The 57,671-nt window shown below is 50.0% G+C and carries 49 protein-coding genes and 2 tRNA genes (1 of these 51 running past the window's edge); 9 read left to right on the top strand and 42 right to left on the bottom strand.

The genetic code is table 11. The features are described 5' to 3' along the window. Positions 1-462 precede the first annotated feature (462 nt). From truB to rlmE, 12 genes are all read right to left on the bottom strand, one after another. Entirely contained in the window at positions 463-1,413 is a 951-nt protein-coding gene (gene truB / locus C9J01_RS22260; RefSeq protein ID WP_107300342.1) for a tRNA pseudouridine(55) synthase TruB, read from the bottom strand. Positions 1,414-1,416: 3 nt separating this feature from the next. Continuing rightward, on the bottom strand, positions 1,417-1,815 hold the full coding sequence (gene rbfA, locus C9J01_RS22265) for a 30S ribosome-binding factor RbfA (protein WP_039469658.1): 399 nt from the start codon (positions 1,813-1,815) through the stop codon (positions 1,417-1,419). A 97-nt stretch (positions 1,816-1,912) separates the two neighbouring features. Further along, a complete protein-coding gene (gene infB / locus C9J01_RS22270; RefSeq protein WP_107300343.1) occupies positions 1,913-4,666 on the bottom strand; it encodes a translation initiation factor IF-2 in 2,754 nt (917 codons plus the stop codon). A 25-nt stretch (positions 4,667-4,691) separates the two neighbouring features. Beyond that, positions 4,692-6,179 carry a transcription termination factor NusA gene (nusA, locus tag C9J01_RS22275; protein ID WP_107300344.1) on the bottom strand — a complete coding sequence of 496 codons (1,488 nt, stop codon included), beginning with the start codon at positions 6,177-6,179 and terminating at the stop codon, positions 4,692-4,694. A 23-nt stretch (positions 6,180-6,202) separates the two neighbouring features. Beyond that, positions 6,203-6,658 (bottom strand): ribosome maturation factor RimP, encoded by a 456-nt coding sequence (gene rimP / locus C9J01_RS22280; RefSeq protein WP_107300345.1) that lies wholly within the window; start codon positions 6,656-6,658, stop codon positions 6,203-6,205. 177 nt (positions 6,659-6,835) lie between these two features. After that, a tRNA-Met gene (locus tag C9J01_RS22285) sits at positions 6,836-6,912 on the bottom strand. A 57-nt stretch (positions 6,913-6,969) separates the two neighbouring features. After that, positions 6,970-7,054, bottom strand: a tRNA-Leu gene (locus tag C9J01_RS22290). Between the two features lie 12 nt (positions 7,055-7,066). Further along, positions 7,067-7,402, bottom strand: a complete 336-nt coding sequence (gene secG, locus C9J01_RS22295; RefSeq protein WP_107300346.1) for a preprotein translocase subunit SecG — start codon at positions 7,400-7,402, stop codon at positions 7,067-7,069. Between the two features lie 197 nt (positions 7,403-7,599). After that, positions 7,600-8,937, bottom strand: a complete 1,338-nt coding sequence (glmM, locus tag C9J01_RS22300; RefSeq protein WP_107300347.1) for a phosphoglucosamine mutase — start codon at positions 8,935-8,937, stop codon at positions 7,600-7,602. Between the two features lie 46 nt (positions 8,938-8,983). Continuing rightward, entirely contained in the window at positions 8,984-9,823 is an 840-nt protein-coding gene (gene folP / locus C9J01_RS22305) for a dihydropteroate synthase (protein WP_107300348.1), read from the bottom strand. Positions 9,824-9,938: 115 nt separating this feature from the next. Further along, positions 9,939-11,918, bottom strand: a complete 1,980-nt coding sequence (gene ftsH, locus C9J01_RS22310) for an ATP-dependent zinc metalloprotease FtsH (protein WP_107300349.1) — start codon at positions 11,916-11,918, stop codon at positions 9,939-9,941. 49 nt (positions 11,919-11,967) lie between these two features. Beyond that, positions 11,968-12,597, bottom strand: a complete 630-nt coding sequence (rlmE, locus tag C9J01_RS22315; RefSeq protein WP_039469641.1) for a 23S rRNA (uridine(2552)-2'-O)-methyltransferase RlmE — start codon at positions 12,595-12,597, stop codon at positions 11,968-11,970. A gap of 138 nt (positions 12,598-12,735) precedes the next feature. Between rlmE and yhbY the strand changes: the two genes are divergently transcribed. Then, a complete protein-coding gene (gene yhbY / locus C9J01_RS22320) occupies positions 12,736-13,032 on the top strand; it encodes a ribosome assembly RNA-binding protein YhbY (protein WP_107300350.1) in 297 nt (98 codons plus the stop codon). A 96-nt stretch (positions 13,033-13,128) separates the two neighbouring features. On the opposite strand, the gene greA is transcribed toward yhbY, so the two are convergent. Further along, positions 13,129-13,602, bottom strand: a complete 474-nt coding sequence (greA, locus tag C9J01_RS22325) for a transcription elongation factor GreA (protein ID WP_107300351.1) — start codon at positions 13,600-13,602, stop codon at positions 13,129-13,131. Between the two features lie 524 nt (positions 13,603-14,126). Between greA and C9J01_RS22330 the strand changes: the two genes are divergently transcribed. Further along, positions 14,127-15,125: a porin gene (locus C9J01_RS22330; RefSeq protein WP_107300352.1), complete on the top strand. Its 999-nt coding sequence runs from the start codon at positions 14,127-14,129 to the stop codon at positions 15,123-15,125. Between the two features lie 199 nt (positions 15,126-15,324). Continuing rightward, entirely contained in the window at positions 15,325-16,785 is a 1,461-nt protein-coding gene (dacB, locus tag C9J01_RS22335) for a serine-type D-Ala-D-Ala carboxypeptidase (RefSeq protein ID WP_107300353.1), read from the top strand. A gap of 79 nt (positions 16,786-16,864) precedes the next feature. On the opposite strand, the gene C9J01_RS22340 is transcribed toward dacB, so the two are convergent. The 10 genes from C9J01_RS22340 to murJ form a co-directional block, all read right to left on the bottom strand. Further along, complete coding sequence (locus C9J01_RS22340) at positions 16,865-17,719, bottom strand: magnesium transporter (RefSeq protein ID WP_039469631.1); 855 nt, start codon at positions 17,717-17,719, stop codon at positions 16,865-16,867. A 575-nt stretch (positions 17,720-18,294) separates the two neighbouring features. After that, entirely contained in the window at positions 18,295-21,519 is a 3,225-nt protein-coding gene (gene carB, locus C9J01_RS22345; protein ID WP_039469628.1) for a carbamoyl-phosphate synthase large subunit, read from the bottom strand. A 17-nt stretch (positions 21,520-21,536) separates the two neighbouring features. After that, complete coding sequence (carA, locus tag C9J01_RS22350; RefSeq protein ID WP_107300354.1) at positions 21,537-22,676, bottom strand: glutamine-hydrolyzing carbamoyl-phosphate synthase small subunit; 1,140 nt, start codon at positions 22,674-22,676, stop codon at positions 21,537-21,539. Between the two features lie 620 nt (positions 22,677-23,296). Further along, positions 23,297-24,106 carry a 4-hydroxy-tetrahydrodipicolinate reductase gene (gene dapB / locus C9J01_RS22360; RefSeq protein ID WP_107300356.1) on the bottom strand — a complete coding sequence of 270 codons (810 nt, stop codon included), beginning with the start codon at positions 24,104-24,106 and terminating at the stop codon, positions 23,297-23,299. A 126-nt stretch (positions 24,107-24,232) separates the two neighbouring features. Then, on the bottom strand, positions 24,233-25,174 hold the full coding sequence (gene ispH / locus C9J01_RS22365; protein ID WP_107300357.1) for a 4-hydroxy-3-methylbut-2-enyl diphosphate reductase: 942 nt from the start codon (positions 25,172-25,174) through the stop codon (positions 24,233-24,235). A 12-nt stretch (positions 25,175-25,186) separates the two neighbouring features. Continuing rightward, positions 25,187-25,621 (bottom strand): FKBP-type peptidyl-prolyl cis-trans isomerase, encoded by a 435-nt coding sequence (gene fkpB / locus C9J01_RS22370; protein ID WP_107300358.1) that lies wholly within the window; start codon positions 25,619-25,621, stop codon positions 25,187-25,189. 97 nt (positions 25,622-25,718) lie between these two features. Next, on the bottom strand, positions 25,719-26,255 hold the full coding sequence (lspA, locus tag C9J01_RS22375) for a signal peptidase II (RefSeq protein WP_107300359.1): 537 nt from the start codon (positions 26,253-26,255) through the stop codon (positions 25,719-25,721). Continuing rightward, a complete protein-coding gene (gene ileS, locus C9J01_RS22380; protein WP_107300360.1) occupies positions 26,255-29,086 on the bottom strand; it encodes an isoleucine--tRNA ligase in 2,832 nt (943 codons plus the stop codon). The genes lspA and ileS overlap by 1 nt, the downstream gene beginning before the upstream one ends. After that, entirely contained in the window at positions 29,083-30,054 is a 972-nt protein-coding gene (ribF, locus tag C9J01_RS22385) for a bifunctional riboflavin kinase/FAD synthetase (protein WP_107300361.1), read from the bottom strand. The genes ileS and ribF overlap by 4 nt, the downstream gene beginning before the upstream one ends. 123 nt (positions 30,055-30,177) lie before the next feature. Next, on the bottom strand, positions 30,178-31,737 hold the full coding sequence (gene murJ / locus C9J01_RS22390) for a murein biosynthesis integral membrane protein MurJ (protein WP_107300362.1): 1,560 nt from the start codon (positions 31,735-31,737) through the stop codon (positions 30,178-30,180). A 207-nt stretch (positions 31,738-31,944) separates the two neighbouring features. Between murJ and rpsT the strand changes: the two genes are divergently transcribed. Then, positions 31,945-32,205, top strand: coding sequence for a 30S ribosomal protein S20 (gene rpsT / locus C9J01_RS22395; RefSeq protein ID WP_036799376.1), 261 nt, complete (start codon positions 31,945-31,947; stop codon positions 32,203-32,205). 77 nt (positions 32,206-32,282) lie between these two features. Here rpsT and C9J01_RS22400 read toward each other — a convergent pair whose 3' ends face one another. The 4 genes from C9J01_RS22400 to nhaA all read right to left on the bottom strand — a co-directional run bounded on the left by C9J01_RS22400 (position 32,283) and on the right by nhaA (position 35,323). Further along, on the bottom strand, positions 32,283-32,579 hold the full coding sequence (locus tag C9J01_RS22400; protein ID WP_107300363.1) for an ArsR/SmtB family transcription factor: 297 nt from the start codon (positions 32,577-32,579) through the stop codon (positions 32,283-32,285). 106 nt (positions 32,580-32,685) lie between these two features. Beyond that, complete coding sequence (gene nhaR / locus C9J01_RS22405) at positions 32,686-33,576, bottom strand: transcriptional activator NhaR (protein WP_107300364.1); 891 nt, start codon at positions 33,574-33,576, stop codon at positions 32,686-32,688. Between the two features lie 305 nt (positions 33,577-33,881). Continuing rightward, positions 33,882-34,148, bottom strand: coding sequence for a hypothetical protein (locus C9J01_RS22410; RefSeq protein ID WP_107300365.1), 267 nt, complete (start codon positions 34,146-34,148; stop codon positions 33,882-33,884). After that, entirely contained in the window at positions 34,145-35,323 is a 1,179-nt protein-coding gene (gene nhaA, locus C9J01_RS22415; RefSeq protein WP_107300366.1) for a Na+/H+ antiporter NhaA, read from the bottom strand. Before nhaA ends, C9J01_RS22410 begins: the two co-directional genes overlap by 4 nt. Before the next feature lie 481 nt (positions 35,324-35,804). On the opposite strand from nhaA, the gene C9J01_RS22420 reads away from it, so the two are divergent. Together C9J01_RS22420 and C9J01_RS30080 are read left to right on the top strand one after the other, a co-directional pair. Beyond that, positions 35,805-36,950: a Na/Pi symporter gene (locus C9J01_RS22420; RefSeq protein ID WP_107300367.1), complete on the top strand. Its 1,146-nt coding sequence runs from the start codon at positions 35,805-35,807 to the stop codon at positions 36,948-36,950. A gap of 51 nt (positions 36,951-37,001) precedes the next feature. Further along, complete coding sequence (locus C9J01_RS30080; RefSeq protein WP_272898735.1) at positions 37,002-37,130, top strand: hypothetical protein; 129 nt, start codon at positions 37,002-37,004, stop codon at positions 37,128-37,130. A gap of 208 nt (positions 37,131-37,338) precedes the next feature. Here C9J01_RS30080 and C9J01_RS22425 read toward each other — a convergent pair whose 3' ends face one another. The 5 genes from C9J01_RS22425 to rppH all read right to left on the bottom strand — a co-directional run bounded on the left by C9J01_RS22425 (position 37,339) and on the right by rppH (position 42,825). Continuing rightward, positions 37,339-38,190, bottom strand: a complete 852-nt coding sequence (locus tag C9J01_RS22425) for a thymidylate synthase (RefSeq protein WP_107300368.1) — start codon at positions 38,188-38,190, stop codon at positions 37,339-37,341. Positions 38,191-38,322: 132 nt separating this feature from the next. Beyond that, on the bottom strand, positions 38,323-39,129 hold the full coding sequence (lgt, locus tag C9J01_RS22430) for a prolipoprotein diacylglyceryl transferase (RefSeq protein WP_107300369.1): 807 nt from the start codon (positions 39,127-39,129) through the stop codon (positions 38,323-38,325). Between the two features lie 42 nt (positions 39,130-39,171). Next, the gene (locus C9J01_RS22435; protein ID WP_107300408.1) at positions 39,172-39,975 is read right to left on the bottom strand and encodes a sulfite exporter TauE/SafE family protein; all 804 of its coding nucleotides are present in this window, start codon (positions 39,973-39,975) and stop codon (positions 39,172-39,174) included. Positions 39,976-40,023: 48 nt separating this feature from the next. Beyond that, positions 40,024-42,279 (bottom strand): phosphoenolpyruvate--protein phosphotransferase, encoded by a 2,256-nt coding sequence (gene ptsP / locus C9J01_RS22440; protein ID WP_107300370.1) that lies wholly within the window; start codon positions 42,277-42,279, stop codon positions 40,024-40,026. 27 nt (positions 42,280-42,306) lie between these two features. Next, positions 42,307-42,825 carry an RNA pyrophosphohydrolase gene (gene rppH / locus C9J01_RS22445; RefSeq protein WP_039465987.1) on the bottom strand — a complete coding sequence of 173 codons (519 nt, stop codon included), beginning with the start codon at positions 42,823-42,825 and terminating at the stop codon, positions 42,307-42,309. A 581-nt stretch (positions 42,826-43,406) separates the two neighbouring features. On the opposite strand from rppH, the gene mutH reads away from it, so the two are divergent. Further along, positions 43,407-44,075 (top strand): DNA mismatch repair endonuclease MutH, encoded by a 669-nt coding sequence (mutH, locus tag C9J01_RS22450; protein WP_107300371.1) that lies wholly within the window; start codon positions 43,407-43,409, stop codon positions 44,073-44,075. A 26-nt stretch (positions 44,076-44,101) separates the two neighbouring features. On the opposite strand, the gene C9J01_RS22455 is transcribed toward mutH, so the two are convergent. Then, complete coding sequence (locus C9J01_RS22455; RefSeq protein WP_107300372.1) at positions 44,102-44,404, bottom strand: DUF6482 family protein; 303 nt, start codon at positions 44,402-44,404, stop codon at positions 44,102-44,104. A gap of 176 nt (positions 44,405-44,580) precedes the next feature. On the opposite strand from C9J01_RS22455, the gene C9J01_RS22460 reads away from it, so the two are divergent. Continuing rightward, positions 44,581-45,615: an NADP(H)-dependent aldo-keto reductase gene (locus tag C9J01_RS22460; RefSeq protein ID WP_107300373.1), complete on the top strand. Its 1,035-nt coding sequence runs from the start codon at positions 44,581-44,583 to the stop codon at positions 45,613-45,615. A 255-nt stretch (positions 45,616-45,870) separates the two neighbouring features. Here C9J01_RS22460 and C9J01_RS22465 read toward each other — a convergent pair whose 3' ends face one another. From C9J01_RS22465 to xerD, 8 genes are all read right to left on the bottom strand, one after another. Then, positions 45,871-46,119: a hypothetical protein gene (locus tag C9J01_RS22465; RefSeq protein WP_107300374.1), complete on the bottom strand. Its 249-nt coding sequence runs from the start codon at positions 46,117-46,119 to the stop codon at positions 45,871-45,873. Between the two features lie 387 nt (positions 46,120-46,506). Beyond that, the gene (locus C9J01_RS22470; protein ID WP_107300375.1) at positions 46,507-47,841 is read right to left on the bottom strand and encodes a sigma-54-dependent transcriptional regulator; all 1,335 of its coding nucleotides are present in this window, start codon (positions 47,839-47,841) and stop codon (positions 46,507-46,509) included. A 231-nt stretch (positions 47,842-48,072) separates the two neighbouring features. Further along, the gene (locus C9J01_RS22475; protein WP_107300376.1) at positions 48,073-49,347 is read right to left on the bottom strand and encodes a dicarboxylate/amino acid:cation symporter; all 1,275 of its coding nucleotides are present in this window, start codon (positions 49,345-49,347) and stop codon (positions 48,073-48,075) included. Between the two features lie 398 nt (positions 49,348-49,745). Beyond that, entirely contained in the window at positions 49,746-51,257 is a 1,512-nt protein-coding gene (lysS, locus tag C9J01_RS22480) for a lysine--tRNA ligase (protein WP_107300377.1), read from the bottom strand. A gap of 33 nt (positions 51,258-51,290) precedes the next feature. Further along, positions 51,291-52,389 (bottom strand): peptide chain release factor 2 gene (gene prfB / locus C9J01_RS22485; protein WP_107300378.1). Its coding sequence is split into 2 segments (ribosomal slippage): positions 51,291-52,313 and positions 52,315-52,389, totalling 1,098 coding nucleotides; the frame shifts between segments, so codons are not numbered across the junction. Positions 52,390-52,626: 237 nt separating this feature from the next. Then, a complete protein-coding gene (recJ, locus tag C9J01_RS22490; RefSeq protein ID WP_107300379.1) occupies positions 52,627-54,351 on the bottom strand; it encodes a single-stranded-DNA-specific exonuclease RecJ in 1,725 nt (574 codons plus the stop codon). Positions 54,352-54,511: 160 nt separating this feature from the next. Beyond that, the gene (gene dsbC, locus C9J01_RS22495; RefSeq protein WP_107300380.1) at positions 54,512-55,234 is read right to left on the bottom strand and encodes a bifunctional protein-disulfide isomerase/oxidoreductase DsbC; all 723 of its coding nucleotides are present in this window, start codon (positions 55,232-55,234) and stop codon (positions 54,512-54,514) included. 199 nt (positions 55,235-55,433) lie between these two features. Beyond that, positions 55,434-56,330 carry a site-specific tyrosine recombinase XerD gene (gene xerD / locus C9J01_RS22500; protein ID WP_107300381.1) on the bottom strand — a complete coding sequence of 299 codons (897 nt, stop codon included), beginning with the start codon at positions 56,328-56,330 and terminating at the stop codon, positions 55,434-55,436. Positions 56,331-56,564: 234 nt separating this feature from the next. On the opposite strand from xerD, the gene fldB reads away from it, so the two are divergent. Beyond that, a complete protein-coding gene (gene fldB, locus C9J01_RS22505) occupies positions 56,565-57,083 on the top strand; it encodes a flavodoxin FldB (RefSeq protein ID WP_107300382.1) in 519 nt (172 codons plus the stop codon). 105 nt (positions 57,084-57,188) lie between these two features. Here the strand turns inward: fldB and brnQ are convergent, their stop codons facing one another. Then, positions 57,189-57,671, bottom strand: the 3' portion of a protein-coding gene (gene brnQ, locus C9J01_RS22510) for a branched-chain amino acid transport system II carrier protein (RefSeq protein ID WP_107300383.1). It continues 837 nt past the right edge of the window; the window shows 483 of its 1,320 coding nt (coding positions 838-1,320); its start codon lies beyond the right edge, outside the window — the gene reads right to left on this strand; its stop codon occupies positions 57,189-57,191.

Below are 57,671 nucleotides of genomic sequence, written 5' to 3' on the forward strand. Positions count from 1 at the left end.
GAGTGTCGCAACTATATCGATGGCTATTACAATATAGTCAGAAGGCATGGGACTAATGGTGGACTGAGTCCCATGATGTACGAACTTGGAAACTAACCCCCGTGTCTACTTTACGGGGGTCATATCATCCTTGGTCCTTGGTCCTTGGTCCTTGGTCCTTGGTCCTTGGTCCTTGGTCCTTGGTCCTTGGTCCTTGGTCCTTGGTCCTTGGTCCTTGGTCCTTGGTCCTTGGTCCTTGGTCCTTGGTCCTTGGTCCTGCAGGAGCGTTCACTTATAGTGATACAACGTCAAGTTCTTCGCTCTTGTTCTTTCGCTGTTCCCGCTTTTCCTAGGGCCAGTTATTCCTAGGACCCATTATTGCTTTTCCTAGGAACTAGGACCTTCTTTTCCTAGGGCCCGCTATTTCTTAGACCTAAAACAAAAATCCCCAGCGCTTGGCCGGGGATTTTAAAGAAGCATCCGTTACTGAGCGGTCTGCTCATTAACCACTACACGCTTTGGCGCTAGCATGCCTTCGCGGTCGATGACACCGACACCGATGAACTCGCGTTCTTCACCGACGGTAATGCGTACCTGTGTACCTTCAGCCGGTACACGGCCTGCATTGACCGGGTTGCCGTTGCGGACAAAGATTGCGATCTGCGGGATGATGTTGACCTCCGGCAGATCCTGTACCGCGGTATCCATTGGCAATAGCAATGGGTCGAGCAGTTCAGATGGTGCGATATCCTGGCCTTTCGCTTGCTCAAGCAAGGCTTCAAGCTGCTCGATAGTTACCATGCGCTCAACCGGGTAGTTGGAGACACCGGTACGGCGCAGGTAAGTCACGTGGGCACCGCAACCTAGCATCTCGCCCAGATCATCAACGATGGTGCGGATGTAGGTGCCTTTCGACACATGCAGTTCCATTTCCACTTCATTGTTGCTAAAACGCAGCAACTCAACAGAATACACAGTGATCTTGCGTGACTCACGCGGTACTTCAATCCCTTCGCGGGCGTACTCATAAAGCTTACGGCCCTGGTACTTCAGTGCCGAGTACATCGATGGGATCTGGTCAGTAGTACCACGGAACTTGGCAATACAGCGCTCAAGTTGGCCGCGGTCAACTTTGACTTCGCGGGTCTGCACCACTTCACCGTCGGAGTCCGAAGTATCGGTACGCTCACCCAGCTTAGCAATCACCCGGTAGCGCTTATCCGAATCAAGCAGGAACTGGGAGAACTTGGTCGCTTCACCAAAGCAAATCGGCAGCATGCCTGTCGCTAGAGGATCCAAGGCACCGGTATGGCCGGCTTTCTGGGCAAAGAAGATACGCTTTACTTTCTGTAACGTATCATTCGAGCTGATCCCAGTCGGCTTATCTACCAGGATCACACCATCAATAGGACGGCCCTTACGACGACGTGCCATCGATTACTCCTCGTCTTCTGCCTGTGGCTCATCGCCACGGCGTTCTTCATCTTCGCGTACTGCTTTAGACACTAGAGTCGAGATACGCATACCTTCGGTTAGTGACTTATCAAAGATGAAGTTTAGCTCAGGAGTAACACGCAGGCGGATCTGCTTGCCCAGTAGTGAGCGGATGTACGGTGCCATCTCGCGCAGTGCTTCCAGGCTGCCTTCAGGGGTTTGCTCGCCCACAGTCAGGAAGGTCACGTACACTTTGGCGTAACCCATATCGCGGGAAACGTCGACACTTGAAATAGTGGTCATGCCAATACGCGAGTCTTTGATCTCACGCTGCAGGATCACGGCCAGCTCCTTCTGAAGCTGCTGCGCAACACGCTGGGTGCGGCTAAATTCTTTAGACATTCATTGCCTCTCTTAGAGAAAGCTCTCTTGAAACAATGGGGAGCCGAAGCTCCCCATGGATTATTTGTATATCTTAGAGCAGGTTAGACCTTGAATATTAGTCAAGGGTACGCTGAACTTCGATGATTTCGTAAACTTCGATCTGGTCGCCGACACGAACATCGTTGTAGTTCTTAACGCCGATACCACACTCGTAGCCGTTCTTAACTTCTTGAACGTCGTCTTTGAAGCGGCGTAGTGACTCAAGCTCACCTTCGTAGATAACAACGTTATCACGCAGTACGCGGATTGGGTTGTTACGCTTGATGGTACCTTCAGTAACCATACAGCCTGCGATAGCACCGATCTTAGGCGACTTAAATACGTCACGTACTTCAGCCAGACCAATGATTTCCTGCTTGAATTCAGGAGAAAGCATACCGCCCATCGCTGCTTTAACTTCGTCAATCAGCTGGTAGATGATTGAGTAGTAGCGAAGGTCAAGGTTCTCAGTCTCAACCGTACGGCGAGCTGATGCATCAGCACGAACGTTGAAGCCAAGGATGATAGCGTTAGAAGCTGCAGCAAGAACCGCGTCAGTTTCAGTAATACCACCAACACCTGAACCAACGATGTTAACTTTAACTTCTTCAGTTGATAGCTTACGTAGTGAGTCAGCAATCGCTTCAACAGAACCCTGTACGTCAGCTTTCAGTACCACGTTCAGCTCAGCAACTTCACCGGCAGCCATGTTAGAGAACATGTTTTCCAGTTTCGCTTTCTGCTGGCGAGCCAGTTTAACGTCACGGAACTTACCTTGGCGGTAAAGTGCTACTTCACGTGCTTTACGCTCGTCACGAACAACAGTCGCTTCGTCACCTGAAGACGGAACACCAGAAAGACCTAGGATCTCAACTGGGATAGAAGGACCGGCAGACTCGATTTCTTTACCTACCTCGTCGCGCATTGCACGAACACGGCCATGCTCAAGACCACAAAGAACGATATCGCCCTTACGTAGCGTACCTTCCTGAACAAGAACAGTTGCAACAGGACCACGGCCCTTGTCTAGGCGAGATTCTACAACCACACCTTTCGCCATACCTTCAGCAACAGCAGTTAGCTCAAGAACTTCTGCTTGTAGAAGGATAGACTCAAGAAGACCGTCGATGTTTGTACCTTGCTTAGCAGAGATATGAACGAAGATGTTCTCACCGCCCCACTCTTCAGGGATAACGTCGTACTGAGCAAGCTCGTTCTTAACGTTGTCAGGGTTAGCATCTTCTTTATCGATCTTGTTAACAGCAACGATTAGAGGTACACCTGCCGCTTTCGCGTGCTGGATTGCCTCAACAGTCTGTGGCATTACGCCATCGTCTGCAGCAACAACAAGAACAACGATATCTGTTGCTTGAGCACCACGAGCACGCATTGCAGTAAACGCGGCGTGTCCCGGAGTATCAAGGAAGGTGATCATACCGTTGTCAGTTTCAACGTGGTATGCACCGATGTGCTGGGTAATACCACCCGCTTCACCCGACGCAACGTGTGCTTTACGGATGTAGTCAAGAGTAGAAGTTTTACCGTGGTCAACGTGACCCATGATAGTTACTACCGGCGCACGAGGAACAACCGCTAGGTTTTCGTCACGGTCAGATAGTACCGCTTCTTCCAGCTCGTTCTCTTTACGCAGGATAACTTTGTGGCCCATTTCTTCTGCTACTAGCGCAGCAGTTTCCTGGTCGATAACCTGGTTGATGGTTGCCATTGCACCCATCTTCATCATCACCTTGATAACTTCAACGCCTTTAACAGACATCTTGTTAGCAAGTTCAGAAACAACGATAGTCTCACCAATCACAACATCTTGCTTGGCAACTGTCGCTGTTTTGTCGAAACCGTGCTGCATTGATGTTGGTTTAGCCATCTGCTGCTTGCCGCGGCCACGCTGGTTACGACCACCGCGTGCATTGCGGTCGTCTTGCTTAGCACCCGCTTTTTTCTTCTTGCGACGGCGACCGCCTTCTTCTTTGCGGTCCTGTTCGTCTTCAGCTGCGCGAGCGTAGCTAGACGTTGTAGTATGGTAGTCTGCTTTATCCATATTACCTTTTTCCTGGTCAGGTTTTGACCAGTTCTTTTCATTCATTTCTGCCATTTTGCGTGCCTCTTCTAGCTGACGCTGACTCTCTTCTTCGGCTTTACGCTTGGCTTCCTCTTCCCGGCGACGTTGTAGCGCCTCAGCTTCTTTTTTAGCCTGTTCGTCAGCGGCGGCGCGTTTAGCTTTTTCTTCAGCCAAACGCTTATCTTCTGCGTCACGTTTCTGCTTGTCCTCAGCATTACGTTCGGCATTCTGTTCTGCATGTTGCTTAGCTTGTTCTTCAGCTAAACGCTTTTCTTCAGCAGCACGCTTAGCAGCTTCTTCCGCCTCGCGTTTTGCCAGCTCTTCTGCTTCACGCTTGGCAGCTTCTTCGGCTGCTCGCTGAGCGGCTTCTTCCGCTTCGCGCTGGGCTGCATCTTCAGCCTGGCGCTTCGCTTCTTCCGCGGCACGCTGTTCTTCTTCAAGCGCAGAACGCTTTACGTAGGTGCGCTTTTTGCGCACTTCTACCTGAACACTTTTATTTTTGCCACCTGAGCCCGAAACACTCAGCGTGCTTCGGGTCTTACGTTGCAAAGTAAGGCGTGTAGGAGCCTCGCCAGATGTGCTATCGCCACCATGTTCTTTCTTAAGGTGGGCTAATAGACTCTGTTTTTCTTGTTGGCTTACGCTATCTTCAGCTTTCTTGCTGATACCAGCATCGGCAAACTGTTGAAGCAAACGGTCAATCTGCGTGCCGATTTCCTCGGCAAGTGCTTTAACTGTAACCTCTGACATGCTGCTCCTCCCTTGCGATTAAATTTTATGCTTCGTCACTGAACCAGCAAATGTTACGAGCAGCCATGATTAGCTCGCCCGCTCTTGCTTCGTCGATACCTTCGATGTCAGTTAGATCGTCAGTACCTTGGTCAGCAAGATCTTCTAGCGTTGCAACGCCTTTAGCGGCCAGTTTGAACGCAAGTTCACGCTCCAAGCCTTCCAGGCCCAGTAGGTCTTCTGCAGGCTCAACACCTTCAAAAGATTCTTCCTGAGCAAGGGCTAGCGTGGTAAGCGCTTCTTTCGCACGGTTACGCAGCTCTTCAACAGTGTCTTCATCCAGACCTTCAACGCCCATCAGCTCGGCTACAGGAACGTAGGCGATTTCTTCTAGCGTCGTGAAGCCTTCTTCAACCAATACAGTGGCGAAGTCTTCGTCGATATCTAGGTGCTTAGTGAACACTTCGATAGACTCTTGGGCTTCTTCCTGGTGTTTCTTCTGAAGATCTTCAACAGTCATAACGTTCAGTTCCCAGCCAGTTAGCTGAGAGGCTAGACGTACGTTTTGACCACTACGGCCAATTGCCTGAGCAAGGTTGTCCTTCTCAACAGCAATGTCCATAGTGTGGTTGTCTTCATCAACGATGATAGAGCTAACTTCTGCCGGTGCCATCGCGTTGATCACGAACTGAGCAGGGTTTTCATCCCACAGTACGATATCGATACGCTCACCGCCTAGCTCGCCTGATACGGCCTGTACACGTGCACCACGCATACCAACACATGCACCCACAGGGTCGATGCGCTTGTCGTTAGTCTTTACAGCAATCTTGGCACGAGAACCTGGATCACGAGCAGCACCCATTAGTTCAATCATCTCTTCGCCGATTTCCGGCACTTCGATGCGGAATAGCTCTGATAGCATTTCAGGCTTAGAGCGAGTCATGAACAACTGGAAACCACGTGCTTCTGGCGCCACTTTGTAAAGTAGGCCACGAACACGGTCACCTGGGCGGAAGTTTTCACGTGGCAACTGGTCGTCACGCTGGATAACAGCTTCTGCATTGTTACCAAGGTCAATGATAACAGCATCGCGGTTAACTTTCTTTACTACACCGGTGATTAGCTCACCTTCGTTGTCAATAAACTGCTCAACGATCTGTGCACGCTCGGCTTCACGAACTTTCTGAACGATAACCTGCTTTGCAGTCTGGGTAGTAATACGGTCAAACGTTACTGATTCGATTTGGTCTTCAACAAAACCTTCTAGCTCGATGGTTTCATCATCAAACTTGGCCGCTTCCAAAGTGATTTCAAGCGTAGGCTGAGTCACTTCTTCAACTGCCTTCCAACGACGGAACGTTTCGAATTCGCCAGTTTTACGGTCGATAGCAACGCGTACATCGATTTCCGCTTCGTATTTTTTCTTTGTCGCTGTTGCCAGTGCGATCTCTAGTGCTTCAAAGATGCGCTCACGAGGTACAGCTTTTTCGTTGGATACCGCTTCAACGACAGCCAAGATTTCTTTGTTCATTTCTAATGCCCCAATTTTAGCGGTTAGAATTTTGGAACCAGGTTGGCCTTGGAAATATTGCTCAGTGCAAATGTTTCTTCATTGCCATCAACATTTAATGTGACAAGCTCGCCTTCAACTGCAACGATGTCACCTTTCCACTTACGACGGTTGCCCATCGCCATTTTCAACACCAGGCTGACCTCGTGGCCAATAAACTGCTGGTAATGTGCGGCTTTAAATAGCGGCCTTTCAAGACCCGGGGAAGAGACCTCCAGGTTATAGGCAACAGTGATAGGATCTTCAACGTCCATCACCGCGCTTACCTGGCGGCTAACTTCGGCACAATCGTCAACGGTAATGCCGTTTTCGTGATCGATAAATACACGCAGCGTCGAATGTTCGCCTGCACGAATAAATTCCAGACCGACAAGTTCATAGCCTGTCGCCGTTACTGGCGCTTCAAGCAGTTCGGTCAATTGCATCTCTAAAGCTGTCAAAACAACCCCCCGGAAACAAAAAAAGGGCTATAAAGCCCAGTAGATACCTGAATGGTCATGTTTCAGATAATAAAAAACCCCGAATTACGGGGTTTAATATCACTGGACCCTGATACCACAGCATATCGCTGTGATAGAAAAAACAACCTTACTAAGAATAGCTGTTTTTTCGGAAAGTGGTTGCGGGGGCCGGATTTGAACCGACGACCTTCGGGTTATGAGCCCGACGAGCTACCAAACTGCTCCACCCCGCGTCCGTAATCTGACGGCGATTATATCGCCCAGACTTCACTCTTTCAAGCGAGTAATAATGGTGCCGAGAAGGGGACTTGAACCCCTACACCTTGCGGCACTAGCACCTCATGCTAGCGTGTCTACCAATTTCACCATCTCGGCTAAATTCTTTATTTACTCAGGAATGTCACTATTTACAGGTGCATTCTGAGTAGGCTCAACAACAACTTGTTCAGTTGCCGGAGCGCTTAGGTTTTCCCAACCACTGGTTTCGCCTGCTTTTTTAGCGCTCATGTTGCCAAGCACCAAGCTGATAACGAAAAAGATGGTCGCAAAAACTGCAGTCATTCGGGTCAGGAAGTTTCCAGAGCCGCTCGCGCCAAACAGGGTTCCTGATGCGCCAGCCCCAAATGAGGCTCCCATATCTGCGCCTTTACCTTGTTGAACCAAAACTAGGCCAATAACACCAAGCGCAGCCAACAGATAAATCACAAGTAGAATTTCGTACATGGGTTCCACCTATGGTTAAATTGTTGTGCCGGCTTTGCTTCAGCAGTGCCAGCGCACCCCTTCCATTAGGAGCGGAATGAATACTAGCGAAAGCCATCTTCACTGACAAGTAAAATTTCCTCGAAAACTCTGTTTCTTGAATTACTTGTCGAAGATTTAGGCAAAACCGACACCAGTCAGTCGAAATCAGGACAAAATCAGCAGCTTTCCTTCACAGCCTCGGCAATCAGCAGGGCTGACTCCTTGACCAGTGCAGCGTCTTCCCCTTCAACCATCACACGGATCAAAGGTTCTGTACCGGATTTACGCAGCAAAACACGTCCCTTATCCCCTAGTTTAGCCTCAACAGCAGCAGTTGCAGACAGAACTGCGTCTGATTCCAATGGGTTAGACTCACCGGCAAAACGTACGTTCTCCAGAACCTGTGGGTACATAGTGACTCCATCAGCCAACTCTTTCAGTGACATCTTGCTACCGACAATGGATGCCATCACCTGTAAGCCCGCTACAATGCCGTCACCCGTCGTCACTTTATCCAGCAGGATCACGTGACCCGAGTTCTCGGCCCCGATCAGCCAACCGTGCTTTTTAAGCTCTTCCATCACGTAGCGGTCACCCACTTTAGCGCGAACAAACGGGATACCGAGGTTTTTCAGGGCATTCTCCATTCCTAGGTTGGTCATCAGCGTTCCGACCACACCACCTTTGAGCTCACCACGGCGCAGGGCATCGCGGGCAATGATGTAGGCAATCTGGTCGCCGTCAACTTTGTTGCCTTCCTCATCGACCATGATCACACGGTCGCCATCGCCATCTAGGGCAATACCGAAGTCTGCTTTCTCTTCCAGGACTTTGGCCTGCAGTGCTGCAACATCCGTTGCACCCACTTTGTCGTTAATGTTGGTACCGTTTGGCTCGCAACCAATAGTGATCACTTCAGCCCCTAGCTCTTTGAATACGCTAGGCGCAATGTGGTAGGTCGCACCGTGGGCACAGTCGACAATGATTTTATAGCCCGCCAAGTCATACTTGCTCGGGAAAGTCCCCTTACAAAACTCGATGTAACGACCGGCTGCATCATTGATACGGTAGGCCTTACCCAGCATGGCTGATTCAACACATGTCAACGGCTTGTCCAACTCCGCTTCAATCGCCAGCTCAACCTCATCAGGAAGCTTGGTCCCTTCTGACGAGAAGAATTTAATACCGTTATCGTAATAAGGGTTGTGTGAAGCTGAAATCACAATACCGGCTTCAGCACGGAAAGTACGGGTAAGGTACGCAACTGCCGGGGTTGGCATTGGGCCTGTAAATGCGGCCTGCAAGCCTGCTGCCGCCAAACCGGCTTCCAATGCAGACTCCAACATATAGCCAGAGATACGGGTATCTTTACCGATGATTACTTTCTTGGTGCCCTGCTGGGACAAGACTCGGCCGGCAGCCCAACCTAGTTTCAACACAAAATCTGGAGTAATTGGGCCTTTGCCCACTAAACCACGAATACCATCGGTACCAAAGTACTTACGCTCAGCCATTATCTGCTCCTAGCAATATTTATATCTTCAACCTAGCCTGAGAAGGTTACTTATCCCGGTATTGGGACAGCGTCATCTCGCACACCTTAAGGACGTCCACCGTCTCTTTCGCATCATGGACCCGGATGATCTGGGCCCCTTTCATCGCTGCTATTGCGGCACAGGCAAGGCTTCCAGCCATACAATCGGCTGGTTGTTTGTTTAATAATTTGAATACCATCGACTTTCGCGACATCCCCACTAAAAGTGGCAAGCCGAAGCGATGGAAGTCATCAAGGTGAGCAAGCAACTGGTAATTATGCTCTAGGGTTTTGCCAAACCCGTAGCCGGGATCGAGCAGTAGCTGCTCGCGCGCTATCCCAACTTGCTCACAGGCAGTGATTCGTTCCGCCAGGAAGTCACCGACATCGGCGATGACATCTTGATATGACGGTTGATGCTGCATTGTACGCGGTTGCCCTTGCATATGCATTATACAAATTGGTACACCGGCACCGGCTGCCGCCTGTAACGCTCCCGGCTCCTGAAGGGCTCGGACATCATTGATGAGATCGGCACCGGCATTCACCGCTTCGGTCATCACCTTCGCTTTACTGGTATCGATCGAGATCCAGCAATCAAAGCGCTGACGTAACGCCTCAATAACCGGTACTACCCGGTCAAGCTCTTGCTCGAGAGAAACTTCATCAGCCCCAGGGCGGGTAGACTCACCGCCGATATCCAAAATAGACGTCCCTGCGGCAAGCATTTCCTCAGCATGGCGCAGGGCTGCATCCATCTGGTTAAAGCGGCCGCCATCTGAAAATGAATCCGGCGTAACGTTCAAAATCCCCATGGTGTGGGGGCGAGAGAGATCTAACGTTTTTGATTTGCTCTTGAGGATCAACTTGTCTGCTCCTAGGCCATAAATCTAGGTGTTATAGCACTTGGTGTTTAGCGATGGGTGTTATAGATACAAAAAACCCCGAACAAGGTCGGGGTTTTTGATTAGCGTCTAACGATTAAGCCTGTGGCTTGTCGTCTTCTTTGTTCTGCACTGGTTGCTGTGCTTCAGGAGCTTGCTCAGGCTTCACTTCTGCTTTTGGTTCAGCAGGTGCTTCCTGTTGCTCACTTTGCTGCTCTGGAGCAGCATCGCCAGCTTTCAGGGTGTCATTCTCATCACCCCAGCCCTTCGGCGCACGGATTTCAGTTTTGCGATCCATCAAGTCATCAATCTGACCAGCATCGATGGTTTCGTACTTCATCAGCGCATCTTTCATCGCATGCATGATATCCATGTTTTGCTCAAGGATTTCACGAGCACGCTCGTAGTTGCGGTCGATGATAGCGCGAACTTCGTTATCGATAAGCTTCGCCGTATCGTCTGACATGTGCTTGCTCTGCGTGACTGAACGGCCTAGGAATACCTCGCCTTCATCTTCTGCATACAGCAATGGACCCAATTTTTCTGAGAAGCCCCACTGTGTCACCATCTTACGCGCGATATCTGTCGCACGCTCGATATCGTTTGATGCACCAGTAGATACTTTGTCGACACCGTAGATAAGCTCTTCTGCCAAGCGGCCACCGTAAAGGCTCGAAATCATTGATTCCAAGAACTCACGGGAGTGGCTGACACGGTCTTGCTCAGGCAGGTACATGGTCACACCCAATGCACGGCCACGAGGAATAATCGATACCTTGTACACAGGATCATGATCCGGTACTAGGCGACCGATGATTGCGTGTCCCGCTTCATGGTATGCGGTCGATTCTTTCTGGTCTTCAGACATCACCATAGACTTGCGCTCTGCGCCCATCATGATTTTGTCTTTCGCCAGTTCGAACTCAACCATAGAAACCGTACGCTTGTTACCACGGGCCGCAAACAGGGCCGCTTCGTTAACAAGGTTAGCTAGGTCAGCACCAGAGAAACCCGGCGTACCACGAGCGATAAGCTCAGGTTTCACATCACCGTCGAGCGGTACTTTACGCATGTGAACTTTGAGGATTTGCTCACGGCCACGAACGTCTGGCAAGCCTACTACTACCTGGCGGTCGAAACGACCAGGACGCAATAGTGCAGGGTCCAATACGTCAGGACGGTTAGTTGCAGCGATAACGATGATACCTTCGTTACCCTCGAAACCATCCATTTCAACCAGCATCTGGTTCAAGGTCTGCTCACGCTCATCGTGCCCACCACCCACACCAGCACCACGCTGACGGCCTACCGCATCGATCTCATCGATAAAGATGATACAAGGGGCAGCTTTCTTTGCCTGCTCGAACATGTCACGGACACGGGATGCACCCACACCGACAAACATTTCTACGAAATCAGAACCTGAGATAGTAAAGAACGGTACTTTCGCTTCACCGGCAATGGCTTTCGCCAACAAGGTTTTACCCGTACCAGGAGGACCAACCATCAGAACACCAGTTGGGATCTTACCACCTAGCTTCTGGAAACGGCTTGGATCACGTAGGTAGTCAACCAGCTCCTTCACGTCTTCTTTGGCTTCATCACAACCCGCTACATCAGCAAAGGTTGTTTTGATCTGGTCTTCGCTCATCATGCGAGCCTTGGATTTACCGAACGACATGGCACCTTTGCCACCACCGCCCTGCATTTGGCGCATGAAGAAGATCCAGACACCGATGAGCAATAGCATCGGGAACCAGGAAATAAAGATTGAGGCCAGTAGGCTTGGCTCCTCAGGCGGAGTACCCATGACCTTTACGTTAGCGTTAATAAGGTCGTCTAACAGCTTTTGGTCGTTAACGACAGGCAGATAAGTGACGTATCGCGTGTTATCACGTTTGAATACGGTAATTTCACGATCATTGAATCGCACTTCCCTTATCTGATCCTGACCGATTTCACGGACAAAGGTTGTATAGTCGACTTGACGGCCAGCACTATCACCGGGACCGAAGCTCTGAAAAACAGACATCAGAACCACAGCGATGACCAACCACAAAATCAAGTTTTTTGCCATGTCACTCAAGGTGTTAACCCCGCGATAACTAATAGATGAATTTAGGGTACTACAGTTTGTAACCTGTAGCTACAATATATACCTCACGAGAGCGATCTCGTGACGAATCTGGCTTACGAATTTTGACCACTTTAAACATACTACGCACTTCTGCCAGATATTGGTCAAAGCCTTCACCTTGGAAAACTTTTACCGCAAAGCTGCCATTAGGCGCAAGTACCTGTCTACACATATCTAATGCTAGTTCAACAAGATACATAGCTCTAGGCTGATCAGAAGCCAAGTTGCCACTCATGTTCGGTGCCATGTCAGATAACACAACATCAACCATGTCTGGCTGGATACGCTCAAGCAGTGCATCCAAGACCGCTTCTTCGCGGAAATCCCCTTGCAGGAAGCTCACACCAGGCAGTGAGTCCATTGGTAGGATGTCACAGGCAATCACCTGCCCTTCATCACCAACAACTTCAGCTGCATACTGAGACCACCCACCAGGAGCCGCTCCCAAGTCAACCACCGTCATACCGGGTTTCAGGAGTTTGTCTTTATTTTGGATTTCTTCAATTTTGAAAATCGCGCGGGAACGGTAGCCCTTTTTTTGCGCTTCTAGAACATACTTGTCATCAAAATGTTCTTTCAGCCATCGGCCAGAGCTGCCCGAATGTTTTTTCTTACTCATGATTTACCTAATGAGTTTGGGTACTTATCAAGTATACTCAGCAACACCACAAATGGCGTATACTAAACAAATTAGTCTTCTAGACTATATGGCGTTAGAATACGCGGTTTTCAACCCTAATTTAATAATAGAGCCGACATGAATCTAAGCACCAAGCAGAAGCAATACCTTAAAGGTCTTGCCCACAACCTAAAGCCAGTTGTCCTAATGGGCGCAAATGGCCTGACTGAAGCCGTGATTGCCGAGATTGAACTGGCACTTAACCACCACGAGCTTATCAAGGTTAAAGTGGCTGCTGAAGAGCGCGAGACTAAGGTTTTGATCGTTGACGCAATTGTACGCGAAACCAAGGCAGAGAAAGTCCAGGTTATCGGTAAAACTCTGGTTCTTTACCGCCAGAGTGAAGAGCGTAAGATCGAGCTTCCTCGCAAATAAAAAAGGCCGCCGCTGCGGCCTTTTTTATGCCTGAATCATGGCACGGAATGCCATGATCCATTCTTTATAGATACATTTAATAACAATTTCGTGTGATTAAATGTAAGCCACTTCCGAAATTTCGAACTCACGCGCACCGCCTGGTGTAGTGATAGTCACTTCGTCGTCCTGCATTTTGCCAATCAGGCCACGGGCAATCGGTGAATTCACTGAAATACGACCCGCTTTGATTTCGGCTTCGTCATCACCCACGATTTGGTAAGTCACTTCTTCGTCAGTATCAACATCAATCAGGGTTACAGTCGTGCCGAAGATCACTTTACCTGTGTTCTGCATCTTGGTGACGTCGATAACCTGTGCCACAGACAGCTTGTATTCGATATCACGGATCTGAGCTTCACAGATACCCTGCTCTTCACGGGCAGCGTGGTATTCCGCATTCTCTTTCAGGTCGCCCAGCTCACGCGCTTCACCAATGGCCTGTGAAATGATCGGGCGGCGCTTCATTAGTACTTCTAGCTCTTCACGTAGCAGCTTCTCGCCGCGTACCGTCATTGGAATCTTATCCATAACTCTTATTACCTCAACGCCCGTATAGCCACTGCTATAAAAGGCAAAACAAAGCCTGCCCGGCGGGTTGGCCGGACAAGACGATTACTAATGGGAACACTTCATTCTAAACAAAGATGGCAAAGAGATCACCCTTGTTCATTCAGCAGCATACTTTTGGTGACAGACACTATCGCAACCACGCGAAATCATAAAAATTTCACAAAACATAGGCCTAGCGTATACAGGCTAAAAATTATGCGCCAAAGATCACAAAATCACGCAATAAAACAATTTTAACCACCTAAAAGCACCACAAACAAACCCTAAAAATAGCTAAAAAGCACTTCCATAACCGAACTTTTTTAATCGATGGTAACCACCTGATCTCCAATACATTAAACCTCTAAATCCATTTGGAAATCGTTGAAATAAAGTATTTTTCAGTTTTTTTTACTAACAGATCGGGCCAGAGACCAGTAAAAAGAACAGCATGCATTTAGCACAGATATGCATACAACAAAAAATTCCAAAAGGATTCGACAATGAACAAGAAACTGATTGCTCTAGCAGTAGCAGCAGCATCTATCTCTTCTGTAGCAACAGCAGCAGAAGTTTACTCTGACGAAACTTCTAGCCTAGCAGTAGGCGGTCGTTTTGAAGCTCGTGCAGTATTGAAAGACGACGCAAATGGCGACAGCAAAGTTAACGACGCTACTCGTGTTCGTGTAAACATTGCTGGTAAAACTGACATCACTGACACTGTATACGCTCTAGGTTTCTACGAAGCAGAATACACTGACAAAGACGATGCAGACAAAGTTAACAACCGTCACCTAAACGCAGGTATCGGCGGTGACTTCGGTCAGGTTCGTTACGGTAAGACTGACGGCTCTCTAGGCATGATCACTGACTTCACTGATATCATGTCTTTCCACGGTAACGAAGCTGGTAACAAACTAGCTGCAGCTGACCGTACATCTAACAACCTAGCATACGTTGGTTCTTTCGACCTAGGCGGCGACAACCTAACTGTTAAAGCTAACTACGTATTCGAAGATGGTTCTGAAGACGATGGTTACTCTATCGGCGGTATCTACGCAATGGACATGGGTCTAGCGTTCGGTGCTGGTTACGGTGAGCAAGACGGTCAAGGCCTAAATGCTGACAAGACTGGTAAGCAAGCATTCGGTGCTATCTCTTACACTTTCGGTGACTTCTACGTTGCAGGTCTATACCAAGACTCTCGTAACACTTCTGTATACGAAGGCTTCAACATCGCTGAGTCTCGTGGTTACGAATTTGCTGCAGCATACACATACGGTAAGACTGTATTCGTTGCAACTTACAACTACCTAGAAGATACTGACAAGAGCGCTGATATCCGCGATTCTATCGCAATCGACGCAACTCACTACTTCAACAAGAACTTCCGCACTTACGCGTCATACAAGTTCAACAACCTAGATCAAGATGCTACTGTTGGCATCACTAAAGCACGTACTTCTGACGAGTTCGTTCTAGGTGCACGTTACGACTTCTAATCCAACTTGGATATAGAGTTTTAACACAGCCTTTTATAAACACCGGCCTTCTGGCCGGTGTTTTTTTATATGGTGCCTTCAAAGTACCCTGTTGACTCCTGACCTCTCAGGCTTGCCGTTCTCTGACTTTTTATCTGCCTAATATTGTTTATCATGGGGACAGTAATGTACTCACTCCCTATTCTATAGAAGGCCACCGATGCGTCTGCCATTTCGTCTCTTGCTACTATCAGCAAGCCTAACCGTATTTCCTCATTTGGCCCTTGCAGAACAAGCCACAACAGACCAACCGACAACTCCGGTTGCACTCAAAGCTTATCAGCCCGACTTCAAAGTACTGCCCTACGGGCACGACACTGCATTGATCATCGCGGATGCCAAAACCGGCAACACACTTTTTTCTCAACGTGAGGCACAATATCAGCCACCAGCCAGCACCCAGAAAATGGTGACCGCCCTTGCCGCCCAACTTTATCTTGGTAAGGATTTCCGCTTCATCACCCAACTAGAGCAGCAAAATAACAATGTGATACTGCGTTTTAGCGGTGATCCTTCGCTATCACGCCAGCAACTCTCCGCTTTACTTGGCAAGCTTAAAGCACACTCAGGCTCAACCATTAAAGGGGATCTGCTGCTCAATGGAAGTCAGTTCAGTGGTTACGAGCAAGCACCGGGCTGGCCGTGGGATATATTAGGCGTGTGTTACAGCGCACCTTCGAGCAGCCTTAGCCTAGAGCACAACTGCGTACAAGGGGCGCTATATAGCAACCGTAATGTCGGTGATACCACCCGGGTAAATATTCCGAGCCACCAACCGCTGAAAGTTACAACAGATGCACTGGTGACGACCAAAGAGCGCCTGAAAGCCAACCACTGCGACCTTGAGTTAACAGACAAAGGCAACAACCACTACCACCTAAGCGGCTGTCTGGTTAAGCGAGACAAGCCCCTGCCTCTCAATTTTGCGGTGCAAGATACTGAGGCCTATATCAGCAAGGTAATAAGCGCAGAACTCAAACGACTGGGTATTAAGCTAGAAGGTGATATCAAACGTGACGACAATGCCAAGGGCAAAGTCATTGCCAGTCACCGCTCAGCCCCGCTTAATGAATTGCTCGATACTATGGTCAAGGATTCCGACAACCTGTATGCGGATAACATCGCCAAAACGATTGGTGCCAAGTACTTCAAGCAACCGGGAAGTTTTGCCAATGCTAGCAAGGCGATCAAGGCTATATTGAAAGAGAAAGCCAATATAGATCTAGAGCGGGCAATTATCATTGATGGCTCGGGCCTATCGCGCAACAACCGAATGACAGCTAGCCAGATGATGGAAGTGATCACTTACATCTACAACCATGACGATACGCTCAACCTGCTTGCAACTATGCCCGTCAGCGGCCAAAGCGGTACCCTACGTTACCGCCAGAGTATTCGCCACAAGCCATTGCAAGGAAGGATCCACGCCAAGAGTGGTTCGCTTTATGGTACGTACAACCTGGCAGGTGTTATCAACACCCAATCTGGCAAGACCTTGTTATTTGTTCAGATGGTAAGTAACTACTTCCCGCCGGAGCGTGATGATAGCCTGCCCGCGATTGCCCCACCGATTGAAACCTTCGAGCGAGCGCTTTACCGGGGCTTGTACCAGCAGTACTGATGAAGTAGATACGCTAAACACAAAAAAAAGCGAGAGGCTCATCACCTCTCGCTTTTTTCATGTTCATATCTTTAGCTTGCTAGGCAAGGCCAAGGAAGGCATTTACCGTCTTGAAGTAGATGATCATACCGGTGATATCCACTACTGAGGCCAATACCGGGCTCACCAATACCGCAGGGTCAAGCTTGGCAGCACGGGCAATCATCGGCAAAACGCCACCTACAGTCGTCGATAGGACGACCTGCAGTGAGATAGCGACACCAATGGCCATAGCTATGTCCATCAACTCCATCCCGATAGGCAAGGAAGAGCCATCGCTGAACATCATTACGCGGCCCATGATCACTGCAGCAAGTACGCCTGCGATCATCAGTGCAACGCGGAATTCCTTCCACAATACCTTAGCCCAATCCCGACACCGTATCTCTTCCATTGCCAGTGCACGTACCACCAAGGTAGCCGCCTGCGAACCGGTGTTACCACCAGCTGCTGCGATCACCGGCATGTAAACTGCCAGCAACACCAATTGGCTCAAGGTATCTTCGTAATGCGAGATAATCAGGCCAGAAACAATACCCAGCAATGCCAGACCAACAATCCAGCCAATACGCTCGCGTACGTGGCTAAATACACTGTTTTGCAGGTAGTGGCCCGCTGGCTCTGCTTCAGAGCAGATCAGACCAAGGCCGTTCGCCAAATGGCGCATACATACTTCTTCGTCCATTTCATCCAGCAGATCCAACAGGGTCTGCACGTGACGTAACGGCATTTCACTCAAAATCGCAATCGCTTCTGAAATTGGCATCTTGACCAACAGTTTGGCCTGCTCATCAATGTCATATTTCATAAACGCGTTGCGTGCAGCTAGAACATCGTTCTGAGCTAGTTCTTCATTTACCAGTGCAGCATCGGCTGCATAGTTCATTACCGTCATGGCGAATCTCCCGATTAGCTAGGTCACGGCAACGACCACCAGAACACGCCATACAACGCTATGAATGTGCTAGTCCCTACCTGCAAGCAGCTTGTCAAAAAGCCGAACTGCAGACAGCAAAAAGCCTGTCATTCATCACACATTGGCGAGATTCTATATTGAGATAATGGCTTGGGAAAACCGAGGAAAAGTATGTTTGAAAAGGGTCATCAAAAGATGAGATTGAACAGACTATTCCGAACCTGAGGACAGTTCGGAATCATAGGAGACCGACACCGTTAGCAGGTTTGATTTTCCACCTTCATACTCGGGGGATGGTCGGTATCGTTCATCTAAGTCTCCAAAAAATAAGTATCGCTTATGCGACGCGGCTAATTGTACGCTCTTCAGTTGGGGTTGCAAGGAGATTTTCCGCCACAATTGACACAAATTATTAATGGCGTCACAGATATTCAACACCATGACATTATGGTGAATTCTGCTTTTGGGGAAGGTTTAATTTGGCCTCTGAAAGCATAAAAAACGGCCTGCATCAGCAGGCCGTTTTGTACTGTGTTACGTTCGTAAAAGAGCGATTATGCGTCTTTAATACGAGCGTGTAGTTCTTGTACTGATGTCACCTTGTTACGGTCATCAGCAGCCCAAGCCATACAGGTTGCGAACGCTGCGTTTAGCGTAGTGGTGTAGTTCACCTTCTCAGCCAATGCGCCGCGACGTAGGACTTTAGAGTCTTCGATAGCTTGGCGGCCTTCAGCCGTGTTAACAATGTACGAGTACTCGTTGTTCTTGATACGGTCAAGAATGTGAGGACGACCTTCATGTACCTTGTTGACCAGGCGAGGGTTGATGCCCGCTTCACCTAGCACAACCGCAGTACCGTGGGTAGCATCTAGCTCGTAGCCTTGCTTAACCAGCTTAGAAGCTAGGTCAACAACACGCTGCTTGTCGTTACCGCGAACAGACAGTAGAGCGCGGCCTTTCGCTTGCTTCTCTTTGCCACAGCCTAGTTCAGCTTTGGCAAAAGCTTCTGCGAACGTATCGCCGACACCCATTACCTCACCGGTAGAGCGCATTTCTGGGCCCAACAGTGGGTCAACACCAGGGAACTTGTTGAACGGCAGTACCACTTCTTTTACAGAGTAGTATGGTGGGATGATCTCTTTGGTAAAGCCTTGCGACTCAAGAGATTGGCCAGCCATTACTCGTGCAGCGATTTTCGCCAGTGGTGCACCTGTTGCTTTCGATACAAACGGTACCGTACGTGCAGCACGTGGGTTCACCTCGATAAGGTAAACTTCGTTGTCCTTCACTGCGAACTGGGTGTTCATCAGGCCACGTACACCAAGTTCGAAGGCTAGCTTCTCAACTTGCTGGCGCATCACATCCTGGATTTCCTGGCTTAGAGTGTAAGCAGGTAGTGAACATGCTGAGTCACCTGAGTGAACACCAGCTTGCTCGATGTGCTCCATGATGCCACCGATAACCACGCGCTCACCGTCGCAGATAGCATCGATATCAACTTCTGTTGCATCGTCTAGGAAACGGTCAAGCAGAACCGGCGATTCGTTAGACACGCTAACGGCTTCGTTGAAGTAACGGCGCAGGTCAGCTTCGTCGTAGACGATTTCCATCGCACGGCCACCCAATACGTATGATGGGCGAACAACTAGTGGGAAGCCGATTTCTTTTGACTTCTCAACAGCTTGCTCCATTGTCGTTACGGTTGCGTTTTCCGGCTGTAGCAAGCCTAGGCGCTCAACAGCAGCCTGGAAGCGCTCACGGTCTTCGGCGCGGTCGATAGCATCCGGGCTAGTACCGATGATAGGCACGCCAGCCGCTTCAAGTGCACGGGCTAGTTTCAGCGGAGTCTGGCCACCGTACTGAACGATAACGCCTTTTGGCTTCTCGACGCGTACGATAGACAGTACATCTTCCAGTGTTACCGGCTCGAAGTACAGGCGGTCAGAGGTATCATAATCAGTCGATACAGTCTCTGGGTTACAGTTAACCATGATGGTCTCGTAACCGTCTTCACGTAGTGCCAGAGAGGCGTGAACACAGCAGTAGTCGAATTCGATACCCTGACCGATACGGTTCGGGCCACCGCCCAATACCATGATCTTGTCTTTGTCAGTTGGCTGTGCTTCACATTCTTCATCGTATGATGAGTACATGTAAGCAGTGTCAGAAGAAAACTCAGCCGCACAGGTATCTACACGCTTGTAAACAGGGTGGATATCGTACTGGTCGCGCAGTTTGCGGATTTCAGTCTCAGCAACACCTAGTAGCTTGGCCAAACGTGCATCGGCAAAACCCTTGCGCTTAAGCTTGCGAAGAACATCAGCGTTCAGGCCAGCAAAACCACCCTCTTTCACTTCGCCCTCTAGCTTCACTAGCTCTTCGATTTGAACTAGGAACCAACGGTCGATGTTAGTTAGGTTGAACACGCCATCTACAGATAGGCCTGCACGGAATGCATCAGCAATGTACCAGATACGCTCAGCACCCGCATCTTTCAGCTCGTGACGGATAGTTGTCAGTGCGTCAGGCGCATCTAGGTCAACCATTTCGTCGAAGCCATTCGCGCCAACTTCTAGGCCGCGAAGTGCTTTTTGTAGAGATTCCTGCTGGTTACGACCAATAGCCATTACCTCACCAACTGACTTCATCTGTGTAGTCAGACGGTCGTTTGCACCGGCGAATTTCTCGAAGTTAAAGCGAGGGATCTTGGTAACAACGTAGTCGATAGTTGGTTCGAAGGACGCTGGTGTCGCGCCACCAGTGATGTCGTTCATCAACTCGTCAAGGGTAAAGCCGATAGCCAGTTTCGCTGCCACTTTCGCGATAGGGAAACCTGTTGCTTTAGATGCCAGCGCTGAAGAGCGAGATACACGTGGGTTCATCTCGATGATAACCATACGGCCATCTTTCGGGTTGATACCAAACTGTACGTTTGAACCACCGGTTTCAACACCGATTTCACGCAATACTGCTAGCGATGCGTTACGCATCAGCTGGTATTCTTTGTCTGTTAGGGTCTGCGCCGGTGCCACCGTGATTGAGTCACCGGTGTGGATACCCATAGCATCGAAGTTTTCGATTGAACATACGATGATGCAATTGTCGTTCTTGTCACGAACCACTTCCATCTCGTACTCTTTCCAACCAATCAAAGATTCGTCGATAAGCAGTTCGTTAGTTGGCGACAGGTCCAGGCCACGGCGACAGATTTCTTCGAACTCTTCTTTGTTATAAGCGATACCACCACCGGTACCCCCCATAGTAAACGAAGGACGGATGATACATGGGAAGCCAACCATATCGAGAACTTTGTAAGCTTCTTCCATGGTTTTCGCGGTATCAGCACGTGGACACTCAAGGCCGATTGATTTCATTGCCGCATCGAAGCGAGAGCGGTCTTCGGCTTTGTCGATAGCGTCAGCTGTCGCACCGATCATTTCTACGCCGAACTCTTCCAGTACGCCGTGCTTCTCAAGATCCAGCGCACAGTTCAGTGCTGTCTGGCCACCCATAGTCGGTAGTACCGCATCTGGGCGCTCTTTTTCGATGATCTTGCGTACAACTTCCCAGTGGATTGGCTCGATGTATGTTGCATCAGCCATCTCTGGGTCAGTCATGATGGTTGCTGGGTTCGAGTTAACCAGGATAACTCGGTAGCCTTCTTCACGTAGGGCTTTACACGCCTGGGCACCTGAGTAGTCAAACTCACATGCCTGGCCGATAACGATCGGGCCAGCACCTAGGATTAGAACACTTTTAATATCAGTACGTTTTGGCATTGCTTAATTACTCCGGCTTAGGCGCTGTGCTGCTTAATTAGGTCGATGAAGTGATCAAATAGTGGCGCTGCATCGTGCGGGCCTGGGCTTGCTTCAGGGTGACCCTGGAAGCTAAAGGCAGGCTTGTCAGTACGATGGATACCCTGTAGCGAACCGTCGAACAGTGACTTATGGGTCGCACGAAGGTTTTCTGGCAGCGTTGCTTCATCAGCGGCAAAGCCGTGGTTCTGGGAGGTGATCATCACCACATCACGGTCAAGATCTTTAACCGGGTGGTTAGCACCGTGGTGACCAAATTTCATTTTCACCGTTTGTGCACCTGAGGCCAGCGCAAGGATCTGGTGGCCAAGGCAGATACCGAAAATTGGTAGGCCTTTTTCTAGGAACACTTTTGTTGCTTCAATTGCATAAGTACATGGCTCTGGGTCACCAGGGCCGTTTGACAGGAAGACACCGTCTGGGTTCAGGGCCAGTACTTCTTCAGCTGAAGTCTGGGCAGGAACAACAGTCAGGCGGCAGCCACGGTCAACCAGCATGCGCAGGATATTGCGCTTGGCACCGAAATCGTAAGCCACAACGTGGTATGGCAGCTCGCTGTCATCTTTCGCTTCTGGCAGGCCGCCTTCTAGCGTCCATGAACCTTGTTTCCATTGGTAAGCTTCAGAAGTTGTCACTTCTTTAGCCAGATCCATACCTTTCAGGCCCGGGAACTCTTTCGCCTTCGCCAGTGCTAGCGCTTCGTCCAGGTTGTTACCCGCTACAATGCAACCGTTCTGTGCACCTTTCTCGCGCAGTAGACGAGTTAGCTTACGGGTATCAATATCGGCGATGCCAACGATGTTCTGGGATTTCAGATAATCAGAAAGGGACTGCTGATTACGGAAGTTAGAAGCGATAAGAGGGAGGTCGCGAATCACCAAGCCTTGCGCATGGATTGAGGAGGATTCTTCGTCTTCGGAATTAGTTCCGGTATTGCCAATATGAGGATAAGTAAGAGTAACAATCTGCTGAGAATAAGAAGGGTCGGTGAGAATTTCCTGATACCCCGTCATCGAGGTATTAAAAACAACTTCACCAACGGCCGAACCATCTGCCCCAATGGACACGCCGCGGAACACTGTCCCATCTTCCAGGACTAACAGCGCTGATTTGCTCAAGACAACCTCCAAAAATATAAAAATGCAGTTAAAACAGATAAAGTTGCAATTACCCATTCCATACAAAGTCAAAACGCGAGTCAAGCCGAATTTTGACAAATTGCGCGCATTCTAGAGACGGTATCGAAATCTGTCAACAGATCACGAAAAATAAATTTATTTTTTAGCCTGCCCACCACTAAAACCAGCAAAGACGGGCAAAACGTTAAGAAAACCCCACCTTTTAACGGTTCTTTTTTCTACCCAGATCCAGTTTATCGTTTGCCTAAATTCAACCAAAAGCAAAAACAAAAAACTCTCGGCTTGATGCGAAAACACGCCAACTTTACCGATCATTTTGGACAGGTAACCAAAAAATTATAACAAAGCCAATAAAATAAACACTAAAAGCAGGAAAATACCGTCAATTTAAGAAAAAGCGGACAACGCGTACACTGACCGACAACAAAGTGGCTGATTATGCACTCACTAAGCATATCGCCCACTTCAAAAAGCGACAAAAATCCCCTGTGGGTATATTGCGCACCTTTTGCTTTTTACGTTTTTTGGTTAAGACCACCTGTCCAGCATAGTCGACAGGTATAAAAAAACCGGCCATCTGGCCGGTTTTTTAACATTCATTACAGCTCATCGAGCCCTAGCACATCATGCATGGTATAGAAGCCCGCCGACTTGCTATTGAGCCACGCCGCTGCGCGGACAGCGCCGCTAGCAAAGGTCATTCTATCCGTCGCCTTATGGGTGATTTCCACCCGTTCGCCGATATCAGCAAACATTGCGGTGTGCTCACCGACGATGTCGCCAGCGCGGATCGTCGCAAAACCAATCTCATCACGGCTTCGCTCACCAGTGATCCCTTCGCGGGCGTAAACAGCCACATCGCTCAGTTTGTTACCCATGGCACCGGCAATTGCCTCACCCATACCGATCGCGGTACCAGACGGGGCATCAACCTTATGGCGGTGGTGGGCTTCAATGACTTCGATATCGCAGTAATCGCCCATTACCTTGGCAGCTTTTTCCAACAGTTTGAACACCAGGTTAACACCGACACTGTAGTTTGGTGCCATCACAACAGGCACTGATTCGGCAGCCTTATCGATCTGGGCACGCTCTTCATCACTGAAGCCCGTCGTACCGATAACAATTTTCTTGCCATGCTGCTGGCAAAAAGCCAGGTTAGCCAAGGTTGCTACTGGTGCAGTGAAGTCGATAAGTACATCAAAGTCATCAGTTGCCTTGACCAAATCCTCGACGATGATCACCGATACCGGACCAATACCTGCCAACTCACCGGCATCGGCACCAATCAATGTCGACTCAGGACGCTCGGTCGCTGCACCCAATACTGCCTGCTCGGACAAATGTGTCGCTTTTAGTAGCTGACGGCCCATACGTCCTGCCGCGCCAGCAATCGCAATTCTCACCATTGCGCTTTATCTCCCTGGTTCTATGTTCTCTATGCTCCCCAATGTAGCCTGTTGAGAAAGATAAAAAAAGCCCCAGCAATGGCTGGGGCTGATAAATTCACTAAACCGACCTTAGGTCGAGGATGGTTAGACGTTCTTAACCTGCAATTCACGAGGTACTTCGAAGAACATGTTCTCTTCACGACCGGTCAACTCATCAACACTGGCATCGGTCAGAGTCTGGATGCGGGCAATGATCTGGTTCACTAGCTCTTCAGGTGCCGATGCACCTGCAGTAATACCGATTTTCGCTTTACCTTCAAACCACGCCTGATCAACATCTTCAGGGCAATCGGTCAGATAACCTGGTGTACCCAGTTTCTCTGCCAGTTCACGCAGGCGGTTCGAGTTTGACGAGTTCTTCGACCCCACTACGATCATCACATCAACATCGGTCGACATTTCGCGCACGGCATCCTGGCGGTTTTGGGTCGCGTAGCAAATATCATCTTTACGTGGGCCCTGGATCTCCGGGAATACCTCACGTAGTTTGTCGATTACATCCGCCGTCTCATCAACTGACAGGGTTGTCTGGCTGACGTAGTGCAAATTGCTCGGATCTTTGACAGTTAGCGTCTCAACATCTTCTGGTTTCTCGACCAGATACATGCCACCAGCCTCACTCGCATACTGCCCCATGGTGCCTTCAACTTCTGGGTGTCCGGCATGGCCGATTAACACCACTTCCATATTGCGGCGACTGGCACGCGCCACTTCCATATGGACCTTGGTCACCAACGGGCAGGTTGCATCGAAGACCGTCAATTGACGGGCCTTGGCTTCGTTGCGTACAGCCTGCGATACCCCATGGGCGGAGAAAATCACAATATTGTCATCCGGCACTTCGTGCAGTTCTTCGACAAAAATGGCACCGCGCTGCTTCAACCCCTCGACCACAAAGCGGTTGTGCACCACTTCATGGCGGACATAAATTGGCGGCTGGTACATTTCCAGCGCACGCTCAACAATACTGATGGCTCGGTCTACACCGGCACAAAAACCCCGAGGGTTCGCGAGTAAGATTTTCATTGCTAACTGCTCTTAGTTTTCAATGGCAACGACTTCAACTTCGAAAGTCACACGCTGCCCTGCAAGCGGGTGATTGAAATCAACGGTCACAGAGTCACCGAGAACTTCTGTAATGATGCCCGGGATATCACTGCCGTCTGGACCGGCAAAAGCGATAATATTGCCGACCTCGGCCGGGGCATCAGTACCAAATTTGGTACGGTCAACATGGTGGATGTTATCTGGGTTTGGCAAGCCAAACGCATCTTCCGGTTCAAGGTCGAAGCTGCTCTTCTGCCCTTGCACCAAGCCCAGCAGACATTTTTCGAAATTATCTGTCAGGCTGCCATCCCCCATTCTAAACTTTGCCGGTTTGCCCATTGCCTGGGTTGAATCTGCCACAGAACCATCTTCTAATTTGATGGCAAAGTGCATGAGAACTTCACTGCTTTCCGTAATGACCGACATGTAGGGTTCCTTTCTCTTTAGTTATACCCGCCCATTTAACAACAAAGCGCCGCCCGTATCAACGGACGGCGCTTAGGGATATAAGCCAAGATCGAGGTTAGTGCTTAACGGCTTGCTTTTTCTTGTCTTTATCAGACAAGAATCCATCAAGGATAATCAAGCCTGCACCAATACAAATGCCCATGTCGGCAATATTGAATGCCGGCCAGTGGTAAGTCCCGACATAAAAGTCGAGGAAATCGACCACATAGCCATGGTACAGACGATCAAACAGATTACCCAATGCCCCACCAATGATTAGGGCATAGGAGATATTAGCCAGTTTCTGCTTGGCCGGAAGCTTGCGCATCCAGAATACCAGCATGGCACAAACCCCAAGGGCTATCGCCGCAAACAGCCAACGCTGCCAACCGCCAGCATCACTCAAAAAACTAAAAGCCGCCCCGGTATTGTGGACGTACAGCAGATTAAAGAATGGCAGCAGTTCAATACGGTTTGGCCAACCGTACTCCATGGTGTTCATCACCAGCAGCTTACTGCCGATATCAACAATGAACACCAGAGCCGCTAGCCATAGCCAACGAACTCCAGATTGCTTCAGCGATAGTCCGTTTTCAGACGATAACTTACTCATTAGGCAAACTTACGCTCTTCACCTTCACCTTCGACATTGCTGACACAGCGGCCACACACTTCTTCGTGGCCTTCGATAGTGCCAACATCGGCAACGTGATGCCAACAACGGTCACACTTCGCCGCCTCTGATGCTTTCACGGTTACAAACAAACCTTCAACGTCAGTCTCCTGAGCGCCTTCTGGCTTGCTATCTGCAACAACCACCTCTGCTTTAGAGGTTAGCAAAACAAAGCGTAGTTCATCTTCCAACTTGTTCAGCTTGGCAGCAAGAGCTTCAGATGCGTGTAGCGTTACTTCAGCCTGTAGCGCACCACCGATGACTTTGTCCTTACGTGCACCTTCAAGCAGCTTGTTCACCGCGCCACGTACAGTTTGGATTTCAGACCAGAACTCATTGTTCAGCTCTTCGCCTTCGGTTAGACCGAACAGACCTTCGAACCACTCACCAGTGAACACGAACTTGTCGCGCTGGCCTGGCATTTCGTTCCAGATCTCATCAGCAGTGAACGACATGATTGGTGCCATCCAACGAACCAGTGCTTCTACGATGTAGTATAGTGCGGTCTGGCAGCTACGCTGGGCATGACCACCACGCTTCGCGGTGTACTGACGGTCTTTGACCACATCCAGGTAGAATGAGCCCATTTCAACCGAACAGAACTGCATCAGACGCTGAGTTACCGCGTGTAGGTTGTACTCATCGTAAGCTTTGATGATTTCTTCCTGCGCAGCCATCGCACGGCCAACAGCCCAGCGATCCAGTGCAACCATCTCTTCTGGTGCTACTAGGTCAGTATCAGGGTTGAAACCACTTAGGTTCGCTAGGAAGAAGCGAGAAGTGTTACGGATACGACGGTAAGCATCCGCAGAACGCTTCAGGATTTCATCAGAAACCGCAACTTCACCAGTGTAGTCAGTCGACGCAACCCATAGGCGCAGGATGTCAGCACCCAGCTTGTTGGTCACATCTTTCGGTGCCACAACGTTACCGATTGATTTCGACATCTTACGGCCCTGGCCATCAACCACGAAACCGTGGGTCAGCACTTGCTTGTAGGGAGCCTCGCCTTTCATCGCCACTGAAGAGATCAGTGAAGACTGGAACCAACCACGGTGCTGGTCAGAACCTTCTAGGTATAGATCAGCGCTGTTGCCGTTGTACTCTTCGCGGCTATCAACCACAGAGAAGTGGGTCACACCCGAGTCAAACCAGACATCTAGGGTATCCAGTACTTTTTCGTACTTGGTTGCATCTTCTTCACCCATGATCTCTGCAGGGTCAAGATCCCACCATGCCTGGATACCTTTTTGCTCAACAAGTTGTGCAACCTTCTCGATCAGCTCTGAGCTGTTCGGGTGAAGATCTTGCGTTTCTTTGTGAACAAACAGGGCAATTGGCACACCCCAGGTACGCTGACGTGAGATACACCACTCAGGACGACCTTCAACCATACCTTCGATACGGCTCTGGCCCCACTCTGGCATCCACTCAACCGCTTTGATTTCTTCAAGTGCTTTAGCACGTAGGCCAGCTTGATCCATCGAGATGAACCACTGTGGCGTAGCACGGAAGATGATTGGCGTCTTGTGGCGCCAGCAGTGTGGGTAGCTGTGCTCGTAAGCATGGTGATGCAGAAGCGCACCGTGCTCTTTCAATGTTTCGACAACGGCATCGTTGGCTTTGAATACGTGCTGACCGGCAAATAGCTCAGTATCCGGTAGGTAAACACCATTGCTACCTACAGGGTTAGCTACTTCAAGGCCGTACTTCTGGCCTACCGCGAAGTCTTCCTGACCGTGGCCCGGTGCTGTGTGTACACAACCCGTACCTGATTCAGTCGTTACGTGATCACCAAGGATTACCGGTACAGTAAAGCTGTAGAACGGGTGGTTGAATTGCATCAACTCCAGATCGGCACCTTTACAGAAGCCAAGGTTGTGGAAATGCTCGATACCTGCACGGTCCAGCACATCTTTCGCCAGTTCAGAAGCAACGATCAGACGCTCTTTCTTCTCGCCTTCAACTTGGATAAGTACGTATTCCAAGTCATCACGTACTGCCACCGCGCGGTTGGCAGGCAATGTCCAAGGCGTTGTGGTCCAGATAACGATTGAGATATCGCCTTCACCGGCATGGCCGTCAGCGCACTGGAACTTAGCAACAGTTGCAGCTTCGTCAGCCGCTTTGAAGCGCACATCGATAGATGGAGAGACTTTGTCTTTGTATTCCACTTCAGCTTCCGCCAGTGCAGAACCACAGTCTGTACACCAGTGAACAGGCTTGAAGCCTTTTAGCAGGTGGCCCTGATCGGCAATCTTGCCCAGAGAACGGATGATGTTGGCTTCAGTGCCAAAATCCATAGTGCGGTATGGCTTGTCCCACTCACCCAAAACACCTAGGCGTACAAAGCTTTCTTTCTGGCCTTCAACCTGACCGGCAGCATAAGTGCGGCACTTCTCGCGGAATTCCGCAGCAGTAACCTTGTGGCCCGGTTTGCCGACTTTCTTCTCTACCATCAGTTCGATAGGAAGACCGTGACAGTCCCAACCAGGAATGTATGGTGCATCAAAGCCTGACAGAGTCTTTGACTTAATAATAATGTCTTTAAGAATCTTGTTTAGCGCGTGACCAATGTGAATATCACCGTTGGCATATGGAGGGCCATCGTGTAGTACGAAGGATTTCTTACCCTTCTTGGCTTTACGAATTTCACCGTAAAGATCTTCATCGTACCAACGCTTAAGCATTGCAGGCTCACGCTGAGCTAGGTTGCCTCGCATCGGAAACCCTGTTTCAGGCAGGTTCAGGGTATCTTTATAGTCGCTCATTGATTCTCGATTCCGTTACTTGGGCGAAGTTGGACATTATTACGCTCAGCCAGCCACACCCGTGCTGACTGCGCATCACGCTCGATTTGTGCTTTTAACGCATCAAATGATTCAAATTTTATCTCGTCGCGCAACTTATGACAGAGCACAACGTCAATCTGGGCCCCGTAGAGATCAGATTGGAAATCAAACAGGTGTACTTCCAATTGGCGGCGTACACCGTTTACCGTCGGCCGACGACCAACATTGGCAACCCCAGCAAGCGGAGTCTCTGCCACGCCGTGGACTTCGACGGCATAAACGCCAGAAACCGGAGAGACCCGGCGTTTAAGTGGGACGTTAGCTGTCGGAAAACCGATAGTCCGCCCTAATTTTCGACCATGGGAAACGCGCCCGCTAATACTGAACGGACGTCCTAGCATGGACTCTGCCAGCGCAAGCTTATCGTCGGCCAATGCCTGACGGATAGCGGTGCTGCTGACACGCTGCTCTGAGACACAGAAGCTCTGGGTACTCACCACAGTAAAACCATATTCTTTCCCGGCAGCTTCTAGCATCGCGAAATCACCGCTACGGCCTTTACCGAAGCGAAAATCGTCGCCAACTACCAGAAACTTAACACCCAATTGCTCAACCAACAAGCGGCGGACAAAATCTTGTGCCGTCAAACTGGCAAAGTGACGATTGAAATTGACACACAGGAAACGCTCCAAACCTTGCTCTTTCAAGCGTAAGTATTTGTCACGAAAGCGAGTTAATCGCGCTGGTGCCTTATCGCCGGCAAACAGCTCCTGAGGCTGGGGTTCAAAGCTCATCACTGTCGCCGGACAGCCAAGCGCCTTCGCCTTGGCCATGACATTGCTAAGCACTGCCTGGTGACCTAGGTGAACACCATCAAAATTACCAATCGTCAGCACACAACCACGGTGCTCGGGCTGGATATTATGTATTCCTCGGATCAATTCCATGCGTCAAGTTCATTTTCGCAGAGTGAAAAACTGACGGATTATATACTACTCTGAACCCATCATACCAATCTGAATCATATTCAGGCGATTTTGCGGGTAAATTATCACCACCCGCAATACCATTTAACTCGCGGCCTTTAGGTGGCGGGGACGCACGCCCATCAACATCACAGCAACCAGGTATACCCCGGCACCAGCACCAATAAGACCAGCCAACCACAGCGCGCGATTAGCCAAAGTCCACTCCAGCCACACAGCCATCTCAGGCAGAAGCCACAACAGGGTGCTGACCATCGCAGTACCCGCGACGACGAGGCGCAGGACGAACCACAGGGTTTCACCCGTCACCTTGTACACGCCAGTAATGTGCAGGCCACGGTAAAGCAGGGCTGCGTTAACCAATGCCGACAGTGCCGTTGCCATCGCCAGGCCCACATAGCCATAGAAATAAGCGAAGATGGCATTGAAGAACATGTTGGTTACCATCGCAACGATACCAAACTTCACCGGGGTTTTAGTATCCTGCCTTGCGTAGTAACCCGGTGCCAATACTTTGATCAACATAAAGTTAAGCAAGCCAGAGGCATAAGCCAGCAGTGACATGGACGCCATCTGCACATCGTTGGGGCTGAATTCGCCGCGCATAAACAGCACCATCAGCATCGGCTTGGCCAACACCATCAACCCGAGCATGGCTGGGATCCCCAGCAGCAGTACCATGCGCACGCCCCAGTCCATAGTATGGGCAAATTGCTCCGGGCTTTGGTCCACGTGCTTACGCGACAGCGCCGGTAGGATCACCGTGGCAATGGCGATACCGAACAAACCCAGTGGGAACTCCAGCAAGCGGTCTGAATAATACAGCCAACTGATAGAGCCTGTTGTCAGGAAACTGGCAATAAAAGTATCAAACAACAAGTTGATTTGGCTAACAGAAACACCGAACAGGGCCGGGATCATCAAGGTACGGATCTTTACCACCCCAGGGTCATTCCATCCCCATTTCGGTTTGACCAGCATCCCTTCTTTATACAAGAACGGTAGCTGGAACAGGAACTGGATCAGGCCACCGAGGAAGACCCCGAGCGCCAGGCCAATTTCCGGTTGGCTCAAGTTCGGTGACACAAACCATGCACACCCAATGATCGCCACGTTTAGAAATACCGGGGTAAATGAGGAAACCGCAAACTTACCCAAGGTGTTGAGGATCGCCCCCGACAACGCCACAAAGGTAATAAACCATAGGTAAGGGAAGGTGATTTTCAGCAACAGGCTTGCCAGCTCGAACTTAGGCGCTGATGGGCCATCATTGAGCCAATCGATAAACCAACCTGCACCAAACAAGGCAGTCACGACACCAGAGCCTAAGATGCCCAACAGTGTGACAATCGAAACAATCACCCCCAAGGTGCCCGAGGCCCTCGCAATCAACTGGCGGGTGCGGTCCATCTCGCCGGATGCATGATATTCCGTTAGTACCGGGACGAAAGCCTGTGAGAAGGCGCCTTCGGCAAATAGCCGCCGTAGGAAGTTAGGGATTTTGTTGGCGAAGAAGAAAACATCGGCCGCCGCCCCGGCCCCCATCAGGTTGGCGACAACCACATCGCGCACCAAACCAAGCACTCGAGAGACCAATGTCATGGTGCTGACAATCAATCCTGAGCGCAAAAGACGCTTGCTCACAAAAAAAACCTCATAAAGATGGCCCCAAAAGGTGACTTCCGTTGCCAAATGCTGGTAAAATCTGCCGCCATATTAACCGTGTTAATCCGCAAGTGCCAATTCAATTGGTTAGGCGGTTATTTGCACAAATCATTTGACAATCTTTGGCTAAACAGGCATAGTCCTCGGCCTTAAAATGTCACCGTACCAAGTTTTGGAGTTATACCCTTGGCTAACATCAAATCTGCTAAGAAACGTGCGATCACTTCAGAAAAACGTCGCCAGCACAACGCTAGCCGTCGTTCTATGATGCGTACTTTCTTCAAGAAAGTTATTGCTGCTATCGAAGCGGGCAACAAAGAAGCTGCTACTCAAGCTTTCGCTGAAATGCAACCTGTTATGGATCGCATGGCTACTAAAGGCCTGATCCACAAAAACAAAGCTGCACGTCACAAAGCTCGTCTAGCTGCTAAAATCAAAGCTCTTTAATCTGAGTTTCTGATTTCGATAAAAAAACCGGCTTACGCCGGTTTTTTTATATCTGCTTTTTAGCCATCGTTGCGCTGCTAGGTCCCGCAATACATCTTGTGTAGCAACTGGATCATCGCTTTGACCTCATCGCTCTTAAGGCGGTAATACACCGTCTGAGCTTCTTTCCTTGTTTCCACCAGGCCATCACGCCGCAACCAAGCCAGATGCTGCGACAGTGCCGACTGGCTAAGGCCCAGCCGCTCGCTCATCATCCCGACCGACATTTCTTCTTCCAATAAGTAACAAAGGATGAATAGACGCCGTTCGTTGGCCATTGCTTTTAGCAGAGCTACGGCTTTAGGGGCATTCTGCTCCATTTGCTGTAGTTCCATACTGCTACCACCTGTCAATTAAGTTAACGCTAATGTACTTAATTTAAACATGGTTTTCTAGCACGCAGTATGGATATTTGAATCAAACGAACAAAAATCAGCAACTTTATTTAAACAGTTTTCTAAAGTCTGCCTCACATATGCGTTTTACCGCCGGGTGCATGATCATTCGCTCAGCAAAGATGACGTAGTACTCTTCCTTGATTTCCTTCACCCGCTTGACTTCACGGATGTTATGGGTGGTGTCTTCCAGTTCGGCGGCATAAATAGAAGGCGCAACGAACATCGACTGCTGATACAAGCCAAAGGCTTTCATCAAGGCAGCATCATCAAATTCACCGAGGATATTCGGTGTAATCCCCATCTGATCAAACCAATGGATAAGCTTGCGCCCCATCGCCGTACGCCGGCCCGGTATCAGCAGCTTATAGTCTTCAATACAGGCAGGGAAGTTCAGCGGCTTGTCTGGTTCATTGCAGAAGAAGCTCATGGTCGACTCACCCAGCTTCTTGCTGTAGAGGCCTGGACTCTGGGTGGAGTCCACCGGACAATCCGACAGGATCATATCCAACTTATGCTGTGATAGCTGCTCAAGCAGCATTTCGTGGGTCGATTCATAGCAACGCAAGTGTATGCGCTCGTCTTCTGGCAAACCTTCCATCAACACTTTACTGACGAGGCGTTTAGACAACGCATCGGCCACGCCTACTTCCAGCAACAAGTTCTCGCGCTGGGTGTAGTTGACGATATCTAGCATCTCATAGCTGAGGTCAAACATCTTGTCGGCATACTTAAAGACCAGCTGGCCCAACTCTGTCGGTTCGATGTTACGACCAACACGTTTGGTCAGCTTACCCTTTAAACGCTCTTCCAGCGCCCGGATCTGTCCGGTAACCGTCTGCGGCGCCAAAAACAACGCATCGGCAGCCTTGGTGACTGAGCCTTGCTTGCAGACCATCCAGAAGTAATAAAGGTGGTTGTAGTTTAGGTGAGACATGTTTAGCAACCATTTTCCATAAGCAGTGTCATTCCAATCGGGATGGGCAAGCGTCAACGGAGACGTTGAACTACCGAGTACAAGAAGAGTATACAGTAACGGGGTTACAAAATGCTGATGACGTAGTCGGTCTTGTTAACCAGCAACTTAGACTATGAAGGTGCTGATTGGAAATCACACTGCCCTAAAATAAAAAATCCCAGAAGCCAGCTTACGCTTAGCTTCTGGGCGCTTCAACCGTAATCATTCATTCACAAATGAAATATTACACTTATTCAGTTTTCATACATCGAAAAAAATGTTTATCACTCTGATGTTGAAGCCGTTTTTTGATCCATCACGGACATTTTCCGATAACGCTCGCCCACGCGCTGCTCAAGCGCCCGGGAACGGAACGGGCTATCATTTTCAACCATCGCGGTAGTTTCTGCAGCCGATTTACCCTGGTTCAAACCTGCTAGGTAGGCCTGGCAGACATCTGAGCTGTCATCTTGGGTGCAGCTTTGGTAATCCGGTACTGCCATTGCTGTCGCAGACACCATGAGCCCAACAATCATCATTGCGCGTTTCATATTACACCTCCACTTTCCTTGGCAATGCCCCTTGGCAACGAACGGCTAAGCATCATATAGCCAATAACCGCTGATATCGTCGACCCCAACAGGATGCCCAATCGAGAGTAAGTACTGAACTCCTCCGGTGCGCCAACAAAGGCCAGCGACGAGATGAAGATAGACATGGTAAAACCGATACCACACAGTACTGAGACCGCAAAAATCTGCCTGAACCCAATGCCTTCCGGCATGCTTGCCAAACCGGTTTTAATCGCCAGATAACTTGCGGTGAAAATGCCTAGGGGCTTACCGATCATCAGACCGAGGGCAATACCCAATGGCAACATAGATGTCAGGCCACTTAGGGATACACCTTCTAGCGAAATACCGGCGTTGGCAAAGGCAAACACTGGCAAGATAAAGAAGGCCACATACGGGTGTAGGGCATGCTCCATTTTCTTGAGCGGTGAATGCTCGTCTGACAAACCGTTATCGCCGGATAGCGGAATCGCAAAGCCCAATACCACACCTGCCAGTGTTGCATGGACGCCCGACTTCAACACACTGACCCAAAGGATCAGGCCAACAACCACGTACCAAGAAATTTTGGTGACGTTTTTCGCATTCATAATGAAAAGAGCTGCGGTTGATGCGAACGCAACAGCAAGCGCCAATGTCGACAAGTCACTGCTATAGAACAGAGCAATGATCACGATAACACCCAAGTCATCGATAATCGCGAGCGCCAGCAGGAAGACTTTCAAGGTGACCGGCACACGGCTACCTAATAGCGCCATGATACCCAATGCGAAGGCAATATCGGTAGCAGCAGGGATCGCCCATCCCTTAACTGCCAACGGGTCGGCAAAATTGAACAAGGTATAAACCAGCGCCGGCGCGATCATCCCGCCCACGGCGGCGATAGCCGGGAAAATGGCTTTTTCTTTGGTGTTCAGCGCCCCTTCGATTAGTTCACGCTTCACTTCCAAACCAATCAGCAGGAAGAACACAGCCATCAGACCATCGTTGATCCAATGTGAAATAGACAAACCTGCGACATAGGTGTGCAGTGTGCCGTTATACAGGTCTTGCAGTGGGGAGTTCGCAATCATCATGGCCAACGCCGCCGCGATGATCAGGATTATCCCACCAGCAGACTCTAGTTTTAAGAACTTACGAATAGCATCGGTCATCGACCGGAACTCCTTTTCGTGAAACAAATGTCACAATAAAAATGTAAATTTAGTTTAGACGTCACAGCACTAAACTGTTAAATCGTTTGTTCAGAATATAAACATCGGTAAAACCGAATAATACACCCCCAATACAAGCAATAACCGTACTGTCCAAATTACGCTGTCATATTTGTCATTTTTAACTGTTCAAAAAGCCATCGATAACTAATAAATTCTAAAAAAAACGCAATTACAAGAGAAAAAATTTTAACGACACCATCAATCTTTCAATATTAAAAATAGCCTTAATTTTCAGAAATATAAAATCAAAGTAAATTTTTCATTACACCGACAATCACTGCTTGACCGCACAAAAAGAGCACAAACTTACTTTGTGACAGCAACTGTCATATTTCTGAAATATTCGATCTCTACCATCGCCCCCAGATTTCAAAAATATGAAACCAAAACGACATATTCCTGTCATGGAGAAATGATTATGACTACCCAAGCCTCTACTGCTGAACAGCCAATGAACAGCTCTATGCGCTGGGTCCGCTGGGCTAACCTAGCGTTCATGCTTTACGTTCTACTTGTTGCTGTATCGGTTGTGAGCAGCGGCTTTAAACTGTCTGTTGGTGAACAAGCTAAAACGCTCTTTGAGTTTGCCTCGCATCCGATTGCTGGCCTGATGATCGGTCTGGTAGCGACATCGCTTATCCAGTCATCAAGCACAGTAACCTCTATCATTGTAGGTCTTGTTGCTGGCGGCCTGCCAGTCGAAACCGCGATCCCAATGGTTATGGGTGCTAACATGGGTACAACCCTAACCAATACCTTGGTTAGCCTTGGTCATGCTCGTTGTAACGAGGAATTCCGCCGTGCCTTTGCCAGTGCAACAATCCATGACTTCTTCAACCTGCTAGCTGTAGCTATCTTCCTACCATTGGAGATGATGTTCGGCCTGCTGGATAAGATTTCGACTTGGTTGGTATCACCAATGATGGGTACTGCCAACATGGATATGGGTGGTCTTAACTTCATGAAGGCCGTTACTGGCCCGGGTGTTAACCTAATTAAAGGCCCACTGTCTAGCTTCGGTACTATGGGTGGCCTGTTCATGATTGCCATCGGTATCGGCTTGATTTTCATCTCTATTACAGCGATGGGTAAACTGATGCGTAGCCTAATGGTTGGCCGTGCACGTGAAATCCTGAAGAGCGCTATCGGCCGCGGTCCAGTACACGGCATCGCATCAGGTACAGTGGTAACGGTTCTGGTTCAGTCTTCTTCGACCACAACCAGCCTGATGGTTCCGCTAGTAGGTACTGGTGTATTGAAAGTACGCGATGTATACCCATTCACCCTTGGTGCTAACATCGGTACATGTATCACGGCTCTACTTGCAGCAACAGCAGTATCAGGTGAGTTCGCTGTGTTCGCACTGCAGATTGCATTGGTTCACTTGGCATTCAACCTAATGGCAACAGTACTTATCTACGGTGTACCGTTCCTACGTGAACTACCGCTGAAAGGTGCCTTCTACCTAGGTGAAATCGGTACCAAGAGCAAAGCAGCAGTAGCTGGCTACATCGGTCTAGTATTCGTTGTTATCCCTGGTGCTATCCTAGCTCTGACAGCGTAATCGCTCACAAAGAATCACTAAACAAACCCCGCTTCGGCGGGGTTTTTTGTTATGCGGAAAACGATGCTGTGGTGCTGTGGTGCTGTGGTGCTGTGGTGCTGTGGTGCTGTGGTGCTGTGGTGCTGTGGTGCTGTGGTGCTGTGGTGCTGTGGTGCTGTGGTGCTGTGCAAGTCTGCTTAGAAGGCTATTTTAGTCAAGCTATCTCGCTTCATTTTTTCTCATCATACTCCCTCCCAATTAGAATACTTTCGGCGTAATTCCATAGGACCACAGAACCATAGGGCCGCTGCTCTATACCGCTTTTCACCCACAAAAAAGCCCCAAAAAGGGGCTTTTTGGGACTCAAAAGTGTTTCAGTAGCAATATTTTGTTACCCGCAGCAAGGTTTCTATACAGAAAAAGGGTACCTGATCGGGTCGTGATGCTGGTAGCCAACTACCTCGAAGTCATCCATAGTGACCCAAGTTTCCAAATCTTCCAGCGATTTGATGTCAGGGTTGATCTTCAGCTGTGGTGACGGGAACGGCTCACGCTTGAGCTGGACATCACGCATCAGCTCTAGCTGATCTTCGTAGATGTGGGCATTGACGATCTTGTGGTATGCCTGTCCTGGTTTGTGGCCGGTGATCTGGGCCACCAGTGCCAACAGGGCAAAAACCTGGATTTGGTTGAAATTCAGCCCCAGAGGAACATCACAAGAGCGCTGGTAGCTGGTCAGGTGAAGGGTGTCACCAACCAAAGAGAAAGTGTGGGTGTGCATACACGGGCGCAAGCAGCCCATATCAAACTCACCTGGGTTGTAAAACGTCAGGATCTCACCACGGTCATCAATGCCTTTGCTCAGGTTATCGATGATTTTACGCAGTTGGTCGATTGTGCTGCCATCTGGCTTTTGCCAGCTACGGCCCTGTACGCCATAGACTCGGCCCATATCATCCTCACCCTTACGGTGCGGGTTTGCCAGCCAAGCCGCATTATCGTTGGCATTCATATCCCAGGTCTTGGTACCCAGAGCACGGAAATCTGAAGCATTGTCGTAGCCGCGGATATAACCCAGCATCTCTGCAATCGCCGCTTTCCAGAAACTCTTGCGGGTGGTGATCAGCGGAAACTGGTTGTTGGCAACATCATAGTTCAAGTCGGCGTTGATCACCGTCAGGCATCGCTTGCCTGTACGCTCGTTCTCAACCCATACTCCTTCGTCCACAATGCGCTGGCAAAGCGCGAGATACTGTTTCATGGTTCCGCTGGCCCTAATTCAAAATTTCAAGTGCGGCTAATTCTACACGAAACCACAAATTATTCAGGGAGAGATTATCTCTGGACACAAAAAAGGCAGCCCTCGGGCTGCCTTGTTATCATTTGTTTGGAATTAGGCTGTCTTGCCCTTTGGCTGGCACTTGTAGGCCCACAGCATCATCAGGGCGCCACCAATGACCATTGGCAGTGACAGGATCTGTCCCATGCTGATCCAGCCGCCGAACAAGCCAAGGTGTGCATCCGGTTCGCGGAAGTACTCGACGATAAAGCGGAAGCTGCCATAACCGAATAGGAACAAGCCTGAGGCCGCACCGGCTGGGCGAGGCTTACGGATGAACACATTGAGGATGATCATCAGCACCAGGCCTTCAAGGAAGAACTCGTACAACTGAGAGGGATGGCGTGGCAACGGGCCTCCCGTCGGAAAGACCATTCCCCATGGCGAGTCAGTTACCCTTCCCCATAGCTCACCATTGATGAAGTTGCCCAACCGGCCAACCCCCAACCCGAATGGCACCAACGGCGCAATAAAGTCGGCAACATTAAAGAAGGTGCGGTTGTTCTTGTAGGCATACCAGAACATTGCTGCAATCACACCGAGCAAGCCGCCATGGAACGACATACCGCCGGTCCATACCTTGAACAAGTACAGCGGATTATCCAAAAACAGTGGGAAGTTGTAGAACAGCACGTAACCTATACGGCCACCCAGCACGACGCCGAGGAAGCCAGCAAACAACAAGTCACTGACCTGCTCGCGGGTCCAGCCACTACCTGGCTTATCAGCCCGGCGATTAGCCAGCCACATGGCAAATACAAACCCCAATAAATACATCATGCCATACCAGCGGATGGCTAACGGCCCGATTTCAATCAACACCGGATCAATATTCGGAAACGTTAAATAACCTTGGCTCATCAATTTTATCTCTATACTTCACAGGCAATATGCCTATGATGACTACCCCATAAACATTTTGATACTGACAAACAGTAAAAAAATCGCAAATATTTTCTTAAGTACTGGCGTTGGTAAATGGCTCACCCAAGCTGCACCAAACCGGGTGGTCTGCATCGAGACCAGCACAATCCCGAGCAATGCAGGTAAATAGACATAGCCCAAGCTCATCGGTGGTAAAGCCTGCTCCCCTACTCCAGCCAGGACAAATCCGGTCATCCCCGCAATAGCAATCAGTGCGCCGGAAAACGAAGCACAACCGATAGCCCGTCGCATTTCAACCCCATGCCAATTGAGGTATGGCACAGTCAAAGAGCCACCACCAATACCGGCTAAACTGGACACTACACCAATCACACCGCCTGAGCAGAATGTTCCCAGACCACCAGGTAAATCATGCTTACCGCTAAACCGCATCGACAACAGCATTTGCGTGGCCAGCAATAAAACAATAATGGCAAAGATTTTCGGCAGCATCGAGGAAGGCACCAACTCAGCAACAAAACTGCCACCCAACCCACCAATGACAACACCTGGCGCCAAGCTGCGCACAATGGTCAAATCTACATTGCCGAGCCGAAAGTGATTTCGGGCCGAAGAACCTGATGTCAGCACTATGCTGGCAAGGGACGTCCCCAGCGCAATATGCATCACCAAACCCGCTTCGATACCGGCTTTCGGCAGCAACCAGACCAGTGCAGGTACAACCAGCAAACCACCGCCGATACCCAGCAAACCTGCTAAAATACCGACCACCGCGCCAAGCACCAGGCAATAGCCGAACACCCACAGTTCACTGCCATACATAGACAAAATGTCGGCCATACTACTCACACCAATGACAACACAACAAGGCTACTTACCAGCACGGATAAAACCGCCCAAACCATGGCCATCAACAAACTCAATCGTATTGCGCCGCACTTCATCGGCATAGGTTGCCGACAGGGCGAAATCCGCCAACTGCTGCATATCACTCACCGATACATGGCGCAGCATATATTTTATCTTGGCTACATTACGGGTATTCATACTCAGTGAACGGTAACCCATCCCCACCAGTAACAAGGCACCAATAGGATCACCGGCTAACTCACCGCAGACACTGACTGGCAATTGCAACTGCTGGCTCACGTCAATAATATGCTTGAGCGCATGGATCACTGACGGATGCAGTGCATCATAGACACCGGCAACCCGCGAATTGTTCCGGTCAACAGCCAACAAATATTGGGTTAAGTCATTGCTACCAACAGAAATGTAGTCCACCCGCCCTTTCAAGACCGGTAACTGGTAGAGGATGGAAGGGACTTCAATCATGATCCCGATACGCGGCCTACGCAGTGTATAACCCTGCTCGGCAGCTGTTTTCGCCACCTCGGTATAGGCCCGCTCAATCAGGGTCAGTGACTCGTCCAACTCAGCAATACCGGAAATCATCGGCAGCAGGATATCCATGTTGTCATGGCCAATACTCGCCTTGAGCATCGCCCGAACTTGGATCAAAAAGATTTCTGGATGATCGAGGGTAAAGCGGATCCCGCGCCAGCCAAGGAACGGGTTGTCCTCTTCAATCGCCAGGTATGGCAAGGGTTTATCCCCACCAATATCCAAGGTTCGCATCACCACCGGTTTACCGCAGTAGGTTTCGAGGATCGACTGGTATTGCTGGGTTTGCTCTTCCTCAGAAGGGAAACTACGCTGCAGCAAGAAAGGCACCTCTGTACGGTACAAACCCACGCCATCAACACCTCGGTTAACTGCGATACTGGTATCGGCACTGAGACCGGCATTGAGGAAAATATTGATCCGCTCGTTATCCAGCGTCGCCGCCGGTTTATCCAGTCCGGTCTCAACCACAGCGGCTAGTTCTTGCTCTTCCTTCTGTAGGCGGAGGTATTCAGCCAGCACATGGCGGTTTGGGTTGACCAGAAGATCGCCCCGGTAGCCATCAACAATAACCTGACTGTTATGAATTTTCTCCGGTACAAAATCAACGCCCATGACCGCAGGGATCCCAAGCGCCCTTGAGAGTATCGCAGCATGGGAGTTAGCCGCCCCTTCTTGAGAAACGACGGCAGCCAATTTATCGCGTGGCACACTGGCTAGCATGGCCGCAGTCAACTCGCGGGTCAGCAACACCACCGGTTCATCCCAAGCATGCTCGGTAACTTCTTCATTAGCCAAAAAGAACAGCAGGCGCTGGCCGAGCTCACGGATATCTTGTGCCCGTTCTTTGAGATAGGCATCTTCCATATTGGCAAAACGGGCAGAATAGGTTTCGACCACTTGGCGAATCGCCCACTCTGCCAAGTCACCACCCGCGATTTTGTGGAACAGATCCTTGCGCAGCATAGGATCATTGAGCAGGTGACTAAACAAGTCGAAAATTGCCAGCGTTTCCTTGTGCAACTCACTATCGAAGCGCTTGCGCAGGCGACGGAATTCAGCACTCGCCAGTTCGATGGCAATACTCAGCCGTTCTTGCTCTTCCTCCCGATCCAAACAGGAGGCAGGGGAGACCAACTCTAACCGAGGTTGATTATCATCCCACCAAGCACGGGCAACCGCGACACCGGTCGATGCCGCCGAACCGACCAAATGCAAGCCGTTATGTTGATCCGGCCACATCCCCTGCGCTTTGGCATGGGCCAGCAACACTGCCAACTGCGCCGCCAGGGTAACCATAAACGACTCTTCGCTTTCATCGAACTCGCGCTGCTCACGCTGCTGGATAACCAAAACACCCAAGACCTGGCGCTGGTGAATAATAGGGGTACCAAAAAAGGAACTGAAAGATTCTTCCCCGATCCCGGGAAGATGTTTGAAATGGGGGTGATGCCGCGCGTCGGCGACATTGATTGGTTCGGCCCTATCGGCAACCAACCCCACAAGGCCCTGCCCAAAAGGCAGGCCGACATGACGGTGGGGCTTTCTTAGCCCCTTGGTTGCCATCAAGGTAAAACGCTGTCGCTGCTGATCAGCAATGTACACCGAACAACACTCGGTTTTCATTGCCTTGCAGGTGCTGATCACCAGTTGTTCCAGGGCATCAAGCAGACTCGGGGCAGTCGCCACCTTTTCAACAATTTCTCTTAGTTGCGTCAGCATAATCCGCCCCGCTCCCTACCAACTGGCCTAGCCGCGTTTGCCCCGGCGCTTTTTTCGTTCTTTGCGCTCTTTAAAAGGCATGGCTATGGCAGCAAATTCTTTTAATGCTCTGCGATAAACATCTCGCTTGAAGGACACAACCTGACGCACCGGATACCAATAGCTGACCCAACGCCAACCATCGAATTCAGGTGTGCTGCCACGCTGCATGTTCACCTTTGACTCATCGCACTCTAGACTGAGCAGAAACCATTTCTGCTTTTGCCCGATACAAACTGGCTTAGAATCCCAGCGCACCAGTCGCTTGGGTAACTTGTAGCGAAGCCAATGGCGGCTTGACGCCACAATACGTACATCCTTCTTGGTTAGCCCTACTTCCTCGTAGAGTTCCCGGTACATAGCTTGTTCAGGCGTCTCACCCTCGTCTATACCACCTTGCGGAAACTGCCAGGAATGTTGTCCATATCGTCGAGCCCAGAATACTTGGCCATGGCTATTACAGATCACAATACCCACATTTGGGCGGTACCCATCGCCATCAATCACTGGACGACCTCAATTAAATCTCTATTAATAGTGATTTTTTCACAGACAACCCAATGGGTAAACAAACATTGTTATTTATCCTTCTATTTTCCTAGCCAAGCCTCATAATCTGGATAACTTTTGACTTCTGGCTACTTTATAAACACCACAATGAGACCCAGCCCACATTTATACACGATTTCTGTGGATAGAATTGTGAAGAAGCCGTCAATCCAGCGGGTTACTGTTCCATACTTGATAGTAGGCATGTCATAAAAAACCACCTCAACCCAATAAAAAAACCTTTATAAACATAGCTTAATTACAATTTAATTAATGTTCACACTCAATTGTGACAAGATCATTTCTGCCACAACTTTAGATCGGTCAAAGATCAACCAGCCATCATTTTATCCACATCAAAAAGCAGCAACCACTCAAAAAACCATCACACAACTGGTCAAATTAGCAACCAACCCCTGTATAAAAACACATATTCAACCAAATAAAGTTTTTTCGCCCATTTAGCTGTGGATAACTAGATAATAGGATCCTCGGATGCAGCTATGGTAGGATCGCCTGCCATTAACAAGGTAGACACCATGCAACCGACGCCGAAGACAGAACAGGAACTATTGACGCGAGCCAATGCACTGGCCGGGATGACCCTCGGTGAGCTGGCGCACATGGCAAATATCACCGTTCCCGCCGATCTTCGACGTGATAAAGGCTGGGTGGGGCAACTGCTTGAATGGCACCTTGGCGCCACAGCCGGCAGCAAGCCGGTACCCGACTTTGCCGAACTTGGCATTGAGCTCAAGACAATTCCGGTGGGGTATCATGGCAAGCCGTTAGAAACGACTTTTGTCTGTGTTGCCCCTCTGATTGGGTTACACGGCTTACGCTGGGAAAACAGCCATATCCGCCACAAACTTGCCCGTGTACTGTGGATCCCGGTTGAAGGTGAACGGGATATTCCTTTAGCTGATCGCCATGTCGGCTCGCCACTGTTATGGAGCCCATCGCCAGAGGAAGAACAGCAACTCCGGCAAGATTGGGAAGAATTGATGGATATGATAGTGCTAGGCCAGGTTGAACAAATCACAGCGCGTCACGGCGAAGTGCTACAGTTACGCCCGAAAGCGGCCAACAGCAAAGCGCTGACAGAAGCCTATGGTGCCAATGGCCAGCCGATCAAAACCCTGCCGCGAGGCTTCTACCTCAAGACCCAGTTTACGGCAGGCCTGCTGGAAAAGTATTTTATCCTTTAGCCAACGGCTGATTCTTTAAATCTTCCCTAAAGTGCGATTGTCATATCTTCCCGGCAGCTACTTACCTGGCCATCCGGCGAGAACTCATCATAGGGATCGATAACCCTGAGGGTCACACTGGTGATCCCAAGAGGCCGTAATAGATCCCCCGCCTGTTCAATCGACTGGAACTTGACCATCTCGCCGCCATCGGTCTTTAGCGGCTCAAGGTGATGTTTATACTCGACCTCTATCAAGTAATCGGAGCAACCAGCATAACTCGTCAGGATACACGCAGGGATGGCCCCGTTACCTGCTTTTGTCCAGTGCTTAAGCTGTGACAGCTTCATTTCGCCTCTCCCCAACATTACCCAATAAAACAGCCCAATACAGCTTAACTATTGGTCACAATCATCCTCCCAGCAAGGTCAGGATAGAGACTCGGTAGGGTGTTGTGGGACTTCTCACACTATTGAACTCGCGCTATAGTCGAAAAAAGAACATCTGCTGAGTCCAAGGAGGGCTAATGAAATACCACAAGATCCCACACTCGAACCTTGAGGTCAGCAAAATCTGCCTCGGTACCATGACCTTCGGTGAACAGAACAACGAGCAAGAGGCCCATAGCCAACTTGATTTGGCTTTTGAACGCGGGATCAACTTTATCGATACCGCAGAAATGTATCCCGTTCCCCCCAATGCTAAAAGCCAAGGGTTAACTGAGACCTATATCGGTAACTGGTTGAAAAAGACCGGCAATAGGGACAAAGTGGTGCTGGCGACTAAAGTGGCGGGGCCGCGGAATACGCCGTATATCCGGCCTGAGATGGCTCTCGACCGGCGCAATATCCATGATGCCGTTGAAGCTAGCCTCAATAGGTTGCAAACCGACTATATCGACCTGTACCAAATTCACTGGCCACAGCGCGAAACCAACTGCTTCGGCCAACTCAACTACCAATACCAGGAAGATCATTCCGGGGTCACCCTGACCGACTCGCTTGCCGCATTGGACGAATTGGTCCGGGCTGGGAAAATCCGCTATATCGGCCTGTCCAACGAGACCCCGTGGGGCGTGATGTCGTTCCTGCGCCTGGCAGAAAAACACAATTTGCCACGGGTTGTCACTATCCAGAACCCCTATAACCTGCTCAACCGCAGCTTTGAAGTGGGACTATCGGAAATCAGCCACCACGAAGGGGTCGAACTACTAGCCTACTCACCGCTCGCATTCGGTACCCTCAGTGGTAAATACCTCAATGGCGCTCGTCCAGAAGGCGCACGCTGTACCTTGTTCGAGCGTTTCTCACGTTATTTCAAGCCGCAGGGCATTGCTGCTACCGAAGCCTATGTCAACGTTGCACACAAACATGGGCTGGATCCGGCCCAAATGGCATTGGCCTTCGTCAACCAGCGCCCCTTTGTTGCCAGCAATATCATCGGGGCGACGACCCTTGAGCAGCTTAACGCCAACATCGACAGCCTAGATGTCACGTTGACCGAAGACGCTCTGCAGGATCTCCAAGAAGTCGGAACCCAATACTCCAACCCTTGCCCGTAGGCCAACCATCGTTCTCAACAGCAAACTAAAGACAAAAAAAAGCCCCCGTAATACGGGGGCCGAAAAACATTAGCTCAACCAACTTAGGTAGACACCTTTGTTGATGCCCGGCTACTTTACCTAACCCTCCACATGGGCTCTAGGCCACATTCGTCGCAAAGCGTTGGTAAATGTTACAAGCCGTGACGGCTGATACCTGTTGCTAACAGTTGGTCATATTTCCTTCCCCCCGCAAGCGATTTACGGGGGGAAGCGTTACGTGACAAGTCTAGATTTGTATTCCCGTCTCAAATGACGCACCTTACGACCAGCTGATGTCGCCAAGAGATCTTGGGAGATACGGTGGTCTTTATCTATCCCCATATCTTTGAGCAAGTGCTCTGATAGGTGATATGGCAAGTTGATTTGAATACGACGGTGTTCTCGCCGCCATAGCGCGTCCTCACGTTTGACATCGAGTTGAACAAGAAAGACTGCAAGGCGTAAATAGACTGAGTGGCGCATAATAGTGCTCTCCAATTAATTTAATAGTTAATAAGAGGGACACAGATCCTGCCGTTCAGGCTGACAACATAAGCAAAACTTAACTAGCCGCGACAGAAATCCGCGGCCCATTTACACAGCGGATTGCCGTTAATGATTTGGTTTGGCGCAGGTATCACCGAATGAACAGGTGTGCGACATCAAGATACTACTTTGCATATCAGTTCCTCCGGTAATAAGTTATGAAGATGTGAAATATGGGTTTATTGTAACAAGCCGTGATTACAAAACAACCACTTACCTTGCCGCTGGCGATAAAAACAACAATCTCCTGCATTTATCCCCAGATAGCAATGAAATATGAATGAATTACCTACATAGAGATAAATGGCAGAGCAAGGCTCCGGCTCAGCCTTGGCGAAAGTGCTTGGGCGGCGGAACAAGATCATGCTTATTGAGTAACCGGTACATGGTTGCCCTTGATACGCCAAGCTCCCTCGCGGCAGCTGAAATCTGGCCCTTGTTGTTTTCAAGCACAGCGAGGATCGCCCCCCGTTCAGAGTCCGCCCGGATTTTCTTCAGGCTCTGCTTGTCATCCATGATCCTTGGCAAATCGAGATGATCCGCTTCAAGCACCTTGTCATCGGCCAACAATATCGCCCTCTTGATATGGCCAATCATCTCCCTGACATTACCAGGCCATGAATAACTGGCTAACAACTGGCCTGCTTCCGGTGAGAGTTGTTTGACTGGGCTGTTGTATTGGCGGGCAAATTTCAGCATAAAAAACTCAGCCAACAACACGATATCCTCACCCCGCTCGCGCAGGGCCGGTACCATCACACCAAGGGCATTGAGGCGGAAATAGAGCTCCTCACTCAGAAGTCCAGATTCCAACAACTCTTCTTGGCTATAACGGGTAGAGACTATCAACCTGATATCTGCCGAGACCTTTCGGCCCGTTTCGGTTATAAAGGCCTCATCTTCAAGCAGACGAACCAATTCTTGCTGGCGAGGAAGATCAAGCTGGGTAATTTCATCCAAAAACAGCACGCCACCATCGGCGGCTTCAAGGCAACATTGTTCAGGCTTGCCTGTACTGGTTTCGACCATCCAACTCTCAGGTAGGGATTCGCAATTGACGCTGACAAACGCCCCTTTGCCCCGAGTGGAGGCTTGATGGATTGCCTGGGCAACCAATTCTTTACCGGTACCGATTTCCCCCTGAACCAGGACAGGCACATCAGCCATTGCGATGCGCTTCACGTGGTTGCGCAACTTTTTCATCGCCGCCTGCTCTCCTTGCAAGCCGGATTGGCCAAACACGCCAAGTTGTGGCCACACCCGGTGCTCAAGATGGAGCATACCTAATTGGTGCCCGATCGTATCAAGCAGTTGGGATTCAGGCACTGGATCGGTGAAATAATCAATACAGAAATTCACAATGAACTGGCAGATAGAATCATGGGCTAATTGTCGCTCCTGTACCAACGCTAACCAACGCACCTGCTTATTGCGGTTGACCAGTCCAGCAACCCCCTGCAGGCTAAAATCATCACGGGTGAGATCAACAACACCAATACACGGCCCAAGTTCCAACATCAGTGACTCTGCCGCCCGGAGATCGTAACAGCGATGGCAAGCCCAGCCCGCTTTCTCCAGCACCTTGATCCATGTTGGGGTCCCTCCCCCCAATATCACCAATGTTCCCAAGACAGCGTTGTTTCCCTGTATTCTTTTCATCTGCAATCCCTTCCGGCCAGAGCAAGCCTGTTAGCTGATAAGTCATACCCAGCGCAAAGATACCCCTTGTTAACGGCAAGGCCGCCGCCAGCTAACTACCACGATTTAACTAATGCGCAATTAATTTAATATTAAAATTGTAGTCAAGTCTGGCGGATGGAAGAAATTTTGGACGCAAATAAAAAAAGCGCCCGCAGGCGCTTTCATATTTCATACTTTTACAACAAAGCGTTAGCTAACAGTCACCTGTTCACCCTGGGCCTCTGTTTCTGCTGTACCAATCTCATTCTCTGACTTGGCAACAATGGTGTTTACAGCAGTGTCACCAACAACGTTTGAACTGGTACAGAACATATCATTGATTCGGTCAACCGCAGCAATGATCGCCAAACCTTCAGGTGGTAGGCCTAGTTGGTGAAGGAGTACACCAACCATTACCACACCGCCGCCTGGTACGCCACCAGCACCGATTGAAAGTAGCAGGATAGTCAGGCCAAGGGTAAAGATATCAGCGCTGTTGATTGGCTGGCCGAACGCATTCGCTACGAACAGAGTGGCCAATGCGATGTAGATAGAAACCCCAGACATGTTCATGGTCGCGCCCAATGGAACACCAAAGCCCGCTACCGACTTGGATACGCCAATCTTGTCAGTCAGGGTACGCATAGTGACCGGAATGGTTGCATTCGAGCTTGCAGTAGATAGCGAGAACAGAATTTGCTCGCGGGTATGGCGCAGGAACGCACTTGGTTTGATACCTGTTGTTAGGCCAACCATCATTGGGTAGAAGAAGAAAATCCAGAACACCAGCATCGATACAACCAACGCCACATAACCGGCAACCGACATCAGGGTATTAGCATCCAATGTCGCACCCAACTGGATCATCAGGGCAAACACACCAAATGGCGCTAGGCTCATTACCAGACCAACCAGTTTCATCATCACTTCGTTGGCCATTTTGAACGTTTTGATCGCGGGGCCGCCACGGGTATCCAGCGCCTGGATAGCCAAGCCTGTCAGAATAGCCATGAAGATGATCTGCAGCATGTCGCCGTTAGCAAAAGCTTGCACCGGGTTGCTTGGTACGATGTTAACAATCAGCGAGAAAATATCCGGCGTTTCGGTCGTGGTCAGTTGCACTGACTCTGTCACTGTCCCTGCCAAGTTCGCACCCGCGCCCGGCTGGAAAATCATACCTATGGTCAAGGCCGCCGTAATCGCGATAATGGTATTGATAATGTATAGAGCAAAAGTTTTACCACCAAGGCGACCAAATGCAGTGATGTCTTTCAGTTCAACGATGCCGCACACAATCGACACGTACACCAAAGGAACAACCAAGAGTTTGATCAGTGAAACAAACATGCCGCCAGCACCTTCCGCTAGGCCGAGCACATAAGTATCCATCAAGGTCACGCCGTTAAACAGGTACTGAATTGCCGTACCGAGGATCAGGCCGGCAAACAAGCCTGTAAATATCTTTCCTGATAGCGATTTCTTCATCGTCCATCTCCAGTCTGTTGTGCTTGTAAAAACTCTGTTTACTTCCTATTCCCGCTGTCTATCGCGAGATTGGGCGTCATTTTACACAGCCAAGACAAACTTAAAAGAACAATTTTTACAATTTAGCTACAGTTGAAACACAAAATCAATCACTAACATAAAATTAAAAACACAAAACAAAACACCAAACCCCAAGCAAAACGGCAACTTATTCACAATATGAATAGCAGAATGTGTGGCGACTTATTGCTTTGCCTACAAGGTTATCAATTACGTAAAACGTGTGCTTTGTCACATCCAAAAATTCATTATATGAACATTTTTCCACCGATTTTATTATTGGAAACCAAAAAAAAGCCACCCCGTAGGGTGGCTTCATCAATCACGATAAGCGAGGCTTATGCGTTGTTGTTCTGCGGGCGCATTGCCGGGAACAACAGCACGTCACGGATCGTGTGAGTATTGGTAAACAGCATTGCCAGGCGGTCGATACCGATACCTTGACCAGCTGTTGGCGGCAAGCCGTGCTCTAGCGCAGTGATATAGTCTGCATCGTAGAACATAGCTTCGTCATCACCTGCGTCTTTCGCTTCAACCTGTGCCTTGAAACGTGCGTCCTGATCTTCTGCATCGTTAAGCTCAGAGAAGCCATTCGCCACTTCACGGCCACCGATGAAGAACTCGAAACGGTCTGTGAAGAACGGGTTGTCATCGCTACGGCGAGCCAGTGGTGAGATGTCCGCTGGGTAGCCAGTGATGAAGGTTGGCTGGATCAGTTTAGGCTCAGCCGTCTCACCGAAGATTTCCTCAAGCAGCTGACCACAGGTCCAGAAATCTTCCACTTCAACGTGAACAGACTTGGCGATAGACACCATCAGCTCACGGTTCTGCAGATCTTCTTCTGTTAGGGCCTGGATTTGCTCGTGGTTCGGGTTGTAGTGTTTGATCGCCTCGAACATGCTCATGCGTGCGTAAGTGCCACCGAACTCAACCGTCTCGTCACCGTAAGGCATCGAGGTTGAACCCAGTACATCCATTGCTACCGTGCTCAGCATTTCTTCGGTCAGATCCATCAGATCTTTGTAGTCCGCGTATGCCTGATAGAATTCCATCATGGTGAATTCTGGGTTGTGGCGAGGCGATAGGCCTTCGTTACGGAAGTTACGGTTGATCTCGAAAACACGGTCGAAACCACCCACAACCAAACGCTTCAGGTATAGCTCAGGAGCAACACGCAGGTACATATCGATATCCAGCGCATTGTGACGGGTGATGAACGGACGCGCCGTCGCACCGCCAGGGATCACGTGCATCATTGGCGTTTCAACTTCAAGGTAGCCTTTCGACATCATGAAGTTACGGATTGCCGCTACCAGTTTAGAACGGATGATGAACGCGTTGCGAGAATCGTCGTTCACGATCAGGTCAACGTAACGCTGACGGTAACGCATTTCCTGGTCAGTCAGACCGTGGAACTTCTCTGGTAGAGGACGCAGTGCTTTGGTTAGCAGCTCGTACTCGTCCATGTTCACGTAAAGATCACCCTTGCCTGACTTGTGCAGGGCACCTTTAACACCGATGATGTCACCGATATCAAGGCCAGCGTATTTCTCTTTCAGCTCTTTCTGAACATTCTTGTCGGCGTATGCCTGAATGCGGCCAGAAACGTCTTGGATAGCCAGGAATGGACCACGCTTAGCCATGATACGGCCAGCAATTGCCACTACGTGACCGGCTTCAGCAAGCTCTTCTTTGCTTAGCTCGCCGTATTTAGCCTGCAGATCTGCCGCTAGGCTATCGCGACGGAAATCATTCGGGTGGCCGTTTGCCTTGCATTTTTCGCGGATTTTATCCAATTTCGCGCGACGTTCAGCAATCAGCTTATTCTCATCTTGTAATTGATCAGTCATGGGTTAACCCTTAAATGTTTTAACCGGAGTCGGTTACAGACCTGATTTCAGGCTGGCTTCAATAAAACGGTCTAAATCGCCGTCAAGTACGGCCTGGGTGTTACGATTTTCCACCCCGGTACGTAAATCTTTAATACGGGAGTCATCCAGCACGTAAGAACGGATCTGGCTACCCCAGCCAATGTCAGACTTGGCGTCTTCGTTGGCCTGCTTCTCAGCATTCTGCTTTTGCATCTCAAGCTCGAACAGTTTTGCTTTCAACTGCTTCATCGCCTGATCTTTGTTCTTGTGCTGAGAACGGTCGTTCTGACACTGCACCACGGTATTGGTTGGTACGTGGGTAATACGTACCGCCGATTCGGTGGTGTTAACGTGCTGACCACCGGCACCCGAGGCACGGTATACGTCAATACGCAGATCAGAAGGGTTAATATCGATATCGATATTATCGTCCACTTCCGGGTAGATAAACGCAGAAGAGAAAGACGTATGGCGGCGGCCGCCTGAATCAAATGGTGACTTACGTACTAGGCGGTGTACACCGGTTTCGGTACGTAACCAGCCGTAAGCGTACTCACCGCTGATACGGACTGTTGCCGACTTCAGGCCAGCCACATCACCTTCTGATACTTCGATCACTTCGGTCTTGAAGCCTTTGGCTTCTGCCCAGCGCAGGTACATGCGGAGCATCATCGATGTCCAGTCCTGTGCTTCTGTACCGCCCGAACCTGCCTGCAGGTCGATGTAGCAGTCAGAGCTATCGTGATCGCCAGAAAACATACGACGGAACTCAAGCTTGGCCAGTTTGCCCTCTAGCTCAGCGAGTTCTGGTTCAATCTCGTCGAACGTCTCTTGGTCTTCTTCTTCCACCGCCAGTTCCAGCAGACCTTCAACGTCTTCAACGCCTTGGTCCAACTGATCGATGGTATCAACAATCGCTTCTAATGATGAACGCTCTTTGCCCAGCGCCTGTGCGCGCTCTGGCTCATTCCATACATCAGGTTGCTCTAATTCTGCATTGACCTCTTCTAGACGCTCTTTCTTGGCATCATAGTCAAAGGTACCCCCTAAGGATGTCAGTACGCGCTGATACATCCTCAAGTCGGTTTTTAATAGGATTAATCTCGAACATTGCCACTCTTCATAGCCGAAATGGACATAACCGGAGGATTCTATCGAATTGTAGATAGAATATACAGGGAAAAGGGAAGGGAAACGGTGAATTTATTTTATTAACCCGATCACAAAAAAGCCGCCGGTAACAGAGAAGCCATATTTCAGTAAGCATCCCCGTCACAGGAGGACTGACAAAGCCTATTTGGCCTGCCAGATCAAATGAGATCTCGGGTTAAAAACGGCCGAGAACAGGCTAAAGCGCTGTGATGTGCTCTACCAGCAACTGGGCACTGCGGTTGCCGCGGAACTCGTTGACATCAAGGCGGTAGGCCAACTCTACTTGCTGAACCGAGGCATCCGGCCAACGGCGGACATCCACATTAAAGGCAATCGCATCAATCACGCTACCACCAGCCAGCGGCTCGAGCATCATCTTCAGGTGCTTGCTGCCCACCAATTTCTGGTGCAGTAATCGAAACCGGCCATCGAACATTGGCTCAGGGAACTGCTGTCCCCATGGCCCACCGGCACGCAGTACTTCTGCCGTCTGCAAGTTGAGCTCCTGTGGCATCAACTCGCCATCGCTGAGCAATACGCCACGCAAGGCATCTTCGTCGAGTTCGGCGCGCACGGCTTGGTCAAATGCTTGGCTGAATGCCTCGAGCTTGGGTTCGGGAATGGTCAACCCTGCCGCCATGGCGTGGCCACCAAACTTGAGGATCATCCCCGGATTCTGGGTATCTATCAGATCAAGGACATCCCGCATGTGCAAGCCGGGGATCGAGCGGCACGACCCTTTAATTTCACCATTTCCCGCATCAGCAAAGGCAATGACTGGGCGGTGGTACTGCTCCTTGATCCTCGAAGCCAGAATACCTATGACCCCTTGGTGCCAATCACGCTGGAACAGGGCTAAACCATAAGGCATATCCTGCTGGTTGAACTTGAGGCGCTCGCAAATCGCGACCGCTTCCTCCTTCATACCCTGTTCGATTTCCTTACGGGTTTGGTTCAAGGCATCCAGCTCGGTCGCCATCCGGCGCGCGGCCTGGATGTTGTCACACAGTAACAACTCAACCCCAAAGGACATATCGTCCAATCGCCCGGCAGCATTGATCCTCGGCCCCAAGGCAAACCCCAAATCCGTTGCCACCAAACGAGCTGGATCGCGGTTAGCCACTTCAATCAAGGCGCGGATCCCAGGCCGGCACTTACCCGCGCGGATGCGCTGCAGACCCTGGTGGACCAAAATTCGGTTGTTGCCGTCCAATGCCACGACATCAGCCACTGTTCCCAAGGCAACCAAATCTAATAGCTCGGCCAAGTTAGGTTCTGGCAAACCCTGCTCGGCAAACCAGTTGTCCTCGCGCAGCGATGCCCGAACAGCCAGCATCAGGTAAAAGGCCACGCCCACACCGCACAGCGCCTTGGACGGAAAATCACATTCGTTCAGGTTCGGGTTAACGATCGCGTCCGCTTCCGGCAGGGTATCCCCCGGCAAATGGTGGTCGGTCACCAGCACCTGCATCCCGCGCTCTTTCGCTGCCGCCACCCCTGAAATAGAGGACACACCGTTATCCACCGTCATGATCAGCTCGGCACCCCGTTCGGCAGCTTGCTCAACCACCTCCGGGCTCAGGCCATAACCATCATCGAAGCGGTTAGGCACCAGGTAATCGACATTACGGCTGCCAAGCATGCGTAATGCCAGCACCGACAACGCCGAACTGGTTGCCCCATCGGCATCGAAATCCCCTACGACGATAATACGGCGCTGCTCAGCCAGTGCCTGTTTGAGCAACGTCACCGCCGGCTCGATGCCATGCAACTGGTTATATCCCAGCAGGCCACGCACTCCACGCTCTAGCTCTGCTTCGCTACTAATCCCCCGGGCGGCATAGATCCGCTGCAAAATGGGAGGGGTCGCTTCGCTAAATTGGCTGGTGTCGGCTTCTGGGCGGCGTTTAATTTCAATCATTAGAATTATCTATTTGGCAGGGATAAGTTAAAGGAGACTTTGGCATATGCGCATCTAGCCATTATAGGCGCTGGGCCAGAGCGGGCAATAGAAATTCAGCCATAAAAAAGCCCCGGTAATACCAGGGCTTTAAGACCATTTATCGAGAGATAAAGTCAATTTAGCTACGGTTATCCAACATCTGGCGTAACATTGGCGCTGGCTGGTAACCCGGTAGCATGGTGCCATCTTCTAGGATCATCGCAGGGGTTCCAGAAACGCCCATCTCAACACCCAACTGGTAATGCTTCATCACCAGATCGCCCTGCTGTTCGATACCGGTTGGGTTGAAGGTGCCTCCTTTGGCCTGATCCATCGCCTTGGCTGGGTCTTTGGCTCCCCAGATGGCACCCATTTCACCAAAGTTGCGCGAGCGCTCACCGCCACGCGGGAACGCAAGGTAGCGAATGGTGATACCGGCATCGTTATACGCCTGCATTTCGCTGTGTAGCTTGCGGCAGTAGCCACAGCTGGTATCGGTGAAGACGGTCACCACATATTTTTCGTCTTTAGCAGGATAGACGATCATCTCATCTTCCATGCCTTGCAGTTTAGCCTTGTTCAGTTTGGCCATCTTCTGCTCGGTTAGGTTTACCGGCTCGGCGCCTGTTGCCTGATACAAATGACCCGCCAAGAAATAGCCACCATCATCAGAAACATAGACAATACCACGCTCTGTCACGACTTCATTGAGCCCTGGTAGTGGCGAAGCACTGATAGTAACCGGCACCAATCCCAGCTTGCTCAACTTGCTGGTAATTGCTGCTTCATCTGGCTTGGCTGATGCCGTGAAGGCTGTCATTGCCACTGCGGTTGCAAGTAATGTACGACCCAAAAAGTGCATGCGACTCTTTCCTTTAAAATAATAAGTTTGTGCCGGACTGTGACGCATACCGCCAGCACCCTTCACTACTGGTGAACTATATGACCCTTGTAGTGCAAAAAAATTTCACATTCCGCAAAATATCTCAACCCCTTTAGTATATACCCAAGTATCAAGCAGATGCAGGCTGACTTATATTGCAATACTGGTACAAACCCACCTAAGCTCGTGGATGGTGCGCCTCATGAAGCTGCTTGAGCCGCTCAGTCGCAACGTGGGTGTAGATCTGGGTGGTCGATAAATCGCTGTGGCCGAGTAGCATCTGTACGACCCGAAGGTCTGCACCGTAATTGAGTAAATGGGTCGCAAAGGCATGGCGCATCACGTGCGGCGACAAGGTATCGCCATCGATACCCGCCTTGACGGCATAATGCTTGATCCGGTGCCAGAATGTTTGGCGGGTCATCTGTTTGGCACGTTTGCTCGGAAAGACCACATCGGAGCTTTTCTCCCCTAGCAGTTGCGGGCGGCCGCTTTGCAAGAATTGCTCAATCCAATCGATAGCATCTTCCCCCATCGGCACCAAACGCTCCTTATTACCTTTACCAATCACGCGAACCACCCCTTGGCGCAGGCTGACATTTTCCATCGTCAAGCTCACCAACTCAGTAACACGCAAGCCGGTAGCATAGAGCAACTCCAGCATTGCCTTGTCACGGAGCTCTATCGGATCATTGGGATCGGGAGCCGACAGCAAGGCATCGACCTGCTCTTCGGTAATATCCTTCGGCAGGCGCTTAGGTAGCTTGGGGCTAACCAGCATGGCACTGGGATCGTCCTCACGCATCTTTTCCCGGTTCAAGTACTGGAACAAACGGCGGATAGCCGATGCCATCCGGGCTCGAGACGTCTGTTTATAATCGGCATCAAACAACCACTGCTGGTAGCGCTGTAGATCGTCGGTCGACACCTTTTCTAGAGTCAGGCTTTGGTCTTTGAGCCAGTTTTCCAGCTTTTTCAGATCATTGCGGTAGGACATCAGGGTATTTTCAGATAACCCCCGCTCCATCCACATCGCATCGAGAAACCGCTCGATGATCACTTCATCGTTTTCCACTACAACCTCGGTGTTCGTTTCAGGCCAATGGCCATGAACAAAAGCTCATGAAGCATTGCCCATAAAACACATGGATAAATACACAGTACTCAATGGTAGACGATTTCCCTGCAAATGTAACGAACCAGCCTGTTTGCAACAGGAATTTCTGACTCAATCACTCAGAAATAGTCAAGACCGCCCAAGCTAGGTAGAATCCCCTATCATTTATTCGTTACACATTGGACAAGCAGCATGAAGATTGGCTTATTCTACGGCTCAACCACCTGCTATACCGAAATGGCCTCGGAGAAAATCCGCGACTGCATCGGTGCCGAACTGGTTGATTTACATAATATCAAAGAAGCAGACATCACTGCGATGAACCAGTACGACATGCTGATCCTGGGTATTTCAACCTGGGATTTCGGTGAGTTACAGGAAGATTGGGAAGCCGTATGGGAGCAACTGGACGGCCTGAGCCTGGAAGGCAAAACTGTCGCCCTGTTCGGCCTTGGTGATCAGGAAGGCTACACCGAGTGGTTCCTCGATGCGATGGGCATGCTGCACGAAAAACTGCTGCCTACTGGTGCCCAGTTTGTCGGCTACTGGCCCAACGAAGGCTATGAATTCGAAGCGTCAAAGGCCTTGACCGATGACGGAAAGCTATTTGTTGGCCTGGCACTGGATGAAGACAGCCAGTACGAACTGAGTGACGACCGTATCACCACCTGGTGCGAGCAAATCCTTACCGAGTACAGCGAAACGCTATAACGCTACCGCAGTACTACCTTGCTCTGGGCACGCGCACAAAGACAAAAAGACAAAAGGGATGCCGAGGCATCCCTTTTTGCTACATGCTTTAAGGCATTTTGACGGTTAAACCGCTTGGCCTTCTTGCTGTGCTTGCTTAACGGCTTTCTGCGAGCCAACAAAGTAAGTCACTACCAATGCCGCGAAGGTTGGCATCAACCACGCCATGCCATAGTCAAACAGTGGCAGTACACGGAAGGCCGAAACATTGAAACCAGCAACCTTGGCCGCATCAATCATGCTGAAAGACAGTGCCACCAACATAACTACACGGTAGGACAGTGCAGGGTTTGGCAACCAACGGCGGATAAAGGTCAGGATCACCAATGCCATCGCAATTGGGTACAGGGCAAACAAAGCAGGTAGGGACAGAACAATCAGCTGGTTCAAGCCAACGTTAGCTACCACACAGCAGGTTACTGACAATACCACGGCCCACTTTTCGTAAGACCAGCTTGTCAATGAAGAGAAGTATTCAGAACACGCACTGATCAAACCCACCACAGTGGTCAAGCACGCCAGCAATACAATCAGTGACAGCATCATCTG

It is taken from the genome of Photobacterium rosenbergii (assembly GCF_003026455.1).
Classification (GTDB): Bacteria; Pseudomonadota; Gammaproteobacteria; order Enterobacterales; family Vibrionaceae; genus Photobacterium; species Photobacterium rosenbergii.

What these genes read in the sequence shown, in the direction of transcription:
- truB (WP_107300342.1), bottom strand. Translation starts at nt 1,413, where the DNA reads ATGGCACGTCGTCGTAAGGGCCGTCCTATTGATGGTGTGATCCTGGTA.
- rbfA (WP_039469658.1), bottom strand. Translation starts at nt 1,815, where the DNA reads ATGTCTAAAGAATTTAGCCGCACCCAGCGTGTTGCGCAGCAGCTTCAG.
- infB (WP_107300343.1), bottom strand. Translation starts at nt 4,666, where the DNA reads ATGTCAGAGGTTACAGTTAAAGCACTTGCCGAGGAAATCGGCACGCAG.
- nusA (WP_107300344.1), bottom strand. Translation starts at nt 6,179, where the DNA reads ATGAACAAAGAAATCTTGGCTGTCGTTGAAGCGGTATCCAACGAAAAA.
- secG (WP_107300346.1), bottom strand. Translation starts at nt 7,402, where the DNA reads ATGTACGAAATTCTACTTGTGATTTATCTGTTGGCTGCGCTTGGTGTT.
- glmM (WP_107300347.1), bottom strand. Translation starts at nt 8,937, where the DNA reads ATGGCTGAGCGTAAGTACTTTGGTACCGATGGTATTCGTGGTTTAGTG.
- ftsH (WP_107300349.1), bottom strand. Translation starts at nt 11,918, where the DNA reads ATGGCAAAAAACTTGATTTTGTGGTTGGTCATCGCTGTGGTTCTGATG.
- rlmE (WP_039469641.1), bottom strand. Translation starts at nt 12,597, where the DNA reads ATGAGTAAGAAAAAACATTCGGGCAGCTCTGGCCGATGGCTGAAAGAA.
- yhbY (WP_107300350.1), top strand. Translation starts at nt 12,736, where the DNA reads ATGAATCTAAGCACCAAGCAGAAGCAATACCTTAAAGGTCTTGCCCAC.
- greA (WP_107300351.1), bottom strand. Translation starts at nt 13,602, where the DNA reads ATGGATAAGATTCCAATGACGGTACGCGGCGAGAAGCTGCTACGTGAA.
- C9J01_RS22330 (WP_107300352.1), top strand. Translation starts at nt 14,127, where the DNA reads ATGAACAAGAAACTGATTGCTCTAGCAGTAGCAGCAGCATCTATCTCT.
- dacB (WP_107300353.1), top strand. Translation starts at nt 15,325, where the DNA reads ATGCGTCTGCCATTTCGTCTCTTGCTACTATCAGCAAGCCTAACCGTA.
- C9J01_RS22340 (WP_039469631.1), bottom strand. Translation starts at nt 17,719, where the DNA reads ATGACGGTAATGAACTATGCAGCCGATGCTGCACTGGTAAATGAAGAA.
- carB (WP_039469628.1), bottom strand. Translation starts at nt 21,519, where the DNA reads ATGCCAAAACGTACTGATATTAAAAGTGTTCTAATCCTAGGTGCTGGC.
- dapB (WP_107300356.1), bottom strand. Translation starts at nt 24,106, where the DNA reads ATGGTGAGAATTGCGATTGCTGGCGCGGCAGGACGTATGGGCCGTCAG.
- ispH (WP_107300357.1), bottom strand. Translation starts at nt 25,174, where the DNA reads ATGAAAATCTTACTCGCGAACCCTCGGGGTTTTTGTGCCGGTGTAGAC.
- fkpB (WP_107300358.1), bottom strand. Translation starts at nt 25,621, where the DNA reads ATGTCGGTCATTACGGAAAGCAGTGAAGTTCTCATGCACTTTGCCATC.
- lspA (WP_107300359.1), bottom strand. Translation starts at nt 26,255, where the DNA reads ATGAGTAAGTTATCGTCTGAAAACGGACTATCGCTGAAGCAATCTGGA.
- ileS (WP_107300360.1), bottom strand. Translation starts at nt 29,086, where the DNA reads ATGAGCGACTATAAAGATACCCTGAACCTGCCTGAAACAGGGTTTCCG.
- ribF (WP_107300361.1), bottom strand. Translation starts at nt 30,054, where the DNA reads ATGGAATTGATCCGAGGAATACATAATATCCAGCCCGAGCACCGTGGT.
- C9J01_RS22400 (WP_107300363.1), bottom strand. Translation starts at nt 32,579, where the DNA reads ATGGAACTACAGCAAATGGAGCAGAATGCCCCTAAAGCCGTAGCTCTG.
- nhaR (WP_107300364.1), bottom strand. Translation starts at nt 33,576, where the DNA reads ATGTCTCACCTAAACTACAACCACCTTTATTACTTCTGGATGGTCTGC.
- C9J01_RS22410 (WP_107300365.1), bottom strand. Translation starts at nt 34,148, where the DNA reads ATGAAACGCGCAATGATGATTGTTGGGCTCATGGTGTCTGCGACAGCA.
- nhaA (WP_107300366.1), bottom strand. Translation starts at nt 35,323, where the DNA reads ATGACCGATGCTATTCGTAAGTTCTTAAAACTAGAGTCTGCTGGTGGG.
- C9J01_RS22420 (WP_107300367.1), top strand. Translation starts at nt 35,805, where the DNA reads ATGACTACCCAAGCCTCTACTGCTGAACAGCCAATGAACAGCTCTATG.
- C9J01_RS30080 (WP_272898735.1), top strand. Translation starts at nt 37,002, where the DNA reads ATGCGGAAAACGATGCTGTGGTGCTGTGGTGCTGTGGTGCTGTGGTGC.
- C9J01_RS22425 (WP_107300368.1), bottom strand. Translation starts at nt 38,190, where the DNA reads ATGAAACAGTATCTCGCGCTTTGCCAGCGCATTGTGGACGAAGGAGTA.
- lgt (WP_107300369.1), bottom strand. Translation starts at nt 39,129, where the DNA reads ATGAGCCAAGGTTATTTAACGTTTCCGAATATTGATCCGGTGTTGATT.
- C9J01_RS22435 (WP_107300408.1), bottom strand. Translation starts at nt 39,975, where the DNA reads ATGTATGGCAGTGAACTGTGGGTGTTCGGCTATTGCCTGGTGCTTGGC.
- ptsP (WP_107300370.1), bottom strand. Translation starts at nt 42,279, where the DNA reads ATGCTGACGCAACTAAGAGAAATTGTTGAAAAGGTGGCGACTGCCCCG.
- mutH (WP_107300371.1), top strand. Translation starts at nt 43,407, where the DNA reads ATGCAACCGACGCCGAAGACAGAACAGGAACTATTGACGCGAGCCAAT.
- C9J01_RS22455 (WP_107300372.1), bottom strand. Translation starts at nt 44,404, where the DNA reads ATGAAGCTGTCACAGCTTAAGCACTGGACAAAAGCAGGTAACGGGGCC.
- C9J01_RS22460 (WP_107300373.1), top strand. Translation starts at nt 44,581, where the DNA reads ATGAAATACCACAAGATCCCACACTCGAACCTTGAGGTCAGCAAAATC.
- C9J01_RS22465 (WP_107300374.1), bottom strand. Translation starts at nt 46,119, where the DNA reads ATGCGCCACTCAGTCTATTTACGCCTTGCAGTCTTTCTTGTTCAACTC.
- C9J01_RS22470 (WP_107300375.1), bottom strand. Translation starts at nt 47,841, where the DNA reads ATGAAAAGAATACAGGGAAACAACGCTGTCTTGGGAACATTGGTGATA.
- C9J01_RS22475 (WP_107300376.1), bottom strand. Translation starts at nt 49,347, where the DNA reads ATGAAGAAATCGCTATCAGGAAAGATATTTACAGGCTTGTTTGCCGGC.
- lysS (WP_107300377.1), bottom strand. Translation starts at nt 51,257, where the DNA reads ATGACTGATCAATTACAAGATGAGAATAAGCTGATTGCTGAACGTCGC.
- recJ (WP_107300379.1), bottom strand. Translation starts at nt 54,351, where the DNA reads ATGATTGAAATTAAACGCCGCCCAGAAGCCGACACCAGCCAATTTAGC.
- dsbC (WP_107300380.1), bottom strand. Translation starts at nt 55,234, where the DNA reads ATGCACTTTTTGGGTCGTACATTACTTGCAACCGCAGTGGCAATGACA.
- fldB (WP_107300382.1), top strand. Translation starts at nt 56,565, where the DNA reads ATGAAGATTGGCTTATTCTACGGCTCAACCACCTGCTATACCGAAATG.